At 54.6% G+C, this 55,647-nt stretch carries 57 protein-coding genes and 1 riboswitch (2 of these 58 running past the window's edge); of the genes, 30 read left to right on the top strand and 27 right to left on the bottom strand.

Annotated elements, in window-relative coordinates; all coding sequences use genetic code 11:
* The 6 genes from lpoB to ACT3RR_RS06355 form a co-directional block, all read left to right on the top strand.
* Nucleotides 1-492 carry the 3' portion of a penicillin-binding protein activator LpoB gene (gene lpoB, locus ACT3RR_RS06330; protein WP_353502539.1) on the top strand. It extends 102 nt beyond the left edge of the window, so 492 of the gene's 594 nt are visible here — the last part of the coding sequence; its start codon lies off the left edge, out of view; its stop codon occupies nucleotides 490-492.
* Nucleotides 476-1,369, top strand: a complete 894-nt coding sequence (locus tag ACT3RR_RS06335) for a phosphotransferase (protein ID WP_496199964.1) — start codon at nucleotides 476-478, stop codon at nucleotides 1,367-1,369. The genes lpoB and ACT3RR_RS06335 overlap by 17 nt, the downstream gene beginning before the upstream one ends.
* Nucleotides 1,370-1,381: 12 nt before the next feature.
* On the top strand, nucleotides 1,382-2,422 hold the full coding sequence (gene nagZ, locus ACT3RR_RS06340) for a beta-N-acetylhexosaminidase (RefSeq protein ID WP_496199965.1): 1,041 nt from the start codon (nucleotides 1,382-1,384) through the stop codon (nucleotides 2,420-2,422).
* A 33-nt stretch (nucleotides 2,423-2,455) separates the two neighbouring features.
* A complete protein-coding gene (gene ycfP / locus ACT3RR_RS06345; protein ID WP_185689774.1) occupies nucleotides 2,456-2,998 on the top strand; it encodes an alpha/beta hydrolase YcfP in 543 nt (180 codons plus the stop codon).
* A gap of 342 nt (nucleotides 2,999-3,340) precedes the next feature.
* Nucleotides 3,341-4,648 (top strand): NAD(P)/FAD-dependent oxidoreductase, encoded by a 1,308-nt coding sequence (locus ACT3RR_RS06350; RefSeq protein ID WP_353502535.1) that lies wholly within the window; start codon nucleotides 3,341-3,343, stop codon nucleotides 4,646-4,648.
* A gap of 365 nt (nucleotides 4,649-5,013) precedes the next feature.
* Nucleotides 5,014-5,550, top strand: a complete 537-nt coding sequence (locus ACT3RR_RS06355; RefSeq protein ID WP_034791349.1) for a glycine zipper 2TM domain-containing protein — start codon at nucleotides 5,014-5,016, stop codon at nucleotides 5,548-5,550.
* Nucleotides 5,551-5,608: 58 nt separating this feature from the next.
* On the opposite strand, the gene ACT3RR_RS06360 is transcribed toward ACT3RR_RS06355, so the two are convergent.
* The 3 genes from ACT3RR_RS06360 to mfd form a co-directional block, all read right to left on the bottom strand.
* Nucleotides 5,609-6,574 carry an XdhC family protein gene (locus ACT3RR_RS06360; RefSeq protein WP_496199966.1) on the bottom strand — a complete coding sequence of 322 codons (966 nt, stop codon included), beginning with the start codon at nucleotides 6,572-6,574 and terminating at the stop codon, nucleotides 5,609-5,611.
* Nucleotides 6,575-6,586: 12 nt separating this feature from the next.
* Nucleotides 6,587-7,159: a nucleotidyltransferase family protein gene (locus ACT3RR_RS06365; protein WP_441656044.1), complete on the bottom strand. Its 573-nt coding sequence runs from the start codon at nucleotides 7,157-7,159 to the stop codon at nucleotides 6,587-6,589.
* Between the two features lie 160 nt (nucleotides 7,160-7,319).
* Nucleotides 7,320-10,763, bottom strand: a complete 3,444-nt coding sequence (gene mfd / locus ACT3RR_RS06370; protein ID WP_353503991.1) for a transcription-repair coupling factor — start codon at nucleotides 10,761-10,763, stop codon at nucleotides 7,320-7,322.
* 215 nt (nucleotides 10,764-10,978) lie between these two features.
* Between mfd and lolC the strand changes: the two genes are divergently transcribed.
* The 5 genes from lolC (at nucleotide 10,979) to pepT (ending at nucleotide 16,431) form a co-directional block, all read left to right on the top strand.
* Nucleotides 10,979-12,181, top strand: a complete 1,203-nt coding sequence (gene lolC, locus ACT3RR_RS06375) for a lipoprotein-releasing ABC transporter permease subunit LolC (protein ID WP_496199967.1) — start codon at nucleotides 10,979-10,981, stop codon at nucleotides 12,179-12,181.
* On the top strand, nucleotides 12,174-12,896 hold the full coding sequence (gene lolD / locus ACT3RR_RS06380; protein ID WP_034791345.1) for a lipoprotein-releasing ABC transporter ATP-binding protein LolD: 723 nt from the start codon (nucleotides 12,174-12,176) through the stop codon (nucleotides 12,894-12,896). The genes lolC and lolD overlap by 8 nt, the downstream gene beginning before the upstream one ends.
* Nucleotides 12,896-14,146 carry a lipoprotein-releasing ABC transporter permease subunit LolE gene (gene lolE, locus ACT3RR_RS06385; RefSeq protein ID WP_353502531.1) on the top strand — a complete coding sequence of 417 codons (1,251 nt, stop codon included), beginning with the start codon at nucleotides 12,896-12,898 and terminating at the stop codon, nucleotides 14,144-14,146. Before lolD ends, lolE begins: the two co-directional genes overlap by 1 nt.
* A 69-nt stretch (nucleotides 14,147-14,215) precedes the next feature.
* The gene (cobB, locus tag ACT3RR_RS06390; RefSeq protein ID WP_353502530.1) at nucleotides 14,216-15,046 is read left to right on the top strand and encodes a Sir2 family NAD+-dependent deacetylase; all 831 of its coding nucleotides are present in this window, start codon (nucleotides 14,216-14,218) and stop codon (nucleotides 15,044-15,046) included.
* 152 nt (nucleotides 15,047-15,198) lie between these two features.
* A complete protein-coding gene (gene pepT, locus ACT3RR_RS06395; protein WP_353502529.1) occupies nucleotides 15,199-16,431 on the top strand; it encodes a peptidase T in 1,233 nt (410 codons plus the stop codon).
* Between the two features lie 81 nt (nucleotides 16,432-16,512).
* On the opposite strand, the gene ACT3RR_RS06400 is transcribed toward pepT, so the two are convergent.
* The 3 genes from ACT3RR_RS06400 to phoP form a co-directional block, all read right to left on the bottom strand.
* Nucleotides 16,513-17,634: a ribosomal protein uL16 3-hydroxylase gene (locus tag ACT3RR_RS06400; protein WP_353502528.1), complete on the bottom strand. Its 1,122-nt coding sequence runs from the start codon at nucleotides 17,632-17,634 to the stop codon at nucleotides 16,513-16,515.
* A 128-nt stretch (nucleotides 17,635-17,762) separates the two neighbouring features.
* Nucleotides 17,763-19,217, bottom strand: coding sequence for a two-component system sensor histidine kinase PhoQ (gene phoQ / locus ACT3RR_RS06405; RefSeq protein WP_396130349.1), 1,455 nt, complete (start codon nucleotides 19,215-19,217; stop codon nucleotides 17,763-17,765).
* Nucleotides 19,218-19,236: 19 nt separating this feature from the next.
* Nucleotides 19,237-19,911 carry a two-component system response regulator PhoP gene (phoP, locus tag ACT3RR_RS06410; protein ID WP_353502526.1) on the bottom strand — a complete coding sequence of 225 codons (675 nt, stop codon included), beginning with the start codon at nucleotides 19,909-19,911 and terminating at the stop codon, nucleotides 19,237-19,239.
* Between the two features lie 375 nt (nucleotides 19,912-20,286).
* On the opposite strand from phoP, the gene ACT3RR_RS06415 reads away from it, so the two are divergent.
* From ACT3RR_RS06415 to ACT3RR_RS06425, 3 genes are all read left to right on the top strand, one after another.
* Nucleotides 20,287-21,537, top strand: coding sequence for a nucleoside permease (locus tag ACT3RR_RS06415; protein ID WP_353502525.1), 1,251 nt, complete (start codon nucleotides 20,287-20,289; stop codon nucleotides 21,535-21,537).
* A gap of 61 nt (nucleotides 21,538-21,598) precedes the next feature.
* A complete protein-coding gene (locus ACT3RR_RS06420; RefSeq protein ID WP_496199968.1) occupies nucleotides 21,599-22,618 on the top strand; it encodes an ADP-ribosylglycohydrolase family protein in 1,020 nt (339 codons plus the stop codon).
* A complete protein-coding gene (locus tag ACT3RR_RS06425; protein ID WP_496199969.1) occupies nucleotides 22,615-23,586 on the top strand; it encodes a PfkB family carbohydrate kinase in 972 nt (323 codons plus the stop codon). The genes ACT3RR_RS06420 and ACT3RR_RS06425 overlap by 4 nt, the downstream gene beginning before the upstream one ends.
* Here ACT3RR_RS06425 and ACT3RR_RS06430 read toward each other — a convergent pair.
* From ACT3RR_RS06430 to rluE, 6 genes are all read right to left on the bottom strand, one after another.
* Nucleotides 23,583-24,344, bottom strand: coding sequence for a GntR family transcriptional regulator (locus tag ACT3RR_RS06430; protein ID WP_496199970.1), 762 nt, complete (start codon nucleotides 24,342-24,344; stop codon nucleotides 23,583-23,585). The genes ACT3RR_RS06425 and ACT3RR_RS06430 overlap by 4 nt on opposite strands.
* A gap of 116 nt (nucleotides 24,345-24,460) precedes the next feature.
* Nucleotides 24,461-25,831 carry an adenylosuccinate lyase gene (gene purB / locus ACT3RR_RS06435; protein WP_396130354.1) on the bottom strand — a complete coding sequence of 457 codons (1,371 nt, stop codon included), beginning with the start codon at nucleotides 25,829-25,831 and terminating at the stop codon, nucleotides 24,461-24,463.
* 18 nt (nucleotides 25,832-25,849) lie between these two features.
* Complete coding sequence (gene hflD, locus ACT3RR_RS06440) at nucleotides 25,850-26,476, bottom strand: high frequency lysogenization protein HflD (protein ID WP_396130355.1); 627 nt, start codon at nucleotides 26,474-26,476, stop codon at nucleotides 25,850-25,852.
* A 168-nt stretch (nucleotides 26,477-26,644) separates the two neighbouring features.
* The gene (mnmA, locus tag ACT3RR_RS06445) at nucleotides 26,645-27,751 is read right to left on the bottom strand and encodes a tRNA 2-thiouridine(34) synthase MnmA (protein WP_353502519.1); all 1,107 of its coding nucleotides are present in this window, start codon (nucleotides 27,749-27,751) and stop codon (nucleotides 26,645-26,647) included.
* 238 nt (nucleotides 27,752-27,989) lie between these two features.
* Nucleotides 27,990-28,436, bottom strand: coding sequence for an NUDIX hydrolase (locus ACT3RR_RS06450; protein ID WP_496199971.1), 447 nt, complete (start codon nucleotides 28,434-28,436; stop codon nucleotides 27,990-27,992).
* Nucleotides 28,429-29,085: a 23S rRNA pseudouridine(2457) synthase RluE gene (gene rluE / locus ACT3RR_RS06455; RefSeq protein WP_496199972.1), complete on the bottom strand. Its 657-nt coding sequence runs from the start codon at nucleotides 29,083-29,085 to the stop codon at nucleotides 28,429-28,431. Before rluE ends, ACT3RR_RS06450 begins: the two co-directional genes overlap by 8 nt.
* Before the next feature lie 102 nt (nucleotides 29,086-29,187).
* On the opposite strand from rluE, the gene icd reads away from it, so the two are divergent.
* The 3 genes from icd to cho all read left to right on the top strand — a co-directional run bounded on the left by icd (nucleotide 29,188) and on the right by cho (nucleotide 33,063).
* Nucleotides 29,188-30,441 carry an NADP-dependent isocitrate dehydrogenase gene (gene icd / locus ACT3RR_RS06460; protein ID WP_353502516.1) on the top strand — a complete coding sequence of 418 codons (1,254 nt, stop codon included), beginning with the start codon at nucleotides 29,188-29,190 and terminating at the stop codon, nucleotides 30,439-30,441.
* 168 nt (nucleotides 30,442-30,609) lie between these two features.
* Complete coding sequence (locus tag ACT3RR_RS06465) at nucleotides 30,610-32,187, top strand: sensor domain-containing diguanylate cyclase (RefSeq protein WP_353502515.1); 1,578 nt, start codon at nucleotides 30,610-30,612, stop codon at nucleotides 32,185-32,187.
* Between the two features lie 27 nt (nucleotides 32,188-32,214).
* Nucleotides 32,215-33,063 carry an excinuclease Cho gene (gene cho / locus ACT3RR_RS06470; RefSeq protein WP_496199973.1) on the top strand — a complete coding sequence of 283 codons (849 nt, stop codon included), beginning with the start codon at nucleotides 32,215-32,217 and terminating at the stop codon, nucleotides 33,061-33,063.
* A 48-nt stretch (nucleotides 33,064-33,111) separates the two neighbouring features.
* Here cho and ACT3RR_RS06475 read toward each other — a convergent pair whose 3' ends face one another.
* A complete protein-coding gene (locus ACT3RR_RS06475) occupies nucleotides 33,112-33,333 on the bottom strand; it encodes a hypothetical protein (protein ID WP_353502513.1) in 222 nt (73 codons plus the stop codon).
* 390 nt (nucleotides 33,334-33,723) lie between these two features.
* On the opposite strand from ACT3RR_RS06475, the gene ACT3RR_RS06480 reads away from it, so the two are divergent.
* Nucleotides 33,724-34,011, top strand: a complete 288-nt coding sequence (locus ACT3RR_RS06480) for a hypothetical protein (RefSeq protein WP_353502512.1) — start codon at nucleotides 33,724-33,726, stop codon at nucleotides 34,009-34,011.
* Nucleotides 34,012-34,164: 153 nt separating this feature from the next.
* Nucleotides 34,165-34,563, top strand: a complete 399-nt coding sequence (locus ACT3RR_RS06485) for a hypothetical protein (RefSeq protein WP_496199974.1) — start codon at nucleotides 34,165-34,167, stop codon at nucleotides 34,561-34,563.
* Between the two features lies 1 nt (nucleotide 34,564).
* On the opposite strand, the gene ACT3RR_RS06490 is transcribed toward ACT3RR_RS06485, so the two are convergent.
* The 3 genes from ACT3RR_RS06490 to ACT3RR_RS06500 form a co-directional block, all read right to left on the bottom strand.
* Nucleotides 34,565-34,783, bottom strand: a complete 219-nt coding sequence (locus ACT3RR_RS06490; RefSeq protein ID WP_353502510.1) for a hypothetical protein — start codon at nucleotides 34,781-34,783, stop codon at nucleotides 34,565-34,567.
* Nucleotides 34,784-34,958: 175 nt separating this feature from the next.
* Complete coding sequence (locus tag ACT3RR_RS06495; protein WP_496199975.1) at nucleotides 34,959-36,602, bottom strand: ABC transporter substrate-binding protein; 1,644 nt, start codon at nucleotides 36,600-36,602, stop codon at nucleotides 34,959-34,961.
* A 142-nt stretch (nucleotides 36,603-36,744) separates the two neighbouring features.
* Nucleotides 36,745-36,936, bottom strand: a complete 192-nt coding sequence (locus ACT3RR_RS06500; RefSeq protein WP_353502509.1) for a YdfD/YebW family protein — start codon at nucleotides 36,934-36,936, stop codon at nucleotides 36,745-36,747.
* 214 nt (nucleotides 36,937-37,150) lie between these two features.
* On the opposite strand from ACT3RR_RS06500, the gene ACT3RR_RS06505 reads away from it, so the two are divergent.
* Nucleotides 37,151-37,396 (top strand): DUF2766 family protein, encoded by a 246-nt coding sequence (locus tag ACT3RR_RS06505; protein WP_034791303.1) that lies wholly within the window; start codon nucleotides 37,151-37,153, stop codon nucleotides 37,394-37,396.
* Nucleotides 37,397-37,480: 84 nt separating this feature from the next.
* Here the strand turns inward: ACT3RR_RS06505 and ACT3RR_RS06510 are convergent, their stop codons facing one another.
* Nucleotides 37,481-37,717, bottom strand: coding sequence for a YobH family protein (locus tag ACT3RR_RS06510; protein ID WP_034791302.1), 237 nt, complete (start codon nucleotides 37,715-37,717; stop codon nucleotides 37,481-37,483).
* 316 nt (nucleotides 37,718-38,033) lie between these two features.
* Here ACT3RR_RS06510 and ACT3RR_RS06515 point away from each other — a divergent pair, with 316 nt between their 5' ends.
* From ACT3RR_RS06515 to cspE, 7 genes are all read left to right on the top strand, one after another.
* Nucleotides 38,034-38,156: a PhoP/PhoQ regulatory lipoprotein MgrB gene (locus ACT3RR_RS06515; RefSeq protein ID WP_437342034.1), complete on the top strand. Its 123-nt coding sequence runs from the start codon at nucleotides 38,034-38,036 to the stop codon at nucleotides 38,154-38,156.
* Nucleotides 38,157-38,265: 109 nt separating this feature from the next.
* On the top strand, nucleotides 38,266-38,538 hold the full coding sequence (locus tag ACT3RR_RS06520; RefSeq protein ID WP_353502507.1) for a YebO family protein: 273 nt from the start codon (nucleotides 38,266-38,268) through the stop codon (nucleotides 38,536-38,538).
* A gap of 144 nt (nucleotides 38,539-38,682) precedes the next feature.
* Nucleotides 38,683-38,988, top strand: a complete 306-nt coding sequence (locus ACT3RR_RS06525) for a phage protein NinX family protein (RefSeq protein WP_353502506.1) — start codon at nucleotides 38,683-38,685, stop codon at nucleotides 38,986-38,988.
* Nucleotides 38,989-39,118: 130 nt separating this feature from the next.
* Nucleotides 39,119-39,355 carry a DUF4060 family protein gene (locus ACT3RR_RS06530; RefSeq protein WP_353502505.1) on the top strand — a complete coding sequence of 79 codons (237 nt, stop codon included), beginning with the start codon at nucleotides 39,119-39,121 and terminating at the stop codon, nucleotides 39,353-39,355.
* 138 nt (nucleotides 39,356-39,493) lie between these two features.
* Nucleotides 39,494-40,483, top strand: coding sequence for an MBL fold metallo-hydrolase (locus ACT3RR_RS06535; protein WP_353502504.1), 990 nt, complete (start codon nucleotides 39,494-39,496; stop codon nucleotides 40,481-40,483).
* 848 nt (nucleotides 40,484-41,331) lie between these two features.
* Nucleotides 41,332-41,448, top strand: coding sequence for a DUF2627 domain-containing protein (locus tag ACT3RR_RS06540; RefSeq protein WP_353502503.1), 117 nt, complete (start codon nucleotides 41,332-41,334; stop codon nucleotides 41,446-41,448).
* A gap of 42 nt (nucleotides 41,449-41,490) precedes the next feature.
* Nucleotides 41,491-41,700, top strand: coding sequence for a transcription antiterminator/RNA stability regulator CspE (gene cspE, locus ACT3RR_RS06545; protein WP_353502502.1), 210 nt, complete (start codon nucleotides 41,491-41,493; stop codon nucleotides 41,698-41,700).
* 66 nt (nucleotides 41,701-41,766) lie between these two features.
* On the opposite strand, the gene pgeF is transcribed toward cspE, so the two are convergent.
* Nucleotides 41,767-42,471 carry a peptidoglycan editing factor PgeF gene (gene pgeF, locus ACT3RR_RS06550; RefSeq protein ID WP_353502501.1) on the bottom strand — a complete coding sequence of 235 codons (705 nt, stop codon included), beginning with the start codon at nucleotides 42,469-42,471 and terminating at the stop codon, nucleotides 41,767-41,769.
* A 146-nt stretch (nucleotides 42,472-42,617) separates the two neighbouring features.
* Here pgeF and rlmA point away from each other — a divergent pair, with 146 nt between their 5' ends.
* Complete coding sequence (rlmA, locus tag ACT3RR_RS06555) at nucleotides 42,618-43,433, top strand: 23S rRNA (guanine(745)-N(1))-methyltransferase (RefSeq protein WP_353502500.1); 816 nt, start codon at nucleotides 42,618-42,620, stop codon at nucleotides 43,431-43,433.
* 8 nt (nucleotides 43,434-43,441) lie between these two features.
* Here the strand turns inward: rlmA and mntP are convergent, their stop codons facing one another.
* The 5 genes from mntP to manX all read right to left on the bottom strand — a co-directional run bounded on the left by mntP (nucleotide 43,442) and on the right by manX (nucleotide 47,694).
* On the bottom strand, nucleotides 43,442-44,014 hold the full coding sequence (gene mntP / locus ACT3RR_RS06560; protein WP_353502499.1) for a manganese efflux pump MntP: 573 nt from the start codon (nucleotides 44,012-44,014) through the stop codon (nucleotides 43,442-43,444).
* A gap of 10 nt (nucleotides 44,015-44,024) precedes the next feature.
* Nucleotides 44,025-44,217, bottom strand: a riboswitch (yybP-ykoY riboswitch).
* Nucleotides 44,218-44,433: 216 nt separating this feature from the next.
* On the bottom strand, nucleotides 44,434-44,892 hold the full coding sequence (locus ACT3RR_RS06565; RefSeq protein WP_496199976.1) for a DUF986 family protein: 459 nt from the start codon (nucleotides 44,890-44,892) through the stop codon (nucleotides 44,434-44,436).
* A gap of 65 nt (nucleotides 44,893-44,957) precedes the next feature.
* Nucleotides 44,958-45,815: a PTS mannose transporter subunit IID gene (locus tag ACT3RR_RS06570; RefSeq protein ID WP_353502497.1), complete on the bottom strand. Its 858-nt coding sequence runs from the start codon at nucleotides 45,813-45,815 to the stop codon at nucleotides 44,958-44,960.
* Nucleotides 45,816-45,826: 11 nt separating this feature from the next.
* Entirely contained in the window at nucleotides 45,827-46,627 is an 801-nt protein-coding gene (locus ACT3RR_RS06575) for a PTS mannose/fructose/sorbose transporter subunit IIC (protein WP_034791285.1), read from the bottom strand.
* A gap of 95 nt (nucleotides 46,628-46,722) precedes the next feature.
* Entirely contained in the window at nucleotides 46,723-47,694 is a 972-nt protein-coding gene (gene manX, locus ACT3RR_RS06580; protein ID WP_353502496.1) for a PTS mannose transporter subunit IIAB, read from the bottom strand.
* A 609-nt stretch (nucleotides 47,695-48,303) separates the two neighbouring features.
* Here manX and ACT3RR_RS06585 point away from each other — a divergent pair.
* Complete coding sequence (locus ACT3RR_RS06585) at nucleotides 48,304-49,863, top strand: TerC family protein (RefSeq protein ID WP_496199977.1); 1,560 nt, start codon at nucleotides 48,304-48,306, stop codon at nucleotides 49,861-49,863.
* Nucleotides 49,864-49,938: 75 nt separating this feature from the next.
* Here the strand turns inward: ACT3RR_RS06585 and ACT3RR_RS06590 are convergent, their stop codons facing one another.
* The 4 genes from ACT3RR_RS06590 to pabB form a co-directional block, all read right to left on the bottom strand.
* Nucleotides 49,939-51,519, bottom strand: a complete 1,581-nt coding sequence (locus ACT3RR_RS06590) for an EAL domain-containing protein (protein ID WP_353502494.1) — start codon at nucleotides 51,517-51,519, stop codon at nucleotides 49,939-49,941.
* A gap of 341 nt (nucleotides 51,520-51,860) precedes the next feature.
* A complete protein-coding gene (locus tag ACT3RR_RS06595) occupies nucleotides 51,861-53,225 on the bottom strand; it encodes an L-serine ammonia-lyase (RefSeq protein WP_034791278.1) in 1,365 nt (454 codons plus the stop codon).
* A gap of 224 nt (nucleotides 53,226-53,449) precedes the next feature.
* Nucleotides 53,450-54,049, bottom strand: coding sequence for a CoA pyrophosphatase (locus ACT3RR_RS06600; protein ID WP_353502493.1), 600 nt, complete (start codon nucleotides 54,047-54,049; stop codon nucleotides 53,450-53,452).
* Nucleotides 54,049-55,425, bottom strand: a complete 1,377-nt coding sequence (pabB, locus tag ACT3RR_RS06605; RefSeq protein ID WP_496199978.1) for an aminodeoxychorismate synthase component 1 — start codon at nucleotides 55,423-55,425, stop codon at nucleotides 54,049-54,051. The genes ACT3RR_RS06600 and pabB overlap by 1 nt, the downstream gene beginning before the upstream one ends.
* A 191-nt stretch (nucleotides 55,426-55,616) precedes the next feature.
* On the opposite strand from pabB, the gene ACT3RR_RS06610 reads away from it, so the two are divergent.
* Nucleotides 55,617-55,647, top strand: the beginning of a protein-coding gene (locus ACT3RR_RS06610) for a YoaH family protein (protein ID WP_034791275.1). Its footprint extends 149 nt past the window's final position; 31 of the gene's 180 nt are visible here — the first part of the coding sequence; it begins with the start codon at nucleotides 55,617-55,619; the stop codon falls past the right edge of the window.

The following is a 55,647-nucleotide window of genomic DNA, read 5'->3' on the forward strand; positions in this document are numbered from 1 at the left end:
GTCACCCCGGTTGAGCCAGAGAAACCGCAAACTGAAGTGCCGCCGCCGCCAGAAACCGTGCCGCAGCCGCCGAAAGAGCAGACCATTAATTGGAATGCCAGCGTTCAACCGATGGTAGCGAAAATGCTGCAGGCCGATGGCGTTCAGGCGGGTAGCGTGCTGCTGCTCGACAGCGTGAAAAACAGCACTAACGGATCTCTGCAGGTAGCCAACGCCACGGCGGCGCTACACAATGCGCTGGCCACCAATAACAAATTCCAGGTGGTTCCTGATACCCAGTTAGCCAGCGCCAAGCAGGCGTTAGGCCTGTCGGTTGACGACAGTCTGGGTTCGCGCAGCAAGGCCATTGGCCTGGCGCGCTACGTTAACGCCCAGTACGTGCTGTACAGCACGGTGACCGGCGATGTGAAGTCACCGACGCTAAAAATGCAGATGATGACCGTGCCGAGTGGCGAAATTGTGTGGTCGGGCAACGGTGCCGTCCAGCATTAAGGCCTCACTCGAGCAGCGCTTAGCACAACAACTTCCGGCGGTCTTTTCCGCCGGTTGTCATTTAAGTCCGGTGACGGGGCTGACGGGCGAAAGCTGGAAAATCGAGACGGTGGGCCAAACGCTGTTGGCGCGCATGCAGTCGGCTGACAAGGCCGCGCTGGGAGTGAATCGCCGTCGCGAGCACGACCTGCTGCGTCATGTTTCCCCCTTGAATATAGCGCCAAAAACCCGCCTCATCTCCCCGCCGTGGCTGGTGGTGACATGGCTGAATGGCGAACCCTGCGCGCCGGGATTTTTTTCTAGTCCGCATAATGTGGAGCGTATAAGCCAAAGGGTCGTCGCGCTACAGCGGCTGCCGCCCAGTGGGCATCGGCTGCAACTGCACCAGCAATTTTCCCGCTATTGGCAACAGATCGACCGTTCGCGCCTGACTCCCGATTGGCTACGCCTGCACCAGCGCTTTATGCGCCAGCCCGAGCCACAGCCATTGAAGCTGGCGGTGATGCATATGGACATTCACCCCGGCAATCTGGTGGACGGTGAGCAGGGGCTACGGCTGATTGACTGGGAGTACGCCGCCGACGGCGACGTCGCTTTAGAGCTGGCGGCGCTGTTTCGCGGCAATGGCTGGAGCGGCGAGCAGCAGCAATATTTTCTACAAGCTTATGCTGCCGCTGGCGGCTATGGCGGCAATAAAGAGACCCGGCGTCTACAGCAGCAAATTCGCCGTTGGACCCCGTGGGTAGAGTACTTAATGTTGATGTGGTTTGAAGTTCGCTGGCAGCAGACCGGCGATCGGCTATTTACAGACTGGGCGCAGCCGCTGCGTGAGAGCCTATTCACCAGTGCCATTCCCGGTAGCAAGCATAATAAATAAAGGAGAAACGACGTGGGCCCAGTAATGTTAGACGTTGCCGGCTATGAGCTGGATGCTGAAGAGCGCGAGATTTTGCAACACCCGCTGGTTGGCGGCCTGATTCTGTTTACCCGTAACTACCATGACGTGGACCAGCTGCACGAGCTGATTCGCCAAATACGCGAGGCATCCAGAGAGCGTCTGGTGCTGGCGGTCGACCAAGAGGGTGGCCGAGTGCAGCGTTTCCGCGAAGGCTTTACGCGCATTCCCGCCGCGCAGTCTTTTGCTGAAATCAACGAGCTGCAAGAAGGCAAACGTCTGGCGCAGGAAGCGGGCTGGCTGATGGCGTCGGAGATGATTGCCATGGACATTGATATCAGCTTCGCGCCGGTGCTGGATATCGGTCACATCAGCGCGGCAATCGGCGAGCGCTCATTCCACGCCGAACCGCAAAAAGCGCTGGAGATGGCTGAACAGTTCATTCTCGGCATGCACAGCGCGGGGATGAAAGTCACCGGCAAACACTTCCCCGGCCATGGCGCGGTGAGTGCTGACTCGCACAAAGAGACGCCGCGCGACGACCGCCCGCTGTCAGTCATCCGCGAACACGACATGGCGATTTTCCGCCAGCTCAACGAGAAAAAGCTGCTCGATGCGGTGATGCCCGCTCACGTTATCTATACTCAAGCTGACCCGCGTCCGGCGAGTGGTTCGCCTTACTGGTTGCAGCAGATTTTGCGCCAAGAGCTGGGCTTCAACGGCGTTATCTTCTCCGACGACCTGTCGATGGAAGGGGCGGCGATCATGGGCAGCTACGCCGAGCGCGGGCAGGCATCGCTCGACGCAGGGTGCGACATGATTTTGGTTTGTAACAACCGTCAGGGAGCCGTGAGCGTGTTAGATAACCTGTCTCCGGTCAAAGCAGAGAAGGTCGCTGGCCTGTACCATCGGGGCAAGTACAGTGGGAAAGATGCGCGCCGCGATTTGTTAAATTCCAGCCGCTGGCAGCAGTCCAACCGCGAACTTACCGCGCTGGACGCCCGCTGGCAGGAGCATAAACAGTCGGCTCGCTAATCTAATCAACGCACAGTCAGGACGAGGAAAACGATGATCATTTATTTGCATGGCTTTGACTCAACCAGCCCCGGCAACCATGAAAAGGTGCTGCAACTCCAGTTTATCGACCCGGACGTTCGCTTCATCAGCTACAGCACGCTGCATCCGCGTCACGACATGCAGCATTTGTTAAAAGAAGTGGATAAAGCCATTCAGCAATCCGGCGACCAGCGGGCGCTGATTTGCGGCGTGGGTCTGGGCGGTTTCTGGGCCGAGCGTATCGGCTTCCTGTGTAACATTCGTCAGGTGATGTTCAACCCTAACCTTGCGCCGCAGGATAATATGACCGGCAAAATCGACCGCCCGGAAGAGTATCTGGACATCGCCACCAAGTGCGTCAGCGATTTCCGCGAGAAAAACCGCGATCGCTGTCTGGTGATTTTATCCCGCGAAGATGGCGTGCTCGACAGCAATGACAGCGCCAGCGCGCTGCACCATTACTATGAGATTGTCTGGGACGATAAGCAGAGCCACAAATTTAAAGATATCTCGCCACACCTGCAACGCATCAAAGCCTTCAAAAACCTCGCCTGAGTTTTCGACGAGTAACAAAAAAACGGCCAGCGAATAACATTTGCGGCCGTTTTTTTACTTTTTGCCTGACCAAACTCCCCTAAACTTGCCACTGAGGCAGGACTTTTTTCTCGCCTTTCTGCGCGCTAACTCCCTGATTAAAAACGGTCAAAAGCCGTGCCATTTTCGTAACTAAAATTAGCCAAATGAATTTAAATTGATGTAGGTCAATTTTGGTATGACCAAATCACCACGCGTGTTATTCTCGGGAAAGATACCGAATTAACTTAAGCCAACCCTATGTAATCTAAGGATATTAATTTTACTCTTAGATAACAATTGGTTCACATTTGAGGGGGTCATTTGACTGCTACTATGAAGAAAATTGTCATTATTGGCGGCGGAGCGGGTGGATTGGAGCTGGCGACAAGCCTAGGCCATAAACTGGGCCGTAAGAAGAAAGCCGAAATCATCTTAGTGGATCGCAACCACAGCCATTTATGGAAACCTTTGCTGCATGAAGTAGCAACCGGCAGTCTGGATGACGGCGTGGATGCCCTGAGCTATCTGGCCCATGCGCGGAATCACGGTTTTAACTTCCAGATTGGTTCTCTGATCAATATCGATCGCGAGGCTCAGACCCTACAGCTGGCTGAGATCCGCGACGAGAAGAATGGCGAAGTGCTGGTGCCTGCGCGTGATATCGCCTATGACACTTTGGTCATGGCGCTGGGCAGTACCTCAAACGACTTCGGCACGCCGGGCGTCAAAGAGAACTGCATCTTCTTGGACAACCCGCATCAGGCACACCGTTTCCACAACGAAATGCTCAATTTGTTCCTCAAATTCTCTGCAAACCCTGACAAGCAGAAGAAGGTGAATATCGCCATTGTCGGCGGCGGGGCGACCGGCGTTGAGCTGTCCGCCGAGCTGCATAACGCGGTGAAACAGCTGCACAGCTATGGCTTTGAAGGTCTGGATAATCAGGCGCTTAACGTCACACTGGTGGAAGCGGGCGAGCGTATTCTTCCTGCACTGCCACCGCGCATTTCTGCGGCGGCGCATCAGGAACTCACCAAGATTGGCGTGCGCGTGCTGACCAAAACCATGGTCACCAGTGCCGATGCCAATGGCTTGAACACTAAAGACGGCGAGTTTATCGACGCTGACCTGATGGTGTGGGCGGCGGGGATCAAAGCACCGGACTTTATGAAAGATATCGCCGGGCTGGAAACCAACCGTATCAACCAGCTGGTGGTTGAGCCAACGCTGCAAACCACTCGCGACCCGAACATCTTCGCCATCGGCGACTGCGCGTCATGCCCGCAAAAGAGCGGCGGCTTCGTGCCTCCTCGCGCGCAGTCTGCTCACCAGATGGCGTCGCGCTGCTTCGACAACATCATGGCGCAGCGCAACGGCCATAGCCTGAAAGACTATGTCTATAAAGACCACGGCTCGTTGGTCTCCCTGTCGCGCTTTAGCACCGTCGGCAGCCTGATGGGCAACCTAATGAAAGGCTCGATGATGGTCGAAGGGCGTCTGGCGCGTATCGTGTATGTTTCTCTGTATCGTATGCACCAGATAGCGTTGCACGGCTACACCAAAACCGGCCTAATGATGCTGGTGGGCGGCATAAACAAAGTGATTCGCCCGCGCCTGAAATTGCATTAATGCTGTAGGGCACGGCCTTAAGCACTGATGAATCAAAAAGCCTGTATTAACAGGCTTTTTTCTTTTTGCCAGCCAGTCGGTTCAATTCAGCATAAGATGTTATATAAATCCCTTCGCTAGCTAAGAATTCTCCTAAACAAGCATTTCTGCCTTATAAACCCGCCCTTTTCATCCCTGAGTCTTATTGTCGGAATAGGAAACATTGTGCAGACTTTGCATTGTTTACAGACGGCGATTCACGCACGCCGATCCCTCAACCTAGCGGCTTAGCCCTTTGAGGTTCTGTCTCTTGACGCTGGCGTACAGCGTCAGCCACTCCGGCAGCGGGAGACAAAATGCGTGGTAACATTTCAGGAGGATGTCCTGTGAACAAGTCAATGTTAGCTGGCGTAGGTATTGGTGTAGCGGCTGCGCTCGGTATTGCAGCTGTCGCAAGTATGAATGTTTTTTCATCTGGCCCAGAGTATGCACAAGTGCTCAGCGCGACGCCGATTAAAGAAACGCTGAAAACTCCACGCCAGGAGTGCCGTAACGTGACTGTTACCCACAGACGCCCTGTGCAGGATGAGCATCAGATTGCCGGTTCCGTACTGGGTGCGGTCGCCGGTGGCGTACTGGGTCACCAGTTTGGTGGCGGTCGCGGTCGTGATGTTGCGACCATCGCGGGCGCACTGGGCGGCGGATACGCCGGTAACCGAGTCCAAAGCAGCATGCAGGAAGGTGACACTTACACCACTCAGCAGCAGCGTTGTAACACCGTTTACGACAAGTCAGAAAAAATGCTGGGTTATGACGTGACCTATAAAATCGGCAACCAGCAAGGCAAAGTGCGTATGGACCATGATCCAGGCACGCAAATCCCGTTGGACAAAAGCGGCCAGTTGCAGCTTACCCGCAGCTAATAGCACGCCGTTCGACGCAGAAAAAAGCCTGGGGCAAATGCTTCAGGCTTTTTTGTTTTCAGGCCGTGCCGTTTTTGTGTTTCACAATATCGGCCATCACTGCCAGCGCTATCTCCGCCGGGGTCTTACTGCCGATATTTAACCCGACGGGGGCGTGCAGCCGCTCGAAATCTTCAGGAGCGAATTGTGCAATATTGCGTAGCCTTTCCCGACGGCGGGCGCTGTTAAGCTGTGAACCCATAGCGCCAATATAAAAGGCTGGCGTGTTCACGGCTTCCATCAGGGTTAAATCATCCATTCGCGGGTCGTGGGTTAGCGCCACGATGGCGGTATTGGCGTGGCAACCCTGTTCCTCAAGGTATTTCGCCGGGAAGCTGTGTTCTAACTTCACATCGGCTTTCAACAATGAGGCGAAGTTCTCCAGCACCTCTTCACGGCATTCGCACACCACCACTTCGAACCCCAAGGCGCAGGCGAAATCGGCGCAGTACAGGGCCACGCTGGATAATCCGGCGATCAGCAGTCGCGGCGCGGCGGCAATATGTAGCTGAATATTATTGCCCTGTCGGCTGACCTTGGTGTGGCTGTGGTAGCCAGTCAGCGCCAGATGGTCGCAAGCCTGAGGCAGCGTCAGGGTTTTATTCAGGGCGTAGTGCCCGCGCAGGGCCTGCGCCATGCGCGACAGGTACTCTCGGCTTGAATCCGAGGCGGGAAGATACTCTACCAGCACGTCGAGCGAGCCGCCGCAGGGCAGGGCGACATTGGGCGTCATGCCCCCTTCGCCATAGCGAATCACCTGACTGGCCGCCAGATACTCACCCTGGGCAATGCGTTGTAGAAAATCATCCTCCACGCAGCCGCCGGAGAGCGAGCCGCAGTAGGAGCCATCGCGAGTCGCTGCCATCAGCGCGCCGGGCGCACGCGGGGAAGATCCATAAGTGGTAAGCACGGTACACAGCCACACAGGCTGCTGCTGGAGCCATTCTCCTGCCCGTTCAATAACCTGAATATCAAGGTGTTGCATGAGAATTCCTGTCTAAAGCGCGTTACCAAGCTGGGCGGGAAGATCGATATCGATGAAGGTCGTAGGGCCGTCGGCGGCGATGGCCAGCGCGGGGTATCTCTTCAGCAGTTCGCGAGCGCCCGCGTCGCCGCGCAGGGCAAGCAGCTCGTCGCGCAGCATGCTGCTAAAGCCGACCGGATGGCCCGGCTGCTCTTGCCAGTAAGGGCGTGCAGTGCAGGTTTTTTGCAACGCCTGAGAGACGCGCAGGAAGAGGGCGGCGGGCACGAAAGGCATGTCGGCGAGATGCACCAGCCAGCCGGACCAGTGCTGGGTAGCCTTTACCCCGGCGGCAATGGAGTCGCCACTTCCGGCGCTGTCGAGCAGGGTGGTGGTCACGCCAGCCTTGGCGCATTCGGCCTGCACCTGTTGGTTGTCAGGGCGAGTGACGACATGCACCGGCAATCCGCTGGTCAGCGCCTGCTGTAAGGTCGTGGCGAAGAGGCTTGATGTGTTGCCCGGCAGGCTGGCGTTGAGCTTATTACCTTGGCCTCCGGCGGCGCGGAAGCGGCTGGCGCTACCGGCAGCCAGTAAAATTATCCCTATCACTGCTAATCCCTTGGTTTGCTGGCTGGAGTCTAAAATACACGGTTAGTGTAAATGAATTCTTAAAAAAGGGTTTTGACCGATGATGTTGTTCACCGAGAAAGGCATAAAAAAGCCTGTGGCAGCATTGGCTGACACAGGCTTTGGGTGAAGCTTTTAGCGGTTAAACCAGATGCTCGCTAAAGGCTTCCAGTAGATCATCAACAAATTTCAAACGCTTTGGCCGGTCCGTCAGGTCAATCATGAACTTCAGCTTGGTCGGCCCGTCGAGGCGATATACCTGCGGCTGTTTCTGCAACAGGCCAATCAGATAGCCCGGATCGACGCGGTTCTTCTCGCTGAACTCCACAAAGCCGCCGCGCTCATTGCCCTCAATACGCTTGATGCCCAGCTCTTTGGCCTTCAGGCGCAGCACGGCGATGTGTAGCAGGTTGCGCGCGCCGTCCGGCAGGGTGCCAAAACGGTCAATCAGCTCAACGCGCAGCTCGTCCACTTCCCCTTCGCTACGGGCGCTGGCGATGCGTTTGTACAGCGACAGGCGAGTGTTGACGTCAGGGATGAAATCCTCCGGCAGCAGGGCCGGCATGCGCATTTCGACATCGGTTTGGCTGGTGGTTAAATCTTCCAGCGACGGCTCGCGGCCCTCTTTCAGCGCCTCGACGGCGTTCTCCAACAACTCCATGTACAGCGTGAAGCCGATGCTGGTCATCTGGCCGCTTTGGCCTTCTCCCAGCAGCTCACCGGCCCCGCGAATTTCCAAATCATGGGTCGCCAGCGCGAAGCCTGCGCCGAGATCTTCCAGTGATGCAATGGCTTCCAGGCGCTTGTGGGCGTCGGTAGACATGGCTTTTGGCGGCGGCGTCAGCAGGTAGGCATAGGCCTGATGGTGCGAACGGCCGACGCGACCGCGCAGCTGGTGCAGCTGCGCCAGGCCGAGGTGGTCGGCGCGCTCAATGATAATGGTGTTGGCGCTCGGAATATCGATACCGGTTTCGATGATCGTGGTGCAGACCAGCACGTTAAAACGCTGATGGTGGAAATCATTCATCACCCGTTCAAGGTCGCGTTCGCGCATCTGGCCGTGCCCAATGGCAATGCGCGCTTCCGGCACCAGCTCCGCCAGCCGGTCGGCGGCTTTTTCAATGTTTTCAACATCGTTGTACAGGTAGTAAACCTGCCCGCCGCGCAGCACTTCGCGCAGAATCGCCTCGCGAACCACCAGACTGTCGTACTCGCGCACGAAGGTTTTCACCGCCAGACGGCGCGCCGGTGGCGTGGCGATAATCGACAGGTCGCGCATGCCGCTCATCGCCATATTCAGCGTACGTGGGATAGGGGTGGCGGTCAGCGTCAGGATGTCCACATCGGCGCGCATCGCCTTAATTCGCTCTTTGTGGCGCACGCCGAATCGGTGCTCTTCGTCGACAATCAGCAGGCCGAGGTCTTTCCAGTGCAAATCGCTCTGCAACAGCTTGTGGGTGCCGATAATGATATCCACCTTGCCGTCCACCGCCTGCTCCAGCACCGCGTTTTGCTCTTTGGCGCTGCGAAAGCGCGACATCATCTCAATGCGAATCGGCCAATTGGCAAAGCGGTCGCGGAAGTTGTCGAAGTGCTGCTGCGCCAGCAGGGTAGTTGGCACCAGCACCGCCACCTGCTTGTTATTCGATACCGCCAGAAACGCGGCGCGCATCGCCACTTCGGTCTTGCCGAAGCCGACGTCGCCACACACCAGACGGTCCATCGCCAGCGGCTGGGTCATGTCGGTGAGCACGGCGTTGATAGCCTGCGCCTGGTCCGGCGTGGTTTCGAACGGGAAGCTCTGGCAGAACAGCTGGTACTGCTCCTTGTCATGCTTGAAGGCAAAACCGCTTTTGGCTTCGCGCTGGGCGTAGATATCCAACAGCTCTGCGGCGACGTCGCGCACTTTCTCGGCGGCTTTTTGTCGTGCTTTCGACCAGGCTTCGCCACCCAGTTTGTGCAGCGGGGCGCTTTCATCCGCGCCACCGGCGTAGCGGCTGATCATGTGCAGGGAGGAAACCGGCACGTACAGCTTGTCTTCGCCCGAATAGGTCAGGATCAGGTATTCGGCGGTGAAACCGCCAGTTTCCAGCGTAGTTAGGCCCTGATAGCGCCCGACGCCGTGCTCCATATGCACCACCGGCTGGCCGGGGCGCAGCTCGGCGAGGTTGCGGATCAGCGTGTCGGTGTTGATGGCGCGGCGGCTGTCCTGACGGCGGCGGGCGACGCGTTCGCCCAGCAGATCGCTTTCGCAAATCAGCGCCAGCTGTTTGTCGCTGTCGAGGAAACCGCGTTCGCAGGCGCCAATCATAATGTAGCGGCCCGCCGTGGCGGCCTGCTCAATGCGGGTGATCAGCGTCGGGTTAAGCTTGATACGGGCCAGCAGGTCTTGCAGTGTTTCGCGGCGTCCCTCGCTTTCAACCGAGAACACCAGACTGCCGCTGAACGACTCATTAAAGCGGCGCAAATTGTCTAGCGGCGCTTTGTTTTGCGGCTGAACCGACAAGTCCGGCAGGGCCTGATAGCTCAGGTTGGTATTGGCGGCTTTCTTCGGCAACTCTTCCGTTTTTAACTGAATGCGCGGCCACGCTTTCAGCTCGCTAAACAGGGAATCCACCCGCAGCCACAGGGCTTCAGGCTCGAGCAGCGGGCGCATTGGGTCAACGCGGCGGCTCTCGTAGCGCTGGTTGGCGTCGAGCCAGAAACGCTCGGCTGCGCCTTCTAAATCGCCGGTATTCAGCAGCAGGGTGTTTTTTGGCAGATAGCTAAACAGCGTGCTTAAAGGCTGGCTGAAGAACAGCGGCTGCCAGTACTCGATCCCCGCCGGGAAGGTGCCTTTGCTGACTTGCTGATAAACGTGCTCAGCGTCGCGGCGCACTTCGAACTTTTCGCGCCACTGGCTGCGGAACAGCTCGATGGCATTTTTGTCGGTCGGGAATTCGTGCGCCGGCAGCAGGTTAATCTGCTCCACTTCGCTTAGCGTGCGCTGGGTATCGACGTCGAACACGCGCAGACTGTCGATTTCATCATCAAAGAAGTCGATGCGATAAGGCTCGTCGCTGCCCATCGGGTAGAGGTCGAGCAGGGCGCCGCGGGTGGCGAATTCGCCGTGCTCCATCACCTGATCGACGCTGCGATACCCCGCCTGTTCGAGCTGGGCGCGCAGTTTGTCGCGGGAGAGCTGCTGGCCTTTCTTCATCACCAGTGCGTGGCCGTGCAAGAATTCGTGCGGGCAAACCCGCTGCATCAGCGTGTTGACCGGCAGAATAATGATGCCGCGTTCGAGGGTCGGCAGCTGGTACAGGCTGGAAAGGCGCGAGGAGATTATCTCCTGATGCGGCGAGAAGCTGTCGTATGGCAGCGTTTCCCAGTCGGAAATATTGATCACTTTCAGGTCGGTGAACTGCTGAATTTCATCGCGCAGGCGCAGGGCATTTTGCATGTCGGGCGCAATAAGCATCACCGGACCTGCATGGCGCTCGCTGATGTCGGCACATTCCAGCGCGCAGGCTGAGCCAGTCAGTTGGCCCAGAACTCGGGTGTCACCAGCGCGTTCAGGCAAAGAATAACGATGATCTTGAGGCATAGGCAGTGTTGTTATCTCGTTGTCGGCGGCCATAGGGACCTGATTTACAGAGCGTATCTTGCGACGTGCTCCTAATCGGGGTCAACCCGAATTATTTTGGGCAGAAAGCTTAAAGGTTTAACCGATTACTTTAGGTATTATGGTTCCATAAAGCCAAGCGAGCCTTTATTATCCTTGACAACTTTTGTCTTCGCCACGCACTTAATACGGATGTCATGTATCAACCTGTCGCGTTATTCATAGGTCTGCGCTATATGCGCGGACGTGCTTCAGACCGCTTTGGGCGGTTTGTCTCCTGGCTTTCTACTATTGGTATCACCCTCGGGGTGATGGCACTGGTCACTGTCTTGTCGGTCATGAACGGTTTTGAGAAGGATCTGGAAAACAACATTCTGGGTCTGATGCCTCAGGCGTTAGTCACCACAGCACAGGGTTCGCTGGATCCGCAGAAAATCAACCATGACGCCGTCGCCGGACTGAAAGGCGTCAACCGCGCCGTGCCTTTCACCACTGGCGATGTGGTGCTGCAAAGCCCGGGTAGCGTCGCCGTTGGCGTGATGCTCGGAGTCAATCCTGAGGAAAAAGATCCGCTGTCGAACTACATGGTGGCGGTCAATCAACAGGTGCTGCAACCCGGTCAGTACAACATCATTCTTGGCGATCAGCTGGCACAACAGTTGAAAGTGAAACGCGGCGACCAGCTGCGCCTGATGGTCACCAGCGTCAGCCAGTTCACGCCGATGGGCCGCATTCCAAGCCAGCGCCTGTTTACCGTGGCGGGCACCTTTGCTGCGAACAGTGAAGTAGATGGCTACCAGATGCTGGTTAACCAGCAGGATGCCTCGCGCCTGATGCTCTATCCGAAAGGCAACGTGACCGGCTGGCGTCTTTACCTCAACCAGCCGTTGGATGTGGATAACCTGAGCACCCAAACCCTGCCGCAGGGCACCGAGTGGAAAGATTGGCGCGAGCGTCGCGGCGAGCTGTTCCAGGCCGTGCGCATGGAGAAGAACATGATGGGCCTGCTGCTCAGCCTGATTGTGGCAGTCGCCGCGTTTAACATCATTACTTCTCTCGGCCTGCTGGTGATGGAGAAGCAGGGCGAAGTGGCGATTCTGAAAACTCAGGGTCTGACCCGTCGCCAGATTATGGCGCTATTTATGGTGCAGGGCGCGAGTGCCGGGATCATCGGCGCGCTGCTCGGTGCCGTGCTTGGCTTGGTGCTGGCGACCCAGCTCAACACCATTATGCCAGCTCTTGGCCTGATGCTGGACGGCGGCTCACTGCCGGTCGATATCGAACCTATGCAAGTCGTGGTCATCGCGCTGGTCGCCATGGTCATCGCTCTACTGTCTACGCTTTACCCTTCGTGGCGCGCAGCTGCCGCCCAACCCGCAGAGGCTTTACGTTATGAGTAACATTTTATCGTCGCAGGGCGGAATCTTATTGCAGTGCGAAAACCTCTGTAAGACCTATCAGGAAGGCAAAATGCACACCGACGTGCTGCGCGATGTCTCTTTCGCCATTCAACAGGGCGAAATGATGGCCATCGTCGGCAGTTCGGGATCGGGTAAAAGTACCTTGCTGCACCTGCTGGGCGGGCTAGACTCTCCAACCTCGGGTGACGTGGTATTCAAAAACACCTCGCTCAACACCATGTCTTCTGCCGCCAAGGCCGAGCTGCGTAACCGCGAGCTGGGCTTTATCTATCAGTTCCACCACCTGCTGCCGGACTTCACTGCGTTGGAAAACGTGGCCATGCCGCTGCTGATTGGCAAAGGCAAGAAGGCCGAAGTGGAAGAGAAAGCCATGGCGATGCTGGCGGCAGTGGGCTTACAGCACCGCAGCAAACACCGCCCGTCCGAGCTGTCCGGCGGTGAGCGTCAGCGCGTCGCCATTGCCCGCGCGCTGGTTAACAGCCCGTCGCTGGTGCTGGCCGATGAGCCAACCGGTAACCTCGACCAGAAAAACGCTGATAGTATCTTCGACCTGCTCGGCGAGCTGAATGTCCGTCAGGGCACGGCGTTTCTGGTGGTCACCCATGACCTGCAACTGGCGAAACGGATGAATCGCCAGCTGGAGATGCGTGACGGCAAGCTGCAACAGGACTCGACCCTGCTGGGAGCGAAGTAATGTCAGCTATTCCCTTTTCTCTATTAATTGGCCTGCGTTTTAGTCGCGGGCGTCGCCGTAGCGGCATGGTGTCGCTGATTTCGGTTATCTCCACGCTGGGTATCGCCCTTGGCGTGGCAGTGCTGATCGTCGGTCTAAGCGCGATGAACGGCTTTGAACGTGAGCTAAAAGAGCGCGTTCTTGCCGTGGTGCCGCATGGTGAAATTCGCCCGGTTAATCAGCCTTTCAATGGCTGGCAGGGCGTGCTGGAGCGCGTAGAAAAAGTGCCCGGCATTGCCGCCGCCGCCCCTTATATTGAATTTAACGGTCTGATTGAGCACGGCGCTAAGCTGCGCGCCATCAAGCTGAAAGGGGTGGATCCGCAGCAGGAATCACGCGTCAGCGCTGCGCCAAACTTCGTGCAGGGCGATGCCTGGAAAAACTTTAAAGCCGGTGAACAGCAGCTGATTCTGGGTAAAGGCGTGGCGGATGCCATTGGCGTGAAGCAGGATGACTGGGTCACCGTGATGGTGCCGAACAGCGACCCTGAAATGAAGCTGTTGCAGCCTAAGCGCATTCGCCTGCACGTTACCGGTATCCTGCAACTCAGTGGCCAGCTGGACCACAGCTTTGCCATGGTGCCGCTGGCGGATGCCCAGCAGTATCAGGAAATGGGCAGCAGCGTCACCGGGATTGATATCAAAGTTAATGACGTATTTGCCGCGCAAAAGCTGGTGCGAGATGCGGGCGAAGTGACCCACGCTTATGTCTACATCAGCAGCTGGATCGGCACTTATGGCTACATGTATCGCGATATTCAGATGGTTCGCGCCATTATGTATATGGCGATGGTGTTAGTCATCGGAGTGGCATGTTTCAATATCGTGTCTACGCTGGTGATGGCGGTAAAAGATAAAAGTAGCGATATTGCGATTTTGCGCACGCTGGGTGCCAAAGACGGGCTTATTCGCGCGGTGTTCATCTGGTACGGTTTACTTTCCGGGCTGGTGGGCAGCATCGTTGGCGTGGTGGTGGGGGTTATCGCCTCCTTCCAACTGACCAACATCATTAATGCATTGCAGAGCTTCACCGGGCATAAGTTCCTGTCAGGCGATATCTATTTCATCGACTTTTTACCGTCGGAGCTACACTGGATTGACGTAGCGGGCGTACTGTTTACCGCACTGGTACTGAGCCTGCTGGCCAGTTGGTATCCAGCGAGACGAGCCAGCCGGATAGATCCTGCGCGCGTGTTGAGTGGCGGACAGTAATACCAAGACGTCTACTGTTAAAAGTAGGCGTTAGAAGATTTACCTAAGTTTCCAAGAGCAGGAGCACATATGCGCACACGCCATCGTCTGTGTCGATTTCGCAAAAACAAGCGCATACGGCACCAACGTTTTCGCTCAAATATTTTCCATCGAGACAATATGGCCGCCGCATCGCTGAAGCGGCCTTTTGTTGTGGTGCTGACCGGGGCGGGGATCTCCGCTGAGTCTGGCATCCGCACCTTTCGCGCCGCCGACGGCCTGTGGGAAGAGCACAAGGTCGAGGACGTGGCGACGCCGGAAGGCTATCGCAACGATCCTGAACTGGTGCAGGCGTTTTACAACGCTCGCCGCCAGCAGTTGCAAAACGCCGAGATTGAGCCCAACGCGGCGCATCACGCTTTAGCCACGCTCGAAGACGCGCTGGGCGATAACTTTATGCTGGTGACGCAGAACATCGATAACCTGCACGAGCGCGCCGGAAACAAGCGCGTGATGCATATGCACGGTGAATTGCTCAAAGTGCGCTGTACCCACTCCGGTCAAGTGTTCGACTGGCCGGGTGACCTGTCGGTGAATGACAAATGCCACTGTTGCCAGTTCCCCGCGCCGCTGCGCCCGCACGTGGTGTGGTTCGGCGAAATGCCTATTGGCATGGATGAGATTTATCAGGCGCTGGCGAAAGCGGATTTCTTTATCGCTATTGGCACTTCGGGCCATGTCTATCCGGCGGCGGGATTTGTCCACGAAGCCAAGATGGGCGGGGCTTACACCATTGAGCTGAATCTCGAGCCAAGTCAGGTGGAGAGCCAGTTTGATGAACGCAAGTATGGCCTTGCCAGTCAGGTGGTGCCTGAGTTTATTCATGCCTTCCTGACCAAACAAGAAAACGCCTGGCGCTAGCCGGGCTTTTTTTCGTCTGTCATTCCATTTTGCTAAAATTGCGTCTGAGCAGAAGACTTCATTGGCTAAACTCGGTGAAAACTGACCTGACGCAATATCCGAGGTATTCATGCTGCGCATAATAAAACTCGGTCGCTAGAGGATACCTAATTATGGATAAGTTGCTTGATCGTTTCTTACACTACGTTTCGTTTGATACCCAATCGAAGGTCAACGTTCGACACACGCCTAGCACGGAAGGGCAGCTGAAGCTGGCGCGTGAACTTCAGAAAGAATTGATTGCACTCGGCCTTGATCAGGTCACGCTCAGTGACAAAGGCTGCGTGATGGCAACCTTGCCTGGCAATGTCGACTGGCCTGTGCCGACTATCGGCTTTATCTCTCATTTAGACACGGCGCCGGACTTCACGGCGAAGCACGTCAATCCTCAAATTGTTGAAAATTATCGCGGTGGTGATATTGCGCTGGGTAACGGCGACGAAGTGCTTTCGCCGGTGATGTTCCCGGTGCTACACCAGCTGCTGGGCCAGACGCTGATCACCACCGACGGCAAAACCCTGCTCGGCTCGGACGACAAAGCGGGCATCGCCACTATCGTTACCGCCATGGCGCGTCTGAAAAATAGCGCGATCCCGCACGGGCCGCTGCGCATTGCTTTTACCCCAGACGAAGAGATCGGCAAGGGCGCGCAGTCTTTCGACGTCCCGGCTTTTGCCGCCCAATGGGCATACACCGTGGACGGCGGTGGCGTCGGGGAGCTGGAGTTTGAGAATTTCAACGCCGCCTCGGCGACCATCAAAATTGTCGGTAATAATGTCCATCCCGGCAGCGCCAAAGGGGTGATGGTCAACGCCTTGTCGCTGGCGGTACGAATTCATGCCGAACTGCCAGCTGATGAAACACCTGAAAAAACCGAAGGTTACGAAGGTTTCTACCATCTGACGTCGATGAAAGGCTCGGTCGAACGCGCCGAAATGCACTACATTATTCGCGATTTCGATCAGGCGAACTTTGAAGCGCGTAAGCAGAAAATCATCGATATCGCTCATCTGGTGGGCGAAGGGCTGCACCGCGACTGCTATATCGAGGTGACTCTTGATGACCATTATTACAATATGCGCGACAAAGTGGCGCAGCATCCACACATCATTGAAATTGCCAAACAGGCGATGATTGATTGTGAAATCGAACCGCTGATGAAGCCAATTCGCGGCGGCACCGACGGCGCGCAGCTCTCCTTCCGCGGCCTGCCTTGCCCGAACATTTTCACCGGCGGCTACAACTTCCACGGCAAGCATGAGTTTGTCACGCTGGAGGGGATGGAGAAGGCGGTCAGCGTGGTGATGCGTATTGCCGAACTGACGGCCAAGAACGCCAAAAGCTAACTCTGCTTTTCAGCAGGGCGAAACAAAAAGGGTGCGCTCCGCGAGGATACGCACCCTTTTTTATATGGCTAACTTCAACGATTAATCATTGAAGTACCAGTAGCCGCTGTTAACCAAAGCAGAGATCAATGCGAGGAATGACGGGTCATCCAGCGCGTCGCCTAGCATCTCGCGAGTTACCGTCAGGTGACGCGTTAAGGCGTCAGCGGCGGCAACTTGCTCCGTGGTGATAGCTTCGCCATTGACGTAGCACACGTCGCCGATGCGCAACACGCGCAGGCCGCCGAGGCGCTGCAAGGTTTCGCCCGATTCCAGCAGCTCATAAATTTCACCGGCCTGATAAGGCGGCTCCGGCGGCGCTAAGTCAAGCTCGTGGCGCGACTGGGAGATAAACTCGCCAAACCAGCTGTTGAAGTGCTCGGGGTCGCCCGCCAGCTCCAGCATCATATTGCGCAGACCGTCTAGCTCGTTTGGCAGGATTTGCGCCGGGTGCTCGCGCTCAACCAGCTCCGGATCGCCATAACGCTTACTACCAAGCTCGCGGGAGAGCACATAGTCGGCAAAGCCGCTGAGCATTTCGCGGGCGTTCGGCGCGCGGAAACCGACCGAGTAGTTCAGGGCATGTTCCAGCGAGTAGCCTTCGTGCGGGAAGCCCGGCGGAATATAGACGATATCGCCCGGCTCCAGCTCTTCATCAATAATGGCTTCGAACGGCTCAACCTGAAGCAAATCCGGGTGTGGGCAGTGCTGTTTCATGGGGATTTTCTCCCCAACGCGCCAGCGACGGCGGCCGGTACCCTGAATGATAAACACGTCATACTGGTCCAGATGCGGGCCAACGCCGCCGCCCGGCACTGAATAGGAGATCATCAGGTCATCCATACGCCAGTCAGGAATATGGCGGAAAGGACGCATCAGGTGGGAAGAGGGCTCATGCCAATGATCAACCGCCTGAACCAGAATCGACCAGTTATTTTCACCCAGGTGATCATAGCTTTCGAAAGGCCCGTGGCTGACCTGCCAGCGACCGTCTTCATGACTGACCAGACGGCTGTCGACTTCGTTCTCCATCGCCAGTCCGGCCAGTTCGTCTGGAGAGATAGGGTCGATGAAGTTTTTGAAGCCACGTTTAAGAACCACCGGACGTTTTTGCCAATAACGCTGCAAAAAGTCATTCCAGTCCAAGTCGAGTTGATAATCCATAAATGTTTTCCATGGCGTAAATGAGAGTCACTGAGAGGATTATAACGGAAGGCGAGGCGGCTGCATTGGGCAATCGCCTGCAAATTTCATTAATAACCGGCAACTCGGACGAATTGCCGGGAGAAAGCTTAATCGTTGTCCACGTCGTGCTGCTTACCGAAGCAAACCCGCATGCTGGCACCGCCGAGCGGGCTGTCGCCAATAATAATCTGGCCGTCATATTGCTCAATAATTTCACTGGCCAGGGATAAGCCTAAACCTTGGCCGGGGCGCAGCGTATCAGCGCGCTGGCCGCGCTGGAAAATCACTTCGCGTTTGCTTTCTGGAATGCCGGGACCGTCATCTTCAATCAGGATCACCAGCTGTTTTTCGGCATACACGGCGCTGATTTCCACAAACTCCAGACAGTATTTGCAGGCGTTATCGATGACATTACCCATCACTTCGATAAAGTCATTTTTCTCGCCAATAAAGGTGATTTCTGGCGAGATATCCAGCGTCAGCGCCACGCCTTTACGCTGATAAACCTTATTCAGTGCAGAACACAAGCTGTCGAGCAGGCCGGGTACCGAATGTACTTCGCGCACCAAAATATTGTGTTCTGAACGCAAAGTGGCGCGATGCAAATAGTAGCCAATTTGCTGCGAAATGCGGCTAATTTGCTCCAGCATCACGGGTTCTGCCTGTTCGATGGTCATCTGCTTGCCGTTACGCAGAGAGCGCAGCGTGGACTGCAACACTGCCAGCGGCGTCTTCAGGCTGTGGGTCAAATCCGCCAGCGTAGTGCGGTAGCGGTCATAGCGTTCGCGCTCGCCGTGCAGCAGAGTATTAAGATTGCGCACCAAGCCTTTCAACTCGCTCGGCGGGTTTTCATCCAAGGCTTCGCGCTCGTGGGTTTCCAGCTCAGCCACTTGCCGGATCAGCGCCTTAATGGGCCGCAGGCTCCAGTAGGCCGCCAGCCACAGCAGCGGGATAACCAGCAGCAAGTTGGCGATCAGCACATAGCTGAACCACTCCCACACCAAATCGGAACGCTGTAGCTCTTGCGGGATGGTATCTACCACCACGATATTCAGCGCGGGCAGGCGCGAGGTGGCCGAGTAAGTATTTACCGCAATGGAGTGGGTGAGGGCGTTGGCGTCAGTGTCGTCATAATTTTTCAGCTTGTCTTTGGCTTGCTGATTATCGCCAATGACCTCGCTACTGACCTGGGTGTCCGTGTCGATTTCGTAGAAACCGGGCTTGTTCATCCACTCTTTGTCGATATGCGTCTCAAGCTCCGGCACGCGGCGCTGGGCCCACAGCAGGTTGCCTTTGTCGTCATAGATAAAGACTAAGGTTGGCGAGTTGAGATCCAAATCTGGCGGCACATTGATTGTCAGCTTGTTATCGCGCCACTGGGCAAGGCTGAAGAACAGATTACTTTCACCGCGTAGGAGGCGGTAGGCGGTTTTGTCGAAGCTGACCATATAGCCGACCACCGCCACCAGCCCGTAAGCCAGTGACAGCGCCAGCACCACGCCAGCGGTGGCGACCATAAAACGCGAGCGCAGTGAGAAGGGCTTTCCTTTGCGAAATCTCATAAAAGTGTGCTCGACGGCGTTACGGACGAATGTCGAAACGATAACCCTGACCGCGCACGGTGGTTATCACGTCGGTAGGATATTCAGCCTGCAATTTTTTGCGTAAACGGCCCATCAATACGTCAACGGTGTGACTCTCACGCAGCTCGGCATCAGGATACAATTGCAGCATCAGGGAATCCTTGCTGACCACTTTACCGGCATTGCGGATCAGGGTTTCAATGATGGTGTACTCAAAGGCGGTCAGTTTGACCGGCTGTTCGCTGACGGTAAGTTCGCGGCGCGACAGGTCAATCTGGAAAGGTGCGAGGGTGATCACCTGTGACGCCAGGCCGCTGTTGCGGCGCATCAGTGCCTGCATGCGGGCGATAACCTCTTCCAAATGGAAAGGTTTGGTGACGTAATCGTCAGCACCCGCTTCCAGCACGGCCACTTTGTCCTGCCAGCTTTCGCGAGCGGTCAGCACCAGAATCGGCAATTTTGCCTGATGGCTACGCCAGCGTTGGATCAGGCTCAGGCCATCTTCACCGGGCAGGCCGAGGTCAACGATGGCAATATCCGGCGCGTGTTCCTGCAAAAAGTAGTCGGCTTCCTTGGCGTCTTCAGCAGCATCAACCTGATGGCCCATTTCGCGCATTTGCACCGAGAGGTGATGGCGCAGCAGCGCATTGTCTTCGACAACCAGAATTCGCATAACAACTCCTTTTTAATGCAGGGTACAACGAACCCCGGCCAATATTTGCATGGTGATCCCGAGGTTGTTAGCGCGAGTAAGAGGCATTGTTCCGCCCATTTGGCTGAAATCTCGAGGATAAATCGTGACACAACTCTAACGTATCCAGAAACATTTGCTTCAACGCCAGATAAACACGACGGGGGGTAACTTAAATGAAAGCCAAACCAATTATAAACGCCCCTCTGGAGTGATGACAGGAAATGTGAGAAAGATCGCGGTAAGATTTTAAATGTATTATTAAGGTATTATAAAGGTATCTGATAGATGCCTTTATCTGCCTGTAGCCGACCTGAGATTCGTGCTAAAGGTGTCTCATTCAGCAAGGATATAATAATGAAACGTACCCATCTGAAGCTGTCCGTCATGATGTTTATTGAATGGTTTATCTGGGGGGCGTGGTTTGTGCCTCTCTGGCAATACCTCAATAAACTGGGCTTTAGCCCATCTGAAATCGCCTGGTCTTATAGCAGCACCGCCATCGCCGCTATTCTCTCGCCGGTATTGGTAGGGGTTATCGCTGACCGCTATTTTGCCGCGCAAAAGGTTCTCGCCTGGCTCTTATTGGCAGGGGGCGCGTTGATGTGTTTCATCGCGCTGCAAACCCAATTCTCCTCTTTCTTCCCGCTGCTGGTGGTCTATGCCATCACCTACATGCCTACCGTGGCGCTGACTAATAGCATCGCGTTCGCCAACATTGGCGATCCCGAAAAAGAGTTCCCGCGCATCCGCGTACTGGGCACCTTGGGCTGGATTGCCTCGGGCCTGTTCATCGGTTTTGTCCTGCCACCGATGCTCGGCATGGGCAATATCTCTGATACCAACCTGCCACTGTGGCTGACCGCCGCGGCCTCTATCGCGCTGGGGCTTTATAGCTTCTGGCTGCCGGATACGCCTGCCAAGGGCAGTGGCCCGGTGGATATCAAGGCGCTGTTTGGCCTGAATGCGCTGGCGATGCTGAAAGACCGTTCTTTCGCGATTTTCGCGCTTTGCTCCTTCCTGTTCTGCATGCCGCTGGCGTTTTACTACCAGTTCGCCAACGGCTATCTGACGCAGGTCGGGCTGAATGAAGCCACCGGCTGGATGACGCTGGGTCAGGTTTCGGAGATTTTTGCACTGCTTGCCTTGCCGCTGCTGCTTAAACGCTTCGGCATCAAGAAGGTTCTGATGCTCGGCTTCATCACGGCGGCCATTCGCTACATCTTCTTTATCTACGGCGGCACCGAGGATGTGTGGGGCTACAGCATGCTGTTCCTCGGCATCCTACTGCACGGCGTGAGCTACGACTTCTATTTCGTCACCGGCTATATCTATGTCGATAAAAAAGCCCCGGCGCACATGCGCACCGCGGCACAGGGGCTGATCACCTTAATTTGCCAAGGGCTGGGCAGCTTTATCGGCAACTGGCTGGGGGGCCGCGCGATGACCACTTTCGCCCTGACTACGCCGCGCAACGGCATGACCTTCGACTGGTTCGCCGTGTGGGGCGTTGGCGCAGCGATGGTGGTCGCGGTGATGCTGTTATTCCTGCTGTTCTTCCGTGAGCGCAGCAAAACGATTGAACCGGTAACACTGGCACGTTCTTGATTTTAATGATTTCTCTGGCGGGCGCGCTGCTCGCCAGTGGTCCTATTTATGGAGATAACAGATGCAACAGATAACCCGCGAAAACCGCATTCTTGGCGCGCTCTATGGGCAAATGCTGGGCGACGCCTTGGGTATGCCGTCAGAGCTTTGGCCGCGTGAACGGGTGAAAAAGCATTTTGGCTGGATTGACCGTTTTCTTGATGGCCCGGCTGAAAACAACGCTGCCTGCTACTTTACCGCCGCGCAGTTTACCGACGACACTTCCATGGCGCTGGCGCTGGCCGATGCCCTGATTGAAGCCGATGGCGAAGTGGTGCCGGAGCTGATTGCCCGCAACGTCATTCGCTGGGTTGATGGCTTTGACGCCTTTAACAAAAACATTCTGGGACCAAGCTCAAAGCTGGCGCTGGCCGAGCAGAAGAAGGGCGTGGCGATCAGTGAGCTTGAGAACAACGGCGTGACCAACGGCGCGGCGATGCGCGTTTCGCCACTGGGCTGCGTGCTGCCTTCTGCGCCGCTGGAGCACTTCTGCCAACAGGTGTGGCTGGCCTCCAGCCCGACCCATAAGTCAGATATCGCGGTGGCCGGTGCCGTAGTGATTGCCTGGGCGGTGTCTAAGGCGATTGAAGGAGCGGGCTGGGCGGAGATTCGTCTGGCCCTGCCGGACATTGCCAAATACGCCCAGACCCGCCAGAGCACCACCTTCAGCGCCTCTTTGGCCGCTCGCATCGAGTTGGCGCTCGACGTGGTGGCGAAATCCACCGGCAGCGAGCAGGCTTCCGAGCAGGTTTACCAGCTGGTGGGCGCGGGAGTGAGCACCATTGAGTCGGTTCCGGCGGCAATCGCCATGGTTGAACTGGCCGAAGGCTGCCCGAACCGCTGCGCCGTGCTGTGCGCCAACTTGGGTGGAGATACCGACACCATCGGCGCAATGGCGACGGCGATCTGCGGCGCCTTGCAGGGCATTGACGCCTTCGACGCGCAGTACCTTGCCGAATTAAAACGCGTCAATCCGCTGGATATGACCACCTACAGCAGCGCCTTCCTGCGCTTCCGCCAGTGCGCTGAGGGGGCGGCATGAGCAACCAGCACGGCGAACTGCTTCACACACTGATGCAGGGGAACTGGCACCAGCAGTGCCGGGTGACGGTGGTCGGCGCGGCGGTAATGGACATGGTGGCGCACGCCGATGCTCTGCCGGAGCGCGGTGGCGACACCGCTGCCAGCGTGTCGGGGTTTCACCTCGGCGGCTGCGCGCTCAATATCGCCCTCGGCCTGAAACAGCTGGGGATCAACAGCCACAACCTGCTGCCGCTGGGAGAGGGCATGTGGGCCACACGCCTGCGTGATGAAATGGCCCAGCGCGGCATTCAGTCTGACTTGCAGGTCGGCGGCGCGGATAACGGCTGGTGCCTGGCGCTGGTGGAACCCGACGGTGAACGCACTTTTATCTCCATCGACGGCGTCGAGAACCAGTGGCAGACCGCGTGGCTGGAGAACCGCACGCCGACCAGCGGGCTGGTGTATCTCTCCGGCTATCAGCTAGGCGCCAAACAGGGCGGGGTGCTGGTGGCGTGGATGCAGGCGCTGCCCGCCGAGGTGCGCGTGGTGCTGGACCTAGGCCCGCGTCTCGACACCATGTCGCCAGAGTTCATCGACGGGCTGCTGCGTCCGGGGGTGATCATGACCCTCAATCAGCGCGAAGCGGGCCTGCTCGGCTATCGCGACGACGAAGAGCATTTCTGCCGCCAGCTGCACGGCAAAACCGGCGAACTGGTAGTGCTGCGCTGCGGCGCGAAGGGGAGTTACTACTTTGGCGGGGAAAGCGACCACGGCTGGATTGCGCCGCGCAAAGTGACCATGGTGGACAGCATTGGCGCGGGCGACAGCCACTGCGCCGGGCTGCTGGCGGGGCTATCCCTGGGATTAAGCCACTGGCAGAGCATGATGCTGGCGAACTGCGTGGCGGCCTACGTGGTGTCTAAGCCGGGTGGCGACTGTGCGCCGACGCTGGCCCAGCTCGCCAATGAGATGAGCCGCGAGGATTAATCCTCGCTGATAAATTCGTACATGTCGCTGCGACAGAAGCTTTCACTGTACTCGATGGGGCGGTTTTGCCCATCGAACAGGGTTTGGCGAATGATTAAGATCGGCATCGGGGTTTTCAACTGGAGCGATTGCATCAGTTCGTCGTCAGACATGGCGGCACTGACGCGGCTTTGCAGCGCGCCTAACTCGATGTTATTGCGGTGGAAATAGTCGTAGAGCGAAACGCCGATATCCTGCACGTCGGCAATGGCGTCCACCACCACGTAGGAGAGGGCGACGGACATCGGGCGCGTATCAATATAGTGAATACGCTTGAGGCGATAGACCGGCGTACGCTCGGTGATGGCTAATTTGCTGGCGACCAGCGCATCGGCGGGCACCTTTTCGCGGCTGATCCACAGAGTGTCGGGCTTGCGGCCCTGCAGCATTACTTCGCGCGAGAAGCCTTTCACATCGGCCAGCGAATAAGAGAGTTTGGCCTCGCCGGCCTTTTTAATAAAGGTGCCGTAACCGCGCGAACGCCCAATATTGCCTGCTTCTTCCAGCCTCGCCAGTGCCTTGCGCACCGTGATGCGCGAGATCCCCAGCTCTTCGGTGAACTGACGCTCACTGGGTAGAAAATCCCCTTCAGCCAGAACTCCCTCTTTGATCGCCTGCGCGACAACATCGCTAAAACAGAGATAAAGCGGCTGCGTCCCGGCGGCGGCCAGATTTTGTTTGAGAAGCTCGAGTAGGCGTTGGTTGGTGTCCGTGCTCATAAACCGCAGTTTTCCTGTAGCCAGCGTGATTCTAGTAATGGTTTCTATTCTATAACAAAAAAGGCGACCCGCAGGTCGCCTGATATCACTGATTTGCGCTATGTGAAGGCAAAAAGCTATTTCAGCTCGTCAACCATCTTCGCCGCGCGGCCAATGTAGTTGCCCGGCGTCATGGCTTTCAGGCGCACTTTCTCTTCTTCAGGCAGTGGCAGGCCGTCGATGAAACTGTGCATTCCGGCTTCGTCAACGCGCTTACCGCGAGTCAGCTCTTTCAGTTTCTCATAAGGCTTTTCGATGCCGTAGCGGCGCATCACAGTCTGGATCGGCTCAGCCAGCACTTCCCAGTTGTGATCCAGCTCGAAGGCCAGATTGGCTTCGTTCACTTCCAGCTTGCTCACGCCTTTCATGGTGGCCTGATAGGCAATCAGCGCGTAGCCCAAGCCCACGCCGAGGTTACGCAGCACGGTGGAGTCAGTCAGGTCGCGCTGCCAGCGGGAAACCGGCAGTTTGCTCGCCAAGTGTTGCAGCACGGCGTTAGACAGGCCGAGGTTACCTTCGGAGTTTTCGAAATCGATCGGGTTCACTTTGTGCGGCATGGTGGATGAACCGATTTCGCCAGCGATAGTGCGCTGTTTGAAGTGGTTCAGAGCGATGTAGCCCCAGATGTCGCGGTCGAAGTCGATCAGTATAGTATTGAAGCGCGCCACGCAGTCAAACAGCTCGGCGATGTAGTCGTGCGGCTCGATTTGGGTGGTGTACGGATTCCAGGTCACGCCCAATGAAGTCACGAACTCTTCGCTGAATTTATGCCAGTCCACTTCCGGGTAAGCCACGATGTGGGCATTGTAGTTGCCGACCGCGCCGTTAATTTTGCCCAGCACTTCAACCTGTTGCAGCTGTTTGTACTGGCGGTCCATACGGTAGGCGACGTTAGCCAGCTCTTTACCAATGGTGGATGGCGTCGCAGGCTGGCCGTGAGTACGTGACAGCAGCGGGATGTCGCGGAACTGGTGCGCCAGGCCTTTAATGGCATCAATGATTTTCAGCCAGTAAGGAGCAATCACCTCTTCGCGAGCGGTTTTCAGCATCAGCGCGTGGGACAGGTTGTTGATGTCCTCAGAAGTACAGGCGAAGTGGATAAACTCAGACACCGCGTGCAGGGCAGGGATCGCTTCGACTTTTTCTTTCAGGAAATACTCAACGGCTTTAACGTCATGGTTAGTGGTTTTTTCGATGTCTTTGATGCGTTGAGCATCCTTTTCATCAAAATTTGCCACCAACTGGTCAAGGAAAGCGTTTGCGTCAGCATCAAAAGCAGGAACTTCTTTGATTTCTGCGCACGCTGCCAGTTTTTGCAGCCAACGTACTTCAACCTGCACGCGGAATTTCAGCAGGCCAAATTCGCTGAAGATTGCGCGCAGCGCGCTGACTTTATCACCGTAGCGTCCATCAACGGGGGAAACGGCGGTCAGTGAGGATAATTCCATCGGTAGCAACTCCTGGTCTTAACAATGAGCTAAAATATTTTTCGCCTGTTCAAACAAGCGATTACGGGAAAACATCAGTTGCAGGCGTCCACCGCCTACTTGCTGCCACAGCACGGCTGAGCGGATACCCGCCAGCAGCACGGCCCGGACTTTGGCCTGAACCTGAGGGTTTTGCAAAATGGTAGGTGAACCCGTGACCTGAATGCGCGGGCCGACCGGGCTGACGATATCGACATAAATCGCCGCCAGTGAGCTGATGATCGTCTCAGATTCAAGTTCGAAATGGGCTAGTTGACGGTCGAGCTGATCGAGGCGTTCGCCAAGCTTGTTCATCGCCGCTTTATTGGCATTCAGTTTGCGCTCTAACACCATCAGGCTTAGCGCATAGCGGGTTAATTCCGCGCCCGGCCCCTGACGGTTAGCGTTGAGCACGCCAAGCAGCGTTTCTAAACCCATTTTCAAATTGGCTTCATTATTGCCGTAGACCGCGAGCGTTGAGGCCGGATTCATCTCCAGCAGGCTGCGCAACGACACTGACATTTCATGCTGCGCGCAATTCCCTTCATGGGCTAATTGCTGCACCAGACGTGCTGACTGGCACATTCCGGCCAATGCCAACGTAATGTCATAATAATTTTTAGCCACGTCTACTCCTGTAAGCGTTGTTCGGACACCAACCGGCTGGCCGAATCTGAGCCGCAGATCATGCCATAAAATCCTTTTTAAACCCAGTTCGGAATAAGTGCAGATTTACGGGCATATTCTGGTCAAAAATTCGGGACGCATTGGCGTCCCGAATTGATATTTACTGCGTTACAGCGGGTGGCGCTGCTCGATGATACCGCCACCGAGGCAGATCTCATCGATGTAGAACACCGCCGATTGCCCTGGCGTCACTGCCGCCACCGGCGCGTCGAAGCGCACGTCGATGCGGTCTTCGCCCAGCGGCGTGACGGTGCAAGGGATGTCCTGCTGGCGATAGCGGGTTTTCACCACGCAGCGCAGCGGGTCGGTCAGGGTTTTGCGATCCACCCAGTGGAGCTGTTGAGCAATCAGGCCCACTGACATCAGGCGCGGGTGTTCACCGCCCTGCGCGACGTACAAAATGTTGTTCGCCACGTCTTTATCCACCACGTACCACGGATCTTCGCCGCCGTCTTTCTGGCCGCCAATGCCCAGACCTTTACGTTGGCCGAGGGTGTGATACATCAGGCCCTGATGCTGTCCCATATCCTGACCATCAACACTCTTGATTGGGCCAGGCTGAGCAGGCAAATAGCGGCCGAGGAAGTCTTTGAACTTGCGCTCGCCGATGAAGCAGATCCCGGTGGAATCCTTCTTCTTAGCGGTGATCAGGTCCAGCTCTTCAGCAATGCGGCGCACTTCAGGCTTTTCCAGCTCACCCACCGGGAACAGGCTCTGGGCGATTTGGTCCGTGCCTAAGGTGTAGAGGAAGTAGCTCTGGTCTTTGTTGCCGTCGGTGCCGCGCAGCAGGTGGCTGATGCCGTCAAAGTCCTTGCGGCGCACATAGTGGCCGGTAGCGATGAAATCAGCCCCTAAATCTTCGGCGGCAAATTCCAAGAAGGCTTTGAATTTAATCTCTTTATTGCACAGGATATCCGGGTTTGGCGTGCGTCCCGCTTTGTACTCTTCGAGGAATAATTCGAACACGTTGTCCCAATATTCCGCCGCAAAGTTGACGGTGTGCAGCTTGATGCCCAGCTTGTCACAGACTGCCTGCGCGTCGGCAAGGTCAGTGGCTGCGGTGCAATACTCTTCATTGTCGTCCTCTTCCCAATTTTTCATGAAGAGGCCCTCCACCTGATAGCCTTGCTGTTGCAGCAAATAGGCCGATACGGAGGAGTCGACACCGCCGGACATTCCGACGATCACTTTTTTCTGGCTGTTGTCTTCAGACATTGTCATTCCGAATGATTTTACCGAATTGCATAAATAAATTGCCCGACGGGTGGCGCTTTTGACTGACATTTCACTGCCAGAAGGTCACACGAGGATGAAGGCCGCGCGCAACAAAAAGTCACTCCGGACCGGACAGAGGGTGCTACCTAAAAACTAAGCGCGGGATTTTAGCACGTCAGGCGGCCTGCTGCACCGTCGTTTGGTGCCTCAGGCCATCAGCCGTGGATGGCTGTTTGAGCTAGTTCGGCAGATTAAAATTGGCCAGCAGGTCGAGAGGGTAGCGCGCGCTCTGCTGATAACAGCGGATGCTCTCGGCCACCAGTGGCGAACGCAGCTGTTTCGAGCTGAGGATATCTTCCGCGCTGGCCCACACGCAGCGGTCGATATCGCTATCCTGCGGCGCGGTGGCAGGCTGCTGGTCCAAATCAATCACAAAGGCAAAACGCAGGAATGGCGTGCCGTCGGGCGCTTGCCACTGGTGCAATTTCAAGAAGGATTGCGGCTCGGCGTGGATCCCCGTCTCTTCGTAGAGTTCGCGTTTGGCTGCGTTGAACAGCGTTTCGTCGGCCTCGAGGTGTCCAGCGGGCTGGTTCCAGGTCACTTTGCCATTGACCGTCTCTTCGACAATCAAAAACTGCCCCTGCGATTGCACCACGCAGGCCACGGTAACGTGGGGTTTAAACATCAGAAATCTCCTTCCATTGGCCGGGCTGTAAGTCGCTAAGCTGGTACTCGCCCATGCTAAAACGAATCAGACGTAAAGTGGGAAAGCCGACGTGGGCCGTCATGCGGCGCACCTGTCGGTTGCGACCTTCATATAAGGTGATTTTCAGCCAGCGGGTTGGGATCGCTTTGCGTTCGCGAATTGGCGGGTTGCGCGGCCACAGCCACTCAGGCTCGGCCACCAGCTCCACGCCCGCTGGCAGGGTTTTGCCATCTTTTAGCTCCACGCCTGAACGCAGGGCAGTAATCGCCCCATCGTCGGGTTCACCCTCCACCTGCACATAATAGACTTTGCCGGTGCGTTTGCCCGGCTGAGTTAACGCGGCTTGCAGTTTGCCGTCGTTGGTCAGCACCAGTAAACCTTCGCTATCGCGGTCCAGCCTGCCTGCGGCGTAGACACCTGTTAATGAGATGTAGTCTTTTAGCGTGGCGCGTCCGGCTTCGTCAGTAAACTGCGGTAGCACATCGTAAGGTTTATTGAACAATAGCACTTTTCGTGGCGCGTTTTGTTCGGGACGAACCCTGTCAGGCCGCTTGCTGAAACGTTTAACGTGGTGATTTTTAACAGACATTGTTCTCACAGACATTGAGATAAAAGATAATTGGCGCATTATACGTGAAAACCGTTTCGGATTGGCGCGGGGCGATTATTGAAGTAATATCGACCCGCATCTTACAAATTTTTAACAAAAATGCGCTCGAAGGAGAGGTTAATGGAAAGCAAAGTAGTTGTTCCGGCTGAAGGTAAGAAGATCACAGTTGACGCCCAGGGTAAACTGAACGTTCCTAATAATCCTATTATCCCGTTCATTGAAGGCGACGGTATTGGCGTTGACGTGACCCCAGCCATGATCAAGGTTGTGGATGCGGCGGTTAAGAAAGCCTACAACGGCGAACGCAAAATTTCCTGGATGGAAATCTACACCGGTGAGAAATCGGTTGAACTGTACGGTAAAGACGTATGGCTGCCAGAAGAGACTCTGGACCTGATTCGTGATTACCGCGTGGCTATCAAAGGCCCACTGACTACCCCAGTCGGCGGCGGTATTCGCTCCCTGAACGTTGCCCTGCGCCAGCAGCTTGACCTGTACATCTGCCTGCGTCCGGTTCGTTACTACACCGGTACTCCAAGCCCGGTTAAACGTCCAGAAGACACCGACATGGTTATCTTCCGTGAGAACTCCGAAGACATCTACGCGGGTATCGAGTGGAAAGCCGGTTCTGCTGAAGCAGACAAAGTGATCAAGTTCCTGCAAGACGAAATGGGCGTGAAGAAAATTCGCTTCCCACAAGAATGCGGTATCGGCATCAAGCCTTGTTCTGAAGAAGGCACCAAGCGTCTGGTTCGCGCGGCTATCGAATACACCATCACCAACGATCGTGATTCCCTGACTTTGGTTCACAAAGGCAACATCATGAAGTTCACCGAAGGCGCGTTCAAAGACTGGGGTTACCAGTTGGCACGTGAAGAGTTCGGCGGTGAGCTGATCGACGGCGGCCCATGGGTGAAAATCAAGAACCCAAACAACGGCAAAGACATCATTATTAAAGACGTTATTGCTGATGCATTCCTGCAACAGATCCTGCTGCGTCCGGCTGAATACGACGTTATCGCCTGTATGAACCTGAACGGTGACTACATCTCCGACGCTCTGGCGGCGCAGGTTGGCGGTATCGGTATCGCACCGGGTGCTAACATCGGTTCCGATTGCGCACTGTTCGAAGCAACCCACGGTACTGCACCTAAGTACGCAGGTCAGGATAAAGTGAACCCAGGTTCCATCATCCTGTCCGCAGAAATGATGCTGCGCCACATGGAGTGGTTCGAAGCCGCAGACCTGATCGTTAAAGGTATGGAAGGCGCTATCGCTAACAAAACTGTGACTTACGATTTCGAGCGTCTGATGGACGGCGCGAAACTGCGTAAATGCAGCGAGTTCGGCGACGACATCATTTCCAACATGTAATTTGCTGGAATGAATGAGAAAGGAGCCTTAAGGCTCCTTTTTTATCGCCTGCGCTAAGTCTATTTCCTGCTCCTATCTGCTAATTTCAAGGATTTTTCCAGCGTCCTCCTTGTGCCGCGTAACGGGCAGTGGTAAACATGAGCCACTTTTTCCACAAGGGCTATTTTCTTGTCACTCTCATCCTTTTTCAGCGCCTTTTTCCGTCTCGATCTTCGCCGTCTGATCCTGATTTTGGCCGTGACAAGTGCCTTCGTGACGCTGGCTAACAGTTTCTACGCCAGCTATAGCGTGCAGCGCCAACTGCTGATTGATAACACGCTGGAAGCCAATCGGGTATACGCCACCAAGCTTGCCGCGAGCACGGAACTGTTTATCCGCAGCATGCAAAAACAGCTGTTTTACAGCAGCCGTATTGCCGCCGAGCATTTTGACGATCCGGCGATTTTGCAGGCTGAAACTGCCCGTCTCAAATACCAGAGCGACAGCTTTAACTCGGTGGTGATCACCGATGCCCACGGGCTGATCCGCGCTACGTCGCCAGACAGTTTGCAGCTGATGGGGCGCACCATCTCCACCCCAGGCTCGGTCGAGGCGCTGAAGAAGAGGCGGCCTCTGGTCAGCAAGCCCTATATTTCCGCTGCCAATAATTTGGTTATCAATATCTCTACGCCGATTGTCACCGCCGATGGCCGCTATCGTGGTTATATCGGCGGCACCATTTATCTCAAGCAGAAGAGCATTCTTAACGAGCTGCTGGGCGAACACTATTATCGCGATGGCTCTTATATCGCGGTGATCGACAGCGACCGGCGCGTGCTCTACCACCCCAATATGGACAACGTGGGCAAAGTGTTACCGCCACGGCCCATCACCGATGCGGTGAAAAAAGCCGGTAACGGCAGTCTGGTGATGGAGAATTACACCGGCGAAGCCGTGTTAGCGGGCTATGCGCAGGTCCCCTCGACCGGCTGGGAAATCGTGACGCTGCGCCCGACTGACTCCACCCTCAAGCCGTTGCAGGGGTTGATGTTTAAAGTGTTGCGCCATCTGACGCCGTTGGCGCTGGTGACGCTGCTCTGCGTGTGGCTGCTTTCGCGGCTGATTGCCCGGCCTCTGCGCCAGCTGGCTCGTAGCGCCAATGAGATGGATAAGCCAGACGTTTCCAATAATATTCGCATGATCCCGGACTGGTATTTCGAAGTGACGCAGCTGAAACGCGCCCTGCTGGTGGGCATCAGCCTGCTTCAAAAGAAAATCGGCAAGCTGAAGTTTGAGGTGCAAACCGATCCACTGACCGGGCTGTTTAACCGGCGCGGGCTGGCGACGGCGCTGGAATATATTCAGCAGATGAAGCTGAGCTTCTCGGTGATCGCGCTAGATATCGACCACTTCAAAAAGGTTAATGACACCTATGGTCACGATGTGGGCGATGAGGTGATTAAGCAGCTTGCCCAGCAGATCCGCGCCAGTTCGCGTGAGAGCGATATTCTTTGTCGCAACGGCGGCGAGGAGTTTTTGATGGTACTGCCGGGCACCGGGCTGGACGTAGCGGCGCAAATCGCCGAGCGTTTGCGCGGTATGGTGGCTGAAATGGACGTGGTGGATATCGATAAAATCACTATCTCTCTCGGGGTGGCCGCGGGGGTGTCGAGCAAAAATCACGCAGAGAAAGTATTGAAAAAGGCCGACGAAGCCCTGTATCTTGCCAAGCAGGAAGGGCGAAACCGTGTGATTGTGTCGTCCTAATGGCAATACAGAGATAAGTGAGAACGTTTGAGGAATTTGTCCCGCAGCGAGTTTGCCGCTGAAATTTACCAATATCCTGAGCATCTGCGAGATAATTTGGCGCAGTTGCCTTCTTCTCCCGGCGTTTATATTTTTCACGGTGTGAGCGAGCAGATGCCGCTCTACATCGGCAAAAGCGTCAATATTCGTACTCGCGTGATGTCCCATTTTCGCGCGAAAGACGAAGCCCGCATGTTGCGCCAGACCACCCATATCTCCTTTGTCGAAACGGCAGGGGAGCTGGGCGCGCTGCTGACCGAGGCGCGGATGATTAAGGAGCAGCAGCCGCTATTTAATAAAAGGCTGCGGCGTTCCAAACAGCTATGCTCGTTGCATATTCAAGAGGGCAAGGTGGCGGTGGCTTATGCCAAAGAGATCGACTTCTCCAGCACGCCGGGGCTGTATGGGCTGTTTGCCAATCGCACCGTGGCGTTAGAAAAGCTGCGGCAGTTGGCGGATGAGCAGAAGCTCTGTTATGGCATTTTGGGCATTGAGAAGCTGGCTAAAAATCGCGCCTGTTTTCGTTACAGCCTGAAGCGCTGCGCCGGGGCATGCTGTGGCGCGGAATTACTGGACGCGCATCAACAGCGTCTGGAAGCGTCGCTGGCGTCGTTGCGGCTGCACTGCTGGAACTGGCCGGGGCGCATTGCCATTGTTGAGAAAGGGGCGAACTTCACCCAATACCATATTATTCAGGATTGGTTCTATCTCGGCACCGTGGATTCGCTGCAAGATGAGGAGAGTCTGCAAAAAGTTTCCACTTACTTTGACAGCGACGGCTACAAGATCCTCTGCAAGCCGCTGCTGGATGGCCGTTTCGAGACCATTCAGCTGTAGCAGAACGCGACTGTGGAAAATAATCAGGGAGCCGAAGCTCCCTGAATTTTAAGATTTATTGGCCGCCGTCTGCGCCTTCTCTTCCTTCGCCTTGGCGGCTAAGTGATGCCCGACAGCACAGCCCGCCACGGCACCCAATACGGCATGGTGCTTAAGGTGCCCGGCCGCTGCGCCCACCGCTGCCCCTTTCAGACAGCCTTCGGCATGAGCCAGTGTGCTGACCGACAACATCATGGTCAGTGCCAGAGTGTAAATCGTTTTTCTTGTCATAAATTCATCTCACCACGTCAACAATGAAGGCAAAACCTGCGCTGAAAATGTCACATCGCGCCCCGATATTCTATGGGGGCATCTGTAACCAGTTGCTGCATTTGTTACCTGTTTGGCGGAGTCACTCGCGAAGCGCCTCTGCAAGCCGCACGGCCCGAGCGTTGTAGGAATTTGGCCGGGCGGGGACGTAGTTACAGCTTGTCAACGCCGCGAAATGAGATGCTAAACTGTTGAATATTGGTTTAATCATCGGACGGGCTAGCGCGGGAATGTAAACAGTTTTATCAGCACTTTTGCACGCTCTGCTAAACTTATTAGTAGGCTCAGTGCAATGACCTGCTTGTTCCATATTTCGCTGGGTCGCCTTCACCAGAACAGAAGGATATCACTATGTCTGAACATGACCTTTTGCAGTCTCTGGTAGCCCGCATTGAGGCACTCGAACAGCGCGAAAAGCAGCTGACTTATGCCTCCAACGCCTATCAAGCCATCCTGACCACATTGCTGGGAAATCTGGATAAAGAGACCCGCGATAAAGTGATTATGATGGTGGATCAGGCCCATGATATTGCTTACGCCCGCGCCAATCTGGAGCAGAAAGGCAATATTTTGGGGGCTGATGACATCACTCAGCGGATTTTCCTGTTTGCGCAAGGACGTGCTGCACAGTCTAAATAGGGCCGGATGCCACGTTATTGCGCAGTTTATTCCTTCCTTCTCTCGCGGTAATGAGAGGGAATAGATAAACTGCGCCCCTTCAATAGTGATCTTCTCATTTCAGTGCCTGTCCACGTGCGTGGTCGGGCGTTTTGTGTGTGGAGTAGAGGCAAAATGCAAAATTTCATTCTGTTTTATAAGTTAACCAGGGCGGCGCTAATTAACGCCTTACCCAGGGCGGTTGAGTTTGATTCTCTTGAAGTCGTGAATCAGGCTTTGCGAAACGGTGAGTTTGGCGCAAGCAGAACCGGCTGGACGCTGGATAAAGAAGCCAACGAAGAACCGCCGAGCAGCATGTTTGCCGCCGTGCCGAACTATGACTATTTCTTTGTCGATGAGCAGGGCGAAAGAGTCGAAGAGCCGGGCCTTGACGGCCGCGAACTGATTATCGACTTTGAAGCCACGCTGAATTGGATGGTGATGAATGGCTATCTGTACGGCGAGAAAGGCAGTTATGTGGTCTTAGACAAGTGCCTGCGCACCTTAACCCCCGAGATCGTGCAGTCTGCCTGAGTTAATTTCTCACCCGATTGGCCTTTAACATATTAATAGCCGCGCCCAACAGGATGCGGCTTTTTACATTTTGCGTGCTGCCCAGTTGACCGTCGAGATAGCCGACTAGCGCGTCATTGCTCAAATACTCTCCCCGATGATGCAAATGGATCACCGCATCGCCAATAATTCGTGAAACCTCATCCCAGAGGGGTTGGATTTCACTTTCCGATAATTTCATCTCTCCTCCCACTGTGTGATTTTTCTCCAATCTAACATCTGGACGCGATGAGGCAAGCCCCGATGCAGGGAGAAATATGAACTTTTCGCGATGGGCATAAGCAGGAGGGAGAAGTGAAGTCCGGCGATGCAGCAGCCTTAAAGCCACTGCGCCGCCGGATAACGGCAGTGAAAAATTAGTGCTTAATCACGTACAAATCTTTGGTGTAAATGTAACCCAGCGGGCTCTTATTGTCGTAACCGCCAATGAAAGGTTTCACCAGTTTGGCGCTGACATATTGGTACAACGGGATAACCGGAACCTGCTCCGACAGCACGTCTTCAGCCTGCTGGTAGAACTCGCCGGCCTGGGCTTTGTCTTTCGCCGTCAGGGCGTCGTCCAGCGCTTTATCATAGGCGGCGTCGCTGAATTTCGAGGAGTTCTCGCTGTCGCCGGTGCGCAGGGTATTCAGGAACGTGGATGGCTCATTGTAGTCGGCGATCCAGGCATAGCGTATTGCGTCATAGTTACCCTGACGCTTGGTGTCGAGCATGGTTTTCCACTCTTGGTTTTGCAGGGTGGCGTCGACGCCCAGATTCTTCTTCCACATCGAACTGGCGGCGATAGCAATACGCTGGTGAGATTCCGACGTGTTGTACAACAGATTGAATTTTAAAGGTTTGGAAGGGCCATAGCCTGCTTCGCTGAGCAGTTTTTTCGCCTCGGCGACGCGCTGCTCCTGGGTCATCTGCTGATATTTATTTTTCTTAAACTCGAAGCCGCCCGTGTTATCCGGCACCACGGCCCATGCGGGTTTTTGCCCCTGCCCCAACACCTTATTGGCGATAATGTCCTTATCCAATGCCAGATTGAGCGCCTGACGAACGCGTACATCGTTGAAAGGCGGGCGGGTGGTATTGAGGGAGTAGTAATACACGCCCAGTTTAGGGCCGACATGCACCTGTGAGCCGAGCTGTTTTTTCAGCGCGGTGAATTGGATTTCAGGCACGGTACTCGTGATATCGATTTCACCGGCCTTATAGCGGTTGACGTCGGCGGTGCCGGAAACAATCGGCAGGTAGGTGACTTTGTTAACAACAGTATGTTCGTTGTCCCAGTAATTCGGGTTGCGCACGGAAACGACGCGTTCATTAACGGTCCAGCTATCGAGCTTGAAGGCGCCGCTGCTGACTAAATTGCCCGGCTGGGTCCACTTATCGCCAAATTTTTTGATTGCGGCTTCCGGCAGTGGGAACAGCGTTGGGTGCGCGGCCATGCCGAGGAAGTAGGAGATCGGCTGGTCCAGCGTCACTTCAACGGTGTGCGCGTCGAGGGCTTTCACGCCCAAAGTGTCAGGTTTCTTTTTACCGTCGGTAATGTCCGCGGCATTGAGAATATGCATGCTGCTTGGGTAAGTGGCATACGGCGAGGCGATGGTGGGATCTACTAAACGGCGCCAGCTGAATACCAGATCTTCGGCGGTGATTGGCGAACCGTCGGACCATTTCAGGTCAGGGCGCAGATGGAAGGTCCACACTTTATTGTCTTTATTATCCCAGCTAGCCGCCAGAGAGGGGTGAGGATTACCTTGATCATCAATGCTTACCAGCCCGGCGAACAGGTCGGCGATGATGTTGAATTCAACGTCGCTGGAGACTTTGTGGGCATCAAGAGAAGCCGGTTCACTGCCGTTGTTACGCACAATTTCTTGTTTAGCGGCCAATTCCACGCCTGCGGGCACTTGTGCTGCCTGAGCGGGAATTGAGGAAAGGAAGGTACTGGAAATTAAGAGTGCCAGAGGGATCTGCTTGAAAATCGCGTTACGTTTTTGCTGCATCATTGCCATCTCCTGTCCTGTTAATATAGTTAAATATCAATAAGTAACAGGATAGTCATACCTTTGGCTGATACGTTTGGCAATACATATGTCAGATTTATGTTAGAGCTGTTACAAGAACAGGACAATATAGTGTGATCACCCTCTAAAAGTCAGCATTCTCTCGGGCGGGCAGATAGTAGCCGTCGATAAAATCTTCCAATGGGTAGCATCCGGCGTGGCGCAAACCCTCCTGGCGCATAGCGGCCATGCATTGTTGTTTGGTATCAAAGGCATCGATAGCCAGATCATCACAGCCACCACCGAGATAGCAAATGGTCAATACAAGCGCGAACATAACCTCTCCTTTTTGCTCCGCTTCATCAAGCATAGAAGATATGCAGCGATAACCACAGCCGGGCTGACCTGATTGCTGAGAATTTAAACATTCCGCTCATTCTCAACGCAGATGAGCACCGTCGGGATAAAATAAGTGACGCGACATGCTATTCTGGCGGCCAAATTTTTTAGCCAAGTGCGCCTACATTGCGTGCATGCCAAGAGGAATTCCCATGTCCGAGCTTTTAACCCAAGAACAAGAGTACGCGTCTGACTTAGTCGCCTGTCAGCTGGTCATTAAGCAGATTTTGGATGTGATTGACGTCATTGCGCCGACCGAAGTGCGCGACAAGATGTCGCACCAGCTGAAAAGCATCGATTTTTCACGCCATCCGGCGGGCGCGGATCCCGTCACCAAGCGCGCCATCGAAAAAGCTATCGCGCTGATTGACCTGAAATTCACCAAGCACGACAGCTAGTCGTCAGGCTGTTGATGGGCGTCAGGCAAAAAAATGCCCACCTTGGTGGGCATTCTATTAACGCTATTTCGCTGTACGGCGCGACTATTTTTTGTCGACCACTTCATCTATTTGCTTGAATATCGGGCACTTGGCCACGCCAACGATGCCGCTATCGGTATGCAGATACTGTGAATCAACAATACCTCGCGCCGTTAAATACTGACACTTCAGGCCCAATCCTGCCGCATTTTCGCTGCTTCCCACGGTAACGCCATAACCTGAGAAGAGAAAAATTGCATAAATAATCACCAAAACAATAATGGCTTTAATCGCACCCATTTGCTGCCTTCCTTTTTGTACTCCCTGAGGAGTCTCAGGGTGTTGATAAGTATAGATGTAAGAAGGATCTCGTCGCTATGGGCAGTGTAAAAATACAGTGTATTCCTAGAATCAATGCTTCTGACTTAGTAATATGTGCTGCTTATGTGGATAGGGGCGGGGTTGTTAATATTTTGTTTAAGGTTCGTGGCGTAGCATCACTTTATGAATCATTAAGTGTTGGATGCTGACGTTGAGCTCTGATAAACCCGATACCAACCGGAAGAAACCGACCATAAAACCGAAACGATCTTTCTTTAACCTGAAGAAACTTAGCCTGATTTTAGTTCTCTTGGTTATCTGCATCGCGCTCTATCTTCTGGCATTGAACAGCTACTGCGATCAAGGTGGAAACTTTGAACTCGGTGTCTGCGCGGTGACATCCTTCATCCCCTGGTAGTTTTCCCGCCCAGACCGCTAAAAATGGCGAGTTTTTGGGATGGGCTCTTCCCAGCTTTCAGCGGAATGGTAAGATACGTGCTCGTTAAAATTTAGCTGTAGGGTTGTCAATGTTCGATCTCGCAATGGGCCAATCCAGCCTGGCCTCATTGGTGCTGTGTGTTTTGTTTATTTTGCTATTTTTGCTGCTGTGGTTTGTGGTTAACCGCGCCAGCGTCAGAGCTAATCAGCAAATTCAGCTTTTACAGGAAATCGCTGAACAGCAGCGCCAACAAACGGAGCTGTTAAAAATTCTTGCTGCGCAGGTTAAAGGGCCAACCCCTCAAGAGCCTGAGGAAGAGGATTCCGTGCTCAGCCTGCGGGGCTTTATCCCCGAAAGATAAGCGTTTGGATTGATGCTTTTGATCTCACCCAAGCCCGCCGGTGTTACTACCTGCGGGCTTTTCTTTGTTTCCGATTTGGCTTTCATAAAACTGTCTTATTTCTGTCGTAGTCTCAGGGCAACAACGATACCCGATGGAATGACGATGATTAAATGGTCTGAAGAGAACGACAGCGAGCTGAACCACAATATTGCCTTACTGACGGGCGAAGAGCCTGACAAATGGTATCCCTACGGCGGCGTCAAAGGTAAAGACTACTGCAACAACCCTTCCGATGCCTGGCCGATTATTTGTGCCAATAAAATTAGCCTTAATGCCACTGAACGGCCGGGAGATACCCGCTGGTCCGCGCAAATCCAAAGCGAGCAGGGGCATTGGCATGCCGATAGTCACCGACCACTGCGTGCTGCGATGGTTTGTTTCTTGTTAAGTAAAACTTGCGCGCAATAAAAAGCGCAGAGATACTCATTCTGTAACAAAGTTGCAAAGAAGTGATTCGAATAAGCATCGCGCGAAGCGATGCGTATCAAGTGATTAATGTTTCCTCATTTTGACAGTTGTGTCTAAGGCGGAGTCCATTATGAAGCGCATCATTAAAGGTGATAAAAATCTCTCCCATCTGGTGGTTGCCCATGCAGCCATCGATAGTCATGAAAAAGCCTACGGCACGCGACGCCAGGGCTGGCCCTCAACGTACCTCATCAAATACAAAGACTCTCGTGTGGCGGTAGAAGTGGTTACCCGCCGGCAATCTTACGTTGCTACCCTTATGATTGGAGCCAGAAATCTCACCAAACTTTGTGCAGAAGCTGCCTGAGTAAAGTCCTGTCACGGATGTTGCAGTAAAACTTTGTACATACTACTGTTTATTCACACCCAAACCGCGATGAGGCTAGCCTTCATCGCGGTTTTTACTTCCCATAAGTAAGCTGTCTGCGTAATTTGAAGGAACGTTATGGCTATTAAAAATCCCTATTATGATGCGTCTAAGCCGCACCATACGCCGGAAGGGTTTACCAATCCTGAACCTCATAATCGACAGGACGGCGATCTCAAGCGCTGGCAGCGCGAGCGCAAAGAGCAGCAGTTACCCAAGCCGCCGCGCCGTGGCTATGAGCATTTTATTTCCCAGTGGTGGCAGAAGGCCGAGTTTAGCGGCCGCGAAGATCGCCTGTGGTTCCTCGGCCATGCCTGTCTGCTGTTACGGATTGCGGGGAAAACCGTGCTGATGGACCCGGTGCTCTCTGCTCGCGCCTCGCCGTTGAAATTCTACGGCCCAAAACGTAAGACGCCGGTGAGCGCCGACGTCGCGGATTTGCCGCACATCGATTATGTGCTGCTGTCGCACAATCACTACGATCATCTGGATAAGCCGACCATTAAACGGCTGCTACGCCGCTTCCCCGAGCTGGCGTTTATTGTGCCGCTGGGCATGAAGCGTTGGCTGATACGCCAGGGCGCGCGCCACGTCACCGAGCTGGACTGGTGGCAGGAGCACAGCTTTGGCGGGTTGACTTTCCACGCGGTGCCCGCCCGCCACTGGAGTATGAGAACCCTGTGGGACCGAAATCGCTCGCTCTGGTGTGGCTGGGTGGTCACCAGCGCCGACCTGCGTTTCTACTTCTCCGGCGACAGTGGTTATAGCAATCAATTCAAAGTTATTGGCGATAAGCTGGGGCCTTTCGATCTGGCGGCGATCCCAGTTGGCGCCTATGCACCACGATGGTTCATGAGTGCGCAGCATATGGACCCGCAGCAGGCGGTAGAGGTGTTCGCAGAAATAAAATGCCGCAAAGCCGTGCCAATTCACTGGGGGGTGTTTGAATTAGCGGATGAATCTTTGGATGAGCCTTTGCAGGAATTAGCCCAGGCCACGCAAAACAATGCAGAAATCGCCGCGCGTTTTTATCCCTTGAAAATTGGGCAGAGCATTCTGCCTGAGTGAAATAGGTACAGTATTAACGCTTATTGACGGGAGGCTATCCTCCCGTCATGGCTGATGGTCATTTCCCCCGCCCGATAACATCGCCATAGGCCCAGCGCCTTGCTGCCGAGCCGCCTACGGGGCAGAGGCTAAAACCGGTGAAACGCTGAAAATGTCTCTTAGCTCTCGTTTTCTACCCAAATAGAAAATGGAATCGTGATGACGATCACTGTAAAGGGTTTATTAAAATAGAAATCCAGTTTCGAGTTTAAACATACTTAAATTAACTGTGGTTATATAATCAACAGTAATTTAACCATCCGGTCATTATTATTTCATCATAATGTTAAATAGTAGAAACAGGCGCTATTGCCATATTGACCATGGCGCTATGGGCGGCTGAAATTATTCCAACTAATAAGGCAGCGTTATTAGTTGAAATAAAATTGTTTGCTCGCTTGCGGTGCAATAGATTACGGACGAACCAATGAAACGCACCACGGTCTTCAAGTGCGCCCATTTTGGTGAATGCATAACCAATCAGTAACGAGCGTTGCGGCGCAGTCCTCTCAGTACTTCATGGCATATCTTAAAAGATAAAAATTCAAATAAAGTTGTCTTTTACGCTTACCGATCGCCATTAAATGAGCAATAATCAGGGCTAGTCGTTATTGTTTTGAATCAAAGACAGGCTTCCCTGTTAAGCAGAAAAAAGCATGTCTATCAACATATTTCAGCTTAGCCAAACGGCTACCGGCTTTAACCGGCTCAAATATGTGCGACACGTCCATCACTGATTAAAAATGGCTTGCCATCGAAATCAGTTTATGTGATAACGCATATGGGTAAAACGAGGTACGGTTCTGTATATGTGTGGCATTTTCAGTAAAGAAGACTTGAGTAAAAACGTTATCGTTGAACGCTGCTTCTCTGCCGATTTATATCTTAGTGCCTCAAGCAGTAACGACTCTAGTTTGTCTATGTAACGCCAATAGGCGGCTTTAAACAATCCAAAGGAAATACTCAAGATGGCAAAGATTAAAGGTCAGGTTAAGTGGTTCAACGAGTCTAAAGGCTTCGGTTTCATCACTCCTGCTGACGGCAGCAAAGACGTATTCGTACACTTCTCTGCCATTCAGGGCAACGGCTTCAAAACTCTGGCTGAAGGCCAGAACGTTGAGTTCTCAATTCAAGATGGCCAGAAAGGCCCATCTGCTGTTGATGTAACTCCAGTCTAAGCAGCATCAGCTGTGAAAAAAACCCGCCATGTGCGGGTTTTTTTGTATCTGCGATCTGAGGCCGCGTCACTCAGGCAAAATCATAATGCCCGATTGCTGATTGCGACCACTGATCCCCGGATGCGTTGGGTCTTTGGCCCGCTGGTGGGTGTTGCGGCGAAAACTGGTGTAGGTATAGCTTCCGTCCAGCTCGGTACTACAGATGGTGCAGCCGCCGGAATGGTCAATGGCGCCAAAGCCTAAATACTCAAGCTTGGCCTGAGCAATGGCCGCTAAGTCGAGATGGCGCGGGGAAGGGGAGATCAGCGCGGGCGGCAGGTCCAGGTCGCGCAAAAACTCATCCACCAGCTCTTGGCTGACTTCATAACAGCAGGCGCGCGCCGCCGGGCCGATTGATACCACCCAATCCTCCACGCTGCCGTCTTGATTAATGCGTTCGGCCATTTTCTCAATAATGCCCGCCTTTAGCCCACGCCAACCGGCATGCACCACGCCCACGCGGCGACCGTCCCGACGGCTGAAAATTAGCGGCAGGCAGTCGGCGCTAAACACGGTTAATAGAATGCCGGGATGGGAAGTATAGAAGCCGTCAGCTTCGCCACAGGGCTGGGCGGGCTGGATGATATCCACGATGCGGGTACCGTGGACCTGCTTTTTCTGCGGCCGGGTCGGTTCAAACTCGGCTAAAATCTCGGGGATTAGAGCGCGCTTGCCGCCGAAGCCGTGGCGGATCCCAGGTATCTGGCTGAGTAACGCCGAAATGTCAGTCATATAAACCACGTCAAATAAGTAAAACGTCGAAGGCTCAGTGTAGCTGGGTTTTTCCTTTCCATGCCAGCGGTTGCAACTCTCGGGTGCGTTCTTTAGACTTGGCGGCATTCTGCCTGCGGGCACCGCGAATTCCCTTTAGGATCTTCATGAGTTATCAATGTCCTCTTTGCCATCAGTTACTTACGCTTAACGATCGCCAGTGGCGCTGCCCGCAAAATCATCAGTTTGATCATGCCAAAGAAGGCTATGTCAATTTGATGCCCGTACAGCATAAGCGTTCGAAGCAGCCGGGGGACAGCCCGGAGATGATGGAGTCGCGCCGCCGGTTCCTCGACGCTGGACATTACCAGCCTTTGCGCGATCTTGTGGCGCAGCGGCTGAACGAGGCGCTGCCGGCAGAGGCCTCGACGCTGTTGGACATCGGCTGTGGTGAAGGCTATTACACCGCCGAGGTGGCGCGTCGTTTGAGCGAGCAGCGCAGGATCGAGGTGTATGGTTTGGACGTCGCCAAAGTGGCCATTCGCAACGCCGCCAAACGCTATCGTGAGGTGAACTTTTGCGTAGCGTCGAGCCACCGCCTGCCGTTTGCCGACCAGTCGCTTGACGCCGTGCTGCGTATTTATGCGCCGTGCAAGGCAGAAGAGCTATATCGCGCCGTTAAGTCCGGCGGGCTGGTGCTGACCGTCGCGCCGGGGCCGCGTCATTTATACCAGCTGAAAGGGCTTATCTATTCGCAAGTGCAACTGCACGCCGAGTTGGATGAACGGCTGGAAGGCTTTGAGCGGGTGAGTCAGGAGACGCTGGCGTATCCAATGAAGTTGAAGGGTGCCGAAGCTTTTGATCTATTGCAGATGACGCCCTTTGCGTGGCGGGCCACCGAAGAAGTTAAAGCGGCGTTGCTGGCTGAGACGTCGTTCTCCTGTGAAACCGACTTCCTCATTAGAGTGCATCGCCGCGCCTAATAGGCTTCTCAGCTCAGATAGCCTAAGTGCTCCAGCAGGATGTTGCAGCCAATACCAATCAGCACCACGCCACCCAGCACTTCGGCCCAGCGCCCTAACAGCGGGCCGATAAAGCGTCCTAAGAGAATGCCGATGGTCGCCATGAGGGTGGTGGCCAGCCCGATAGCCAGCGCGGTATGGATAATATTCACCTGCAGGAAAGCCAAGCCGACGCCGATGGCCATAGCATCTAGGCTGGTGCCAATGGCGGTGGCGGCCAAAATCCAAAAGCCGTGGCGGCTTTGCGCGGTGGCCTCTTCCTGCTGTTTATTCTTCAAACCTTCCAGAATCATGCGCGCGCCCAGAATGAACAGCAGGGTGAAGGCGACCCAGTGGTCCCACGCCATAATATATTTGCTGGCGACCAAGCCAATGCCCCAACCAATCAGCGGGGTGATAGCTTCAATGATGCCAAAGATTAAACCGGTGCGCAGTGCTTCACGAAAGTGAGGGCGGTGTAGGCTGGCGCCTTTGCCTATCGACGCCGCAAATGCGTCCATCGACATGCCGAAAGCCAGAATCAGTGTTGCGGATAAGTTCACGAGTGTTACCTCGGCCGGGTGTTTCCATATACACGTAACCCACCCCCAACCTTACGACGGAGCTACGCGTCTATGGTCTCGCCAACCTCACGGCTGCTCGCACCACGTTTTATTTCAAAACGAGTATGTTGATACGAGCGTTTTCACATCTATTGTGCAAGACAATGGATGCAAAAACCGGCTACTCCCCAAATGACGGCGCAACCTTAACATAATATTTTAATTGATAACAACAACAAATAATTTAGGGTTTAGCATTCTCAAAGATAATGATTTTCATTAAGTACCCGCACTGATCATATTGATTGGATAATAAACTTACAAATTGTGGAATTAAACATCAATAACAACTCTACGGGTAATTGGCGTTATTTAAATATAATGCTATTAAATATAGCCAATAGCATAAATTACGTAACTTATTGATGTTCAATCATTAAATTATAGATGTTCTGCAAGTCGTCTAACTGGCTCACCCTTATTAACAGCTTGCGTTGTTCCAGTTCGATCACTAAAACGCCATCCTCTGAGAGATTCATGGATTTGATTCGGTCATAGGTGATAAATGCATTGGCGTAGTAAAAGCCTGTCGATTTAAACAACATTTTTGGCCAGCGGATAAACGAGATATAGAAAGCAATCAGCGCCAGACCTATTAATAAGTAGTTGGTGATCGGTGTGCCCTGAGCATTCACATTGTTATAAAGCAGGATGGCCAGCAAGCCAATAAAGATAATGCAATCAATCTTGTTACGGCGGCGCAGGTTGACGCGCAGCAGCGTTTTCCCTTTGTTAGATCCCATCAGGAATTCGTCGTAAATGGCGTAGGCCAGAAGCAGAAGGGCGAAGACGGCGAGGACGATATCAGTGAGGGACATGCAAACTTCTCCAGCGTGAAAGCATAAAAAAGCCGGGGGATAGGCTCCCCCGGCTTAGTGATTACTTAAAGACCTAACAGGCCAATCCAGTAACCGAAGATACCAATGGCGAAGAAGCCAATGATGATCCACAAGGCGTTAACTTTACGGCGTAACAGCCACATACAGCCGAAGGTCAGCAGCAGTGGAACCAGACCCGGCATCAGCTGGTCGAGAATGGTCTGAACGGTAGTCACCGTGGTTTTACCGGTTTGGTCGGTAATGGTCGACACCACCAGCGGTATGTTGACGTGCGTCCACTTGTTAACCAAGGCCCCCATGACAAACAGGCCGAGAATTGACGCCCCCTCGGTCAGTTTTTGCAGGAAGCCGCCGCCCATATCGTTAACGATATCGACACCTTTTTTGTAGCCATATGCCACGCCGTAGTAGCGAGTCAGCAGGCGTACAAGGTTAAACAGGACGAAGAACAGCAGTGGGCCCAGCAGGCTGCCGCTCATCGCGATACCCGCGCCAAGGGCGGCGAATACCGGGCGAACAGTACCCCAGAAGATTGGGTCACCCACGCCAGCCAATGGACCCATCAGACCGACTTTCAGGCCGTTGATGGCCGCGTCGTCGATAGGTGCGCCGTTGGCACGCTGCTCTTCCATCGCCAACGTTACGCCCAGAACAGGTGCCGCAACGTAAGGATGGGTGTTAAAGAACTCTAAGTGGCGTTTGATGGCCGCTTTACGATCATCGTTGTTCTCTGGGTAGAGACGACGAATGGCCGGAACCATGCAATAACAGAAACCCAGTGCCTGCATACGTTCAAAGTTCCATGAACCCTGGAACAGGTTCGAACGCATGAACACACCGCGAATGTCGCCTGGCGTTAGTTTCTTTTCAGGAGTTTGGCTAACTGCAGTTTGATCAACCATTTCTCTCACCCTTAATCTAATTCGTTATCGAGATCGTTAACACCCTGTGCTGGCCCAGCCGCTTGCGCAGACTTGTTGTATTTCGGGCTCAACTGGATGTACAGCACTGCCATAACCACACCAATCACACCCAGGGCAACCAGGTTGAAGTTGGTGAAAGCAGCGGTGACGAAACCGAGGTAGAAGAACGGCATCAGGTAACCGGCGCGCATCATGTTGATGACCATCGCATAACCGACGACCACAATCATACCGCCCGCAATGTTCAGACCGTTGGTCACAACAGCAGGGATAGATGCCAGCATTTCCTGAACCACTTCGGTACCAACAGACACGGCAACGATCACGGCAGGGATGGCGATACGCATCGCTTGGAGTACCAACGCCGAAACGTGGATCCAGGAGATAGCGCGCAGGTTGCCGCGTTCTGCCGCACTGTCAGCCGCGTGCTGGAAGGCAACGGTGATGGTACGAACGATGATGGTAAGAACCTGACCCGCCGCTGCCAGTGGGATAGCAAGGGCAATACCCGCGCCAACCGACTGACCACCGGCAATAACCAGGATGGTTGAAATGATGGAGGCGAGGGCGGCATCGGGCGCTACTGCCGCACCGATATTCATCCAGCCAAGGGCAATCATTTCCAGCGTACCACCGATGATGATCCCGGTTTTAACATCACCAAGAACAAAACCGATTAAGGTACAAGCCACTAAAGGACGGTGGAACTGGAATTCATCAAGGATGGAACCCATCCCCGCAATACATGCAACAATAAATATCAGCACAATCTGTAGTGTGGTGATCTCCATTGCACTTCTCCTATGACAAAAGGACTCTGAGTAAAATAAGCTCATCAGAAACAGATTATTTGTTAAAAATCTGTCGCTTTAATTCGCTGAGTTTATTAATTCATTTTATTAATGAGATCCATCATCTTCAGGCGACTGTCAGAAGAGACTTTACGCACCTCAAGCTCGATACCCTTGGCGTTCAATTGCTTGAAAGCTTCAATATCTTTTTCATCGACGGAAACGGCGTTATTAACCTGAGTTTTACCTTGACGGAATGCCATACCACCAATGTTAACCGACGTAATATTTACCCCACCTTCAACAACGCGCAGAACATCTGTCGGGTTGGTAAATAAGAGCATAACGCGGTCGCCGGCATATTTTGGGTTGTCGTAAACGCGAATGGCTTTAGCCACATCGACGACGTGCGCCGTCACGCCAGGAGGAGCAACCTGCGTCAACAATGTCTTACGGACATGGTCGGCGGCTACTTCGTCACTGACGACGATGATGCGGTTAACGTTGGTTTCTTTGGTCCAGCGTGTCGCAACCTGACCGTGAATTAAACGGTCATCGATGCGAGCCAGGCCAATTTTCATGTGATCATTCGGGCCTGTTGGACGCGCTGGCGCGGCCGCTTTAGGTGCCGAAGCCACAGGTTGAACAGCGGCTGTTTCTGTTTCTGGTTCAGGAGTTTTCAGCGCTTTCACGCCAACACGCCCGGTTTCCACCGCAATGGCGACCAGTTCAGCAAACGAAGGGTTGTCGTCACGCGCCATGAAGGTTTCCGCCAGCATAGGGATATTCACCCCAGTGACCACTTCATAATTCTCTTTGTCGACGACAATTCGGCTGGCGGCATTAAACGGACTGCCACCCCAGGTATCTACTAAGAAGAGCACGCCGCTGCTGGTATCAAGTCCACCCAGTTTTGCCGTGTATTTCTCAATTAATGTTTCAGCATTTTCGCCGGGAACGAAATCAATAAAGGCGACGTTATCCTGTTCGCCTAAAATCATTTCCGCCGTTTTCAGCAGCTGTTCGGCTGCTGACCCATGCGTGCCGATGATAATAGCAATACTCACTCGCTACCTCCTCTGTTAACCCTTAAGGTTATGCACATAAGTGTGGGTGCTCATTAAATTCGACACTTTTGTTACCCGTGACGAATGTTGCTGTTCTTGCGCGCGGTCCATTGAGAGATGACTCAGAACCTTCGTGCTTTTCAGTCTTTAATTTCTGATAAACAACAAGAAGCGTGCATTGCAGAACCTCAACAGGTTGTGCGACCGGATTTATTTTAGTGTGTGAAAAAATAAATTATGTGACGACTGTCTGCTATTGAACGACGTATGATGAATGAGTTATGTCATTGCATACAAAAACAGCATAGTGGAAGTGGAATACTCTGGAGCCAAAAACATTCTTTTCCGAATAAATGATTCCTGATAGAGTTGCTTTCCCAATAATTGCACAGGAGTATCGGGCCTCAGCCCTCCCTATGGACTGTCACCGACGTCACTTATCCTCTTTTTCCTTCTTTTCTCAGTATTCCGGCAATTTCGCCTATTCAGGTCGGATTAATGCCGCATTGAAATCGTTTACTCAGATCACCACTGATCTCAACCACCGGACCAGCTCTGGCGGGAACGTCTTGCGTCTTTTTTCTCATTCTGTAAATCACGGGGCCTAATATGGAATTTTTAATGGACCCATCGATTTGGGTCGGTCTACTGACACTGGTCGTGCTGGAAATTGTTCTCGGCATCGACAACCTGGTTTTCATCGCCATCCTGGCTGACAAGCTGCCGCCAAAGCAGCGCGACAAGGCCCGTATTATCGGCCTGTCACTGGCGCTAATTATGCGCCTCGGCCTGCTGTCACTGATTTCATGGATGGTGAAACTCACCACGCCGCTGTTCAGCATCGCGCAATTTAGTTTCTCCGGGCGCGACCTGATCCTGCTGCTGGGGGGGATATTCCTGCTATTTAAAGCCACGACTGAACTGCATGAGCGGTTGGAAGGGCAGCAAAGCCACGGCGGTAATAACCGCGGTTACGCCAGTTTCTGGTCGGTGGTGGCGCAAATAGTGGTGCTCGACGCGGTATTCTCCCTCGACGCGGTGATCACCGCCGTCGGTATGGTGAATAACCTTGCAGTGATGATGACCGCGGTGGTGATCGCCATGGGCGTGATGCTGCTGGCCTCCAAGTCGCTGACGCGCTTTGTGAACAATCACCCGACGGTAGTGGTGCTCTGTCTGAGCTTCCTGCTGATGATTGGTCTTAGCCTGATAGCGGAAGGTTTTGGTTTCCATATTCCGAAAGGTTACCTGTACGCCGCCATTGGTTTCTCGATTCTTATCGAATTGTTCAACCAAATCGCGCGTCGCAACTTCCTCAAGAGCCAGTCGAATCGTCCAATGCGTGAACGCACGGCCGAGGCGATCCATCGCCTGATGGGGGGCAAAAGCCACCGTCATGAAGAAGAAGACGATCAACGTCAGACGCTGCCGAACCAAGAAACCTTCGCCGAAGAAGAGCGCCACATGATTAGCGGCGTCCTGACGCTGGCTTCGCGCTCTCTGCGCAGCATCATGACGCCGCGCGCGGATATCTCGTGGGTCGACTGCGAACGCTCTCCGGCGGAAATCCGCATGCAGCTGATGGACACGCCGCACAGCCTGTTCCCAATCTGTCGCCACTCGCTGGATGACGTGATTGGCGTGGTGCGCGCTAAAGACCTGCTGGTGGCGTTGGAAAACGGCGAAAACATTGTCGCCTTTGCCGAAAAGACTGCGCCAATCGTGGTGCCGGAAACTATCGACGTCATCAACCTGTTGTCGGTTCTGCGCCGTGCGAGAGGCCGTTTGGTGATTGTCAGCAATGAATTTGGCGTGGTGCAAGGGCTGGTCACGCCTTTGGACGTGCTGGAAGCCATTGCCGGTGAGTTCCCGGACGAGGATGAAACCCCAGACGTGGTCGTCGATGGCGACGGCTGGATTGCCAAGGGTGGCACCGATTTGCACCTCTTGCAGCAGATCCTCGACACCTACGAGCTGGTCAGCCCCACTGACGACTACGCCTCGTTGGCCGGTCTGCTGTTAGCCCAGTCGGGACAGATGCCTGAAGTGGGGGAAATCATTGAGATCCCGCCGCTGAAATTCGAAATTATCGAACTCGCCGAGTACCGTATTGAGCGCGTGAAGATAACCAAGATTAAATCTGAGCATGATTGGCACGAGGCCGAATAACCTGTCAGGGTGATTCAGCAATAAAAACGGCGACTTCGGTCGCCGTTTTCTATTCTGCCCAGCCCAAAATCCTCCTTAGAAGGAAAATGGCGCGGCCAGTTGATTGTTCTGCTCATAGCGTTCAAGCCACTGCGGGAAGATATCTATCGGCATCGGACGGGCGAAGTAAAAACCCTGTAGCGCATCCACCTGGCGCTCGCGCAGGTAGTTGGCCTGCTCCAGCGTCTCCACCCCTTCGGCAATCAGTTTCAGCTTCAGGCGATGGGCCAACGTAATGATGGTGTCAGTCACCGTGGCGTTAATGGCGTCAGTGCCAATGGAAGCGGTAAAGGCGCGGTCAATCTTCAACACGTCAGGATTCAGTGCCTTGAGGTAGCTCAGCGAGCTGTGTCCGGTGCCGAAATCGTCAATCGCCAGCATCACTCCCATGGCTTTTAGCTTGGCTATATGCTGCGCGCTCAGCTCCTGCAGTCGGGTGCGCTCGGTCAGCTCCAGCATCAGCGAGACGTCGGGCTTGGCGGAAAGCCAGAGATCGCGGACGTCATCAATGATTTCCATATTGTGGAAGTGCTGCGCAGCGACATTGACGCTGATGTAGAAGTCTTCGCGTGGCGGAAAAAGGTGCAGGTTCTCACTCACCTGTCGCAGCAGGTAGCGCGTCAGCGGAATAATTAACCCATGCTGCTCGGCCAGCGGGATGAACAGCTCGGGCGACACCCACTCCTGGCGGCGGTTCTTCCAGCGCATCAGGGTTTCAACCCCGACGCAGGTGCCATTGGCGCTATTTATGATTGGCTGGCAATAGACCTGAAACTCGCGGTGGGAGATAGCATGGCTAATCGGATAACCCAGGCTGAGGCGGCTGGCGGACAGCAAATAGGTGGCGATGGCGACCAGCAGGCTGATAAGCAGTGATAGGGGCAGGTGAGAAGGGAGGTCGCCCCAGGCAATGGTGGTGGCGGTATCGCCATACAGCGAAATGGAGAAATCATTATGGGTGGAATAGGCCTGCACCACTTCATCACCGCCGAGCTTGCTGCGCGGCACAATGTGGTTTTTGTCGTATTCCAGGCTCTGATTGAGCACGTTAAGCACGATGCGATTGGCGTAAGGCGGCTGCGGCTCTAGCAGGAAATTCCCCAGAATGCCGATGTTATAGACAAACAGCACGCCGTTGCGATTATCGTTTTCTAACGGCTGCCACTGCACCAGCGTCGGGATGCTTTCTGGCGTCATGATCGAGTAGCGCAGCTGCACCCGCTTGTTGCCTAACGCCAGTTCGGGCAGTAGCTGGTTGAAGTCCACCTGTAGCGCACCCGCGAGGCTCGAACAGACGATTTTGCCATTTACCACCAAGGCAATGGCGCGCAGGGTTTGAATTCTCGCCACGGCGCGCTGCAAACCGATTTGCTGCTGAGCGCAGCCGGTACCCGCCACGATAAAGTCGCCAAACGAAACTTTTGTTGCAGGCTGTAGAAGGTTCTCCAGTTTTTGCACTGTGTGATTTGCCAGCCGCTGCTGATTCAAACTGATGGCCCGGCTCTGTTCGCAAATGCGAATACCTAGCGTCATGATCAGGGCGAAAAGGCCAATCGCGGCGGCGAAGGCAACGCGGTAGGAGCGATATTTTGCGAGCGCTATCGGTGAAAAAGGCATACTACTGCTCCTCAAATTCCGACAAAATGCGCGAAAGTGACGTTGTCACGGATGAATGCCCTTATCATGTCCACCATCGAAGATAGCGGCTTATTCGTTTTATGGGTTGGTGAACCAGAATAGCTGACGTAACACGTGTTTCAGTAATAACGCAGAATGCCGTAGCAGCCGCGGAGAATGCAAGAGGGTGAAATGAGTTTTTCCTGATATTACAGGGGGTTTCTGTTAATAGAGAACAAATGGCTGTGGAGTTTACTGAAGGGCAGATTTCATGCGGCCGCCTCTCGGTATTACTGCATAAAACCGAGGGCGGCCGGGGTAACTATCAGCGTTGAGGCAGGTTAATCACACTGTACTTTGATGGCCAAACCACCCCGCGAGGTTTCGCGGTATTTGGCATTCATGTCTTTGCCGGTTTCGTACATGGTTTCGATCACTTTATCCAGAGAAACGCGAGGCTCGCTGGTGCGGCGCAGGGCCATACGCGCCGAGTTAATCGCTTTCACCGATGCAATCGCATTACGCTCGATACAAGGCACCTGCACTTGCCCGGCTACCGGGTCACAGGTCAGGCCGAGGTTGTGTTCCATGCCGATTTCCGCCGCCACGCATACCTGCTCCGGGCTACCGCCGAGCAGTTCCGCCAGACCGGCAGCCGCCATTGAGCAGGCCACGCCCACTTCACCCTGACAGCCCACTTCCGCACCGGAGATAGAGGCATTCATCTTGTACAGAATACCGATAGCGCCGGAAGTGAGGAAGTAGCGCAAATAGATGTCTGGGCTAACGGATTCAATGAACTGGTCATAATAGGCCAAAACCGCCGGCACGATACCGCAGGCGCCGTTGGTCGGCGCCGTCACCACGCGGCCACCGGCGGCGTTTTCTTCATTGACCGCCAGCGCGAACATATTCACCCAGTCAATGACGTTCATCGGGTCATTGGAGAGCTTATCGTTGGACACCAGCATCCGGCGCAGGGCAGGAGCGCGACGCGGCACGCGCAGCGGCCCCGGCAGCACGCCTTCGGTGTTCAACCCGCGATCGATACAGGCCTTCATGGTCTGCCAGATATTTTCGAAATACAGCTCAATATCCTGCTTGCTGTGCTGCGCCAGCTCGTTCTTCATCATCAGCGCAGACAGCGACAGGCCTGTCTCTTTGCACTTCGCCAGCATTTCGCTCGCCGAGTTAAAGGCGTAAGGCACGGTGACCTGATCCAGTACCGGCTGGCCGAAATGCTCATCATCGACGATAAAACCACCGCCGACGGAGTAGTAGGTTTTGCTGTACAGCAGCTTGTCGCCCGCAAAAGCGTGGATCTGCATGCCATTTTCGTGTTTGGAGAGATTTTCATTGCGGAACACCATGCCGGTGTCCTGCGGGAAATCGACTTCGTGGTGGGTGTCGCCCAGCGGCAAACGGCGGCGCTGCTCGACATCGCGAATGAAGTGCGGAATGCCATCGATGTCCACGGTGTCAGGCTTGTTGCCCGCTAACCCGAGGATAATGGCGATATCAGTATGGTGTCCTTTACCCGTCAGCGACAGCGAGCCATAGACATCTACCGCAACGCGAGTGACGTCGGCCATCATGCCTTTTTCGAGCAGGTCATCCACAAACTGTTTGCCCGCTTTCATCGGCCCCAGCGTGTGGGAGCTGGAAGGACCAATACCGACCTTGAACATGTCGAAAACGCTAATCACGTTGAATACTCCTGTTTTGGCCGATGGCACTGTCATGTGCACCATGCCCGGATAGATTTACTGTTTAATTAATCTTTAGTAGTGGATTATCGCAGTTTTATTCCGGACTTAACACACAGTGTAAAAGGCCCTGTGACCTAAAGTGGCTTTTTTCGCATGAAATAAAGTAATTTGATGCCGAAATGTGACCAATGTGTAAATTATGGCCACATCAAAAGAGGGAATTAGGCGCGAATTTGCTCCGCCAGACGGCGAATAATGGCGGCGGTCAGCCCCCAAACGAACTGCTGCTGATACCAGGAAAGGTAAACGCGATGGTGAGTACCGGCGCGGTGGATATCCAGCGGGTGATAGCGCGACAGGTTAAACGCCTCTTCCAGCGGCATCTCGAACAGCTCGGCCACTTCGTCTTCGCAGGGGTGCAGCGGCACATCTACCGGCAGCAGCCCGACCACCGGCGTGACCTGAAAACCCGTGCTGCTGTCGAGCGGGGCCAGCGTGCCGAGCACGTTGACGTCGCCGTAGGGGATGGCCACCTCCTCCTGAGCTTCACGCAGCGCGGTGAAGATAATAGAAGAGTCCGAGGCATCCACCGCGCCGCCGGGGAAGGCGACCTGCCCGGCGTGCTTGCGCAGGCGGTCAGAGCGGCGGGTGAGCAGCAGCGTCGGCTGCTCGCGGCAGATGATCGGAATAAGCACCGCCGCCTGACGTTTCCCCGTCACCTTGGCTGGCGCAGAGGCCGGGAGTTGTAGTTGGAAACGGCGCACGAACTCTTCTACCGCAGGTGAATAACGCGGCATCTCGGTCGCTTTTTCAAGGCTCATCAATGCTTAGGTTCTCCCAGTTGGGGCAGAATTCGGGCCACTTTGTCGAAAGTCTCCTGATATTCCGCCTGTTCTACGCTGTCCGCCACAATACCACCGCCCGCCCAGCAATAAATGTGATCGCCCTCGGTCAATAGCGTGCGAATAGTTATGTTGCTGTCCATCGTGCCACAACAACTAATATAGGCGATGCTGCCGCAATAGGCGTTACGGCGATGAGGCTCCAGCTCCTCAATAATTTGCATGGCGCGGACTTTTGGCGCGCCGGTAATAGAGCCGCCGGGGAAGCAGGCGCGTAACAAATCACTGCCGTGGCACGCCGCCGGGAGGTCGGCGGTGATGGTGCTGACTAAGTGATGTACCGCCGGGAATGGCTCGACCACGAACAGTTCCGGCACTCGGACGCTGCCGGGCGTAGCGACGCGTCCGATGTCGTTACGCAGCAAATCGACAATCATCAGATTCTCCGCGCGATCCTTCTCTGACGCCGCGAGGCGCAGCGCCTGTTGGGCATCGGCCTGCGGATCGGCTAAGCGCGGCAGGGTGCCTTTGATCGGGCGCGTCTGCACGCGCTGGTTCTCCAGCCACAGGAAACGCTCCGGCGAGAGGCTCAGCACAGCGTTGTCCGGCAGACGAATAAAGGCTGAGAAGGGGGCACGGTTAGCGGCGTTCAGCGTCAGGAAGGCTTGCCACTCGTCCCCGGAATAGCGGGTGGAAAAACGTTGCGCCAGATTGATTTGGTAGCAGTCGCCGCTGTGCAGGTACTCCTGAATCTGGCGGAACTTCGCGCCATACTGCTCGCGGCTCATGTTGGCCTGCCAGTTGCCGTGCAGCGTAAATTCGCTGCTTTCCGCCGCCGGGGTCTGAGATTCAAGCCAAGCCAGACGCTGCTGAATGTCGCCGTGGCACACCAGCGTCAGGCGCTGCAACTGGTGGTCGGCAATCAGCGCCCAGTCATAAATGCCTACCGCCATGTCGGGCAGCTGAATGTCCTGCTCGGCAAGGTTCGGCAGGCTTTCCACGCGACGGCCCAAATCATAGCCGAACAGCCCCAGCGCGCCGCCGAGAAACGGCAGATCTTCGCGCGACTCGGCCCGCAGCCCTGAGTGCTGCAACTGCTGCTCTATAAGCAGAAAAGGATCCGCGTCGCTCACCTGAGTGCCTGTCGCGCTGGCAATCTCCGTGCTGTCGCCACGGGTGGTCAGCCGAATCAACGGATCGGCGACCAAAATATCAAAGCGATTATGGGCGTGATCCGCCGAGCCGGAGTGCAGCAGCATGGCCCACGGCTGAGCAGAGAGCGGCGCGAACCGCGCCAGCAGGGCGTCAGGATGGTAAGGGAGCGTATGTAAACGGTAAGTCTGGGCAGGCTGCATGGATGGCTTCACGATGTCTGACGAATGGGCTGGAACAGGGGGGCGATCCTAACATAGATTTACGCCCCTGAAAGCTGCATAGGCCAATGCAGCAAGAAGGAGTATACTGGCGGTCCTTCACGTTGTAATGGCGCTTGAATGGCGACATTGCTGACCGTATTTCCCTCATGACCCAGAAACAGGACACTCCCATGCTGACAGGTATGCCTTCACTTTCACATA

Origin of the sequence: Ewingella sp. AOP8-B2-18 (genome assembly GCF_052376015.1) — a bacterium.
GTDB lineage: Bacteria > Pseudomonadota > Gammaproteobacteria > Enterobacterales > Enterobacteriaceae > Ewingella > Ewingella allii.

What these genes read in the sequence shown, in the direction of transcription:
- ACT3RR_RS06525 (WP_353502506.1), top strand. Translation starts at nt 38,683, where the DNA reads ATGATTAAATGGTCTGAAGAGAACGACAGCGAGCTGAACCACAATATT.
- ACT3RR_RS06565 (WP_496199976.1), bottom strand. Translation starts at nt 44,892, where the DNA reads ATGTCCCTCACTGATATCGTCCTCGCCGTCTTCGCCCTTCTGCTTCTG.
- ACT3RR_RS06535 (WP_353502504.1), top strand. Translation starts at nt 39,494, where the DNA reads ATGGCTATTAAAAATCCCTATTATGATGCGTCTAAGCCGCACCATACG.
- ACT3RR_RS06450 (WP_496199971.1), bottom strand. Translation starts at nt 28,436, where the DNA reads ATGTTTAAACCCCACGTTACCGTGGCCTGCGTGGTGCAATCGCAGGGG.
- ACT3RR_RS06510 (WP_034791302.1), bottom strand. Translation starts at nt 37,717, where the DNA reads ATGGGTGCGATTAAAGCCATTATTGTTTTGGTGATTATTTATGCAATT.
- ACT3RR_RS06425 (WP_496199969.1), top strand. Translation starts at nt 22,615, where the DNA reads ATGAGCAACCAGCACGGCGAACTGCTTCACACACTGATGCAGGGGAAC.
- ACT3RR_RS06500 (WP_353502509.1), bottom strand. Translation starts at nt 36,936, where the DNA reads ATGTTCGCGCTTGTATTGACCATTTGCTATCTCGGTGGTGGCTGTGAT.
- phoQ (WP_396130349.1), bottom strand. Translation starts at nt 19,217, where the DNA reads ATGAGATTTCGCAAAGGAAAGCCCTTCTCACTGCGCTCGCGTTTTATG.
- ACT3RR_RS06495 (WP_496199975.1), bottom strand. Translation starts at nt 36,602, where the DNA reads ATGATGCAGCAAAAACGTAACGCGATTTTCAAGCAGATCCCTCTGGCA.
- ACT3RR_RS06540 (WP_353502503.1), top strand. Translation starts at nt 41,332, where the DNA reads ATGTGTGGCATTTTCAGTAAAGAAGACTTGAGTAAAAACGTTATCGTT.
- icd (WP_353502516.1), top strand. Translation starts at nt 29,188, where the DNA reads ATGGAAAGCAAAGTAGTTGTTCCGGCTGAAGGTAAGAAGATCACAGTT.
- ACT3RR_RS06360 (WP_496199966.1), bottom strand. Translation starts at nt 6,574, where the DNA reads ATGCAACACCTTGATATTCAGGTTATTGAACGGGCAGGAGAATGGCTC.
- ACT3RR_RS06575 (WP_034791285.1), bottom strand. Translation starts at nt 46,627, where the DNA reads ATGGAGATCACCACACTACAGATTGTGCTGATATTTATTGTTGCATGT.
- ACT3RR_RS06530 (WP_353502505.1), top strand. Translation starts at nt 39,119, where the DNA reads ATGAAGCGCATCATTAAAGGTGATAAAAATCTCTCCCATCTGGTGGTT.
- purB (WP_396130354.1), bottom strand. Translation starts at nt 25,831, where the DNA reads ATGGAATTATCCTCACTGACCGCCGTTTCCCCCGTTGATGGACGCTAC.
- pepT (WP_353502529.1), top strand. Translation starts at nt 15,199, where the DNA reads ATGGATAAGTTGCTTGATCGTTTCTTACACTACGTTTCGTTTGATACC.
- mnmA (WP_353502519.1), bottom strand. Translation starts at nt 27,751, where the DNA reads ATGTCTGAAGACAACAGCCAGAAAAAAGTGATCGTCGGAATGTCCGGC.
- cobB (WP_353502530.1), top strand. Translation starts at nt 14,216, where the DNA reads ATGCGCACACGCCATCGTCTGTGTCGATTTCGCAAAAACAAGCGCATA.
- rluE (WP_496199972.1), bottom strand. Translation starts at nt 29,085, where the DNA reads ATGCGCCAATTATCTTTTATCTCAATGTCTGTGAGAACAATGTCTGTT.
- phoP (WP_353502526.1), bottom strand. Translation starts at nt 19,911, where the DNA reads ATGCGAATTCTGGTTGTCGAAGACAATGCGCTGCTGCGCCATCACCTC.
- ACT3RR_RS06505 (WP_034791303.1), top strand. Translation starts at nt 37,151, where the DNA reads ATGTCCGAGCTTTTAACCCAAGAACAAGAGTACGCGTCTGACTTAGTC.
- ACT3RR_RS06430 (WP_496199970.1), bottom strand. Translation starts at nt 24,344, where the DNA reads ATGAGCACGGACACCAACCAACGCCTACTCGAGCTTCTCAAACAAAAT.
- ACT3RR_RS06585 (WP_496199977.1), top strand. Translation starts at nt 48,304, where the DNA reads ATGGAATTTTTAATGGACCCATCGATTTGGGTCGGTCTACTGACACTG.
- ACT3RR_RS06475 (WP_353502513.1), bottom strand. Translation starts at nt 33,333, where the DNA reads ATGACAAGAAAAACGATTTACACTCTGGCACTGACCATGATGTTGTCG.
- mfd (WP_353503991.1), bottom strand. Translation starts at nt 10,763, where the DNA reads ATGCCTCAAGATCATCGTTATTCTTTGCCTGAACGCGCTGGTGACACC.
- ACT3RR_RS06520 (WP_353502507.1), top strand. Translation starts at nt 38,266, where the DNA reads ATGTTCGATCTCGCAATGGGCCAATCCAGCCTGGCCTCATTGGTGCTG.
- pgeF (WP_353502501.1), bottom strand. Translation starts at nt 42,471, where the DNA reads ATGACTGACATTTCGGCGTTACTCAGCCAGATACCTGGGATCCGCCAC.
- lolD (WP_034791345.1), top strand. Translation starts at nt 12,174, where the DNA reads ATGAGTAACATTTTATCGTCGCAGGGCGGAATCTTATTGCAGTGCGAA.
- ycfP (WP_185689774.1), top strand. Translation starts at nt 2,456, where the DNA reads ATGATCATTTATTTGCATGGCTTTGACTCAACCAGCCCCGGCAACCAT.
- ACT3RR_RS06590 (WP_353502494.1), bottom strand. Translation starts at nt 51,519, where the DNA reads ATGCCTTTTTCACCGATAGCGCTCGCAAAATATCGCTCCTACCGCGTT.
- ACT3RR_RS06570 (WP_353502497.1), bottom strand. Translation starts at nt 45,815, where the DNA reads ATGGTTGATCAAACTGCAGTTAGCCAAACTCCTGAAAAGAAACTAACG.
- ACT3RR_RS06400 (WP_353502528.1), bottom strand. Translation starts at nt 17,634, where the DNA reads ATGGATTATCAACTCGACTTGGACTGGAATGACTTTTTGCAGCGTTAT.
- pabB (WP_496199978.1), bottom strand. Translation starts at nt 55,425, where the DNA reads ATGCAGCCTGCCCAGACTTACCGTTTACATACGCTCCCTTACCATCCT.
- cspE (WP_353502502.1), top strand. Translation starts at nt 41,491, where the DNA reads ATGGCAAAGATTAAAGGTCAGGTTAAGTGGTTCAACGAGTCTAAAGGC.
- lolC (WP_496199967.1), top strand. Translation starts at nt 10,979, where the DNA reads ATGTATCAACCTGTCGCGTTATTCATAGGTCTGCGCTATATGCGCGGA.
- lolE (WP_353502531.1), top strand. Translation starts at nt 12,896, where the DNA reads ATGTCAGCTATTCCCTTTTCTCTATTAATTGGCCTGCGTTTTAGTCGC.
- ACT3RR_RS06480 (WP_353502512.1), top strand. Translation starts at nt 33,724, where the DNA reads ATGTCTGAACATGACCTTTTGCAGTCTCTGGTAGCCCGCATTGAGGCA.
- ACT3RR_RS06420 (WP_496199968.1), top strand. Translation starts at nt 21,599, where the DNA reads ATGCAACAGATAACCCGCGAAAACCGCATTCTTGGCGCGCTCTATGGG.
- ACT3RR_RS06485 (WP_496199974.1), top strand. Translation starts at nt 34,165, where the DNA reads ATGCAAAATTTCATTCTGTTTTATAAGTTAACCAGGGCGGCGCTAATT.
- ACT3RR_RS06600 (WP_353502493.1), bottom strand. Translation starts at nt 54,049, where the DNA reads ATGAGCCTTGAAAAAGCGACCGAGATGCCGCGTTATTCACCTGCGGTA.
- rlmA (WP_353502500.1), top strand. Translation starts at nt 42,618, where the DNA reads ATGAGTTATCAATGTCCTCTTTGCCATCAGTTACTTACGCTTAACGAT.
- ACT3RR_RS06490 (WP_353502510.1), bottom strand. Translation starts at nt 34,783, where the DNA reads ATGAAATTATCGGAAAGTGAAATCCAACCCCTCTGGGATGAGGTTTCA.
- ACT3RR_RS06415 (WP_353502525.1), top strand. Translation starts at nt 20,287, where the DNA reads ATGAAACGTACCCATCTGAAGCTGTCCGTCATGATGTTTATTGAATGG.